The sequence below is a fragment of the Amycolatopsis sp. NPDC058986 genome (assembly GCF_042741125.1).
In the GTDB taxonomy this organism is placed as follows: Bacteria; Actinomycetota; Actinomycetes; order Mycobacteriales; family Pseudonocardiaceae; genus Amycolatopsis.
Genome location: NZ_JBHYJW010000047.1, coordinates 1 through 57,671, shown reverse-complemented (window position 1 = coordinate 57,671; position 57,671 = coordinate 1). Strand labels below are relative to the sequence as shown.

General features: G+C 70.6%; 47 protein-coding genes. 32 read left to right on the top strand and 15 right to left on the bottom strand.

Annotated elements, in window-relative coordinates:
* The first annotated feature begins 42 nt into the window (after positions 1–42).
* The gene (locus ACFW0G_RS32845) at positions 43–1,059 is read left to right on the top strand and encodes an ABC transporter permease (protein WP_378329333.1); all 1,017 of its coding nucleotides are present in this window, start codon (positions 43–45) and stop codon (positions 1,057–1,059) included.
* Positions 1,052–1,981 carry an ABC transporter permease gene (locus ACFW0G_RS32840; RefSeq protein ID WP_378329332.1) on the top strand — a complete coding sequence of 310 codons (930 nt, stop codon included), beginning with the start codon at positions 1,052–1,054 and terminating at the stop codon, positions 1,979–1,981. The genes ACFW0G_RS32845 and ACFW0G_RS32840 overlap by 8 nt, the downstream gene beginning before the upstream one ends.
* 635 nt (positions 1,982–2,616) lie before the next feature.
* Here ACFW0G_RS32840 and ACFW0G_RS32835 read toward each other — a convergent pair.
* Positions 2,617–4,377, bottom strand: coding sequence for an ABC transporter ATP-binding protein (locus tag ACFW0G_RS32835; protein WP_378329331.1), 1,761 nt, complete (start codon positions 4,375–4,377; stop codon positions 2,617–2,619).
* Between the two features lie 116 nt (positions 4,378–4,493).
* On the opposite strand from ACFW0G_RS32835, the gene mshB reads away from it, so the two are divergent.
* The 3 genes from mshB to ACFW0G_RS32820 are packed head-to-tail and all read left to right on the top strand — an operon-like array spanning position 4,494 to position 6,581.
* On the top strand, positions 4,494–5,333 hold the full coding sequence (gene mshB / locus ACFW0G_RS32830; RefSeq protein WP_378329330.1) for an N-acetyl-1-D-myo-inositol-2-amino-2-deoxy-alpha-D-glucopyranoside deacetylase: 840 nt from the start codon (positions 4,494–4,496) through the stop codon (positions 5,331–5,333).
* Between the two features lie 2 nt (positions 5,334–5,335).
* Positions 5,336–5,800: a hypothetical protein gene (locus ACFW0G_RS32825; protein WP_378329329.1), complete on the top strand. Its 465-nt coding sequence runs from the start codon at positions 5,336–5,338 to the stop codon at positions 5,798–5,800.
* The gene (locus tag ACFW0G_RS32820; protein WP_378329328.1) at positions 5,793–6,581 is read left to right on the top strand and encodes a hypothetical protein; all 789 of its coding nucleotides are present in this window, start codon (positions 5,793–5,795) and stop codon (positions 6,579–6,581) included. Before ACFW0G_RS32825 ends, ACFW0G_RS32820 begins: the two co-directional genes overlap by 8 nt.
* A 6-nt stretch (positions 6,582–6,587) precedes the next feature.
* Here the strand turns inward: ACFW0G_RS32820 and ACFW0G_RS32815 are convergent, their stop codons facing one another.
* The gene (locus ACFW0G_RS32815; protein ID WP_378329362.1) at positions 6,588–7,358 is read right to left on the bottom strand and encodes a site-2 protease family protein; all 771 of its coding nucleotides are present in this window, start codon (positions 7,356–7,358) and stop codon (positions 6,588–6,590) included.
* Between the two features lie 225 nt (positions 7,359–7,583).
* Here ACFW0G_RS32815 and ACFW0G_RS32810 point away from each other — a divergent pair, with 225 nt between their 5' ends.
* Positions 7,584–7,910: a WhiB family transcriptional regulator gene (locus tag ACFW0G_RS32810; protein ID WP_378329327.1), complete on the top strand. Its 327-nt coding sequence runs from the start codon at positions 7,584–7,586 to the stop codon at positions 7,908–7,910.
* Positions 7,911–8,089: 179 nt separating this feature from the next.
* Positions 8,090–11,359 (top strand): glycosyltransferase, encoded by a 3,270-nt coding sequence (locus tag ACFW0G_RS32805; protein ID WP_378329361.1) that lies wholly within the window; start codon positions 8,090–8,092, stop codon positions 11,357–11,359.
* A gap of 572 nt (positions 11,360–11,931) precedes the next feature.
* On the opposite strand, the gene ACFW0G_RS32800 is transcribed toward ACFW0G_RS32805, so the two are convergent.
* Positions 11,932–12,399, bottom strand: coding sequence for a metallopeptidase family protein (locus tag ACFW0G_RS32800; protein ID WP_378329360.1), 468 nt, complete (start codon positions 12,397–12,399; stop codon positions 11,932–11,934).
* 86 nt (positions 12,400–12,485) lie between these two features.
* Here ACFW0G_RS32800 and ACFW0G_RS32795 point away from each other — a divergent pair, with 86 nt between their 5' ends.
* From ACFW0G_RS32795 to ACFW0G_RS32770, 6 genes are all read left to right on the top strand, one after another.
* Positions 12,486–12,839 carry a DUF3499 domain-containing protein gene (locus ACFW0G_RS32795; RefSeq protein WP_378329326.1) on the top strand — a complete coding sequence of 118 codons (354 nt, stop codon included), beginning with the start codon at positions 12,486–12,488 and terminating at the stop codon, positions 12,837–12,839.
* 75 nt (positions 12,840–12,914) lie between these two features.
* Complete coding sequence (locus ACFW0G_RS32790; protein ID WP_378329325.1) at positions 12,915–14,270, top strand: phosphomannomutase/phosphoglucomutase; 1,356 nt, start codon at positions 12,915–12,917, stop codon at positions 14,268–14,270.
* 86 nt (positions 14,271–14,356) lie between these two features.
* Entirely contained in the window at positions 14,357–14,578 is a 222-nt protein-coding gene (locus tag ACFW0G_RS32785; RefSeq protein ID WP_378329324.1) for a Trm112 family protein, read from the top strand.
* Positions 14,562–15,656, top strand: a complete 1,095-nt coding sequence (locus ACFW0G_RS32780) for a hypothetical protein (RefSeq protein ID WP_378329323.1) — start codon at positions 14,562–14,564, stop codon at positions 15,654–15,656. The genes ACFW0G_RS32785 and ACFW0G_RS32780 overlap by 17 nt, the downstream gene beginning before the upstream one ends.
* Before the next feature lie 76 nt (positions 15,657–15,732).
* Positions 15,733–16,956, top strand: a complete 1,224-nt coding sequence (manA, locus tag ACFW0G_RS32775) for a mannose-6-phosphate isomerase, class I (protein WP_378329359.1) — start codon at positions 15,733–15,735, stop codon at positions 16,954–16,956.
* Between the two features lie 170 nt (positions 16,957–17,126).
* Entirely contained in the window at positions 17,127–17,693 is a 567-nt protein-coding gene (locus tag ACFW0G_RS32770) for a hypothetical protein (RefSeq protein WP_378329322.1), read from the top strand.
* A 262-nt stretch (positions 17,694–17,955) separates the two neighbouring features.
* Here ACFW0G_RS32770 and ACFW0G_RS32765 read toward each other — a convergent pair whose 3' ends face one another.
* Positions 17,956–21,081, bottom strand: a complete 3,126-nt coding sequence (locus tag ACFW0G_RS32765; RefSeq protein ID WP_378329321.1) for a BTAD domain-containing putative transcriptional regulator — start codon at positions 21,079–21,081, stop codon at positions 17,956–17,958.
* Positions 21,082–21,309: 228 nt separating this feature from the next.
* Here ACFW0G_RS32765 and ACFW0G_RS32760 point away from each other — a divergent pair, with 228 nt between their 5' ends.
* The 3 genes from ACFW0G_RS32760 (at position 21,310) to ACFW0G_RS32750 (ending at position 24,846) form a co-directional block, all read left to right on the top strand.
* On the top strand, positions 21,310–22,224 hold the full coding sequence (locus ACFW0G_RS32760) for a cation diffusion facilitator family transporter (RefSeq protein ID WP_378329320.1): 915 nt from the start codon (positions 21,310–21,312) through the stop codon (positions 22,222–22,224).
* Between the two features lie 139 nt (positions 22,225–22,363).
* Positions 22,364–23,884 (top strand): amino acid permease, encoded by a 1,521-nt coding sequence (locus ACFW0G_RS32755; RefSeq protein WP_378329319.1) that lies wholly within the window; start codon positions 22,364–22,366, stop codon positions 23,882–23,884.
* A gap of 287 nt (positions 23,885–24,171) precedes the next feature.
* The gene (locus ACFW0G_RS32750; RefSeq protein WP_378329318.1) at positions 24,172–24,846 is read left to right on the top strand and encodes an LPXTG cell wall anchor domain-containing protein; all 675 of its coding nucleotides are present in this window, start codon (positions 24,172–24,174) and stop codon (positions 24,844–24,846) included.
* A gap of 55 nt (positions 24,847–24,901) precedes the next feature.
* Here ACFW0G_RS32750 and ACFW0G_RS32745 read toward each other — a convergent pair whose 3' ends face one another.
* Positions 24,902–27,190, bottom strand: a complete 2,289-nt coding sequence (locus ACFW0G_RS32745) for a hypothetical protein (protein ID WP_378329358.1) — start codon at positions 27,188–27,190, stop codon at positions 24,902–24,904.
* 92 nt (positions 27,191–27,282) lie between these two features.
* Here ACFW0G_RS32745 and ahcY point away from each other — a divergent pair, with 92 nt between their 5' ends.
* Together ahcY and ACFW0G_RS32735 are read left to right on the top strand one after the other, a co-directional pair.
* Positions 27,283–28,755, top strand: coding sequence for an adenosylhomocysteinase (gene ahcY / locus ACFW0G_RS32740; RefSeq protein ID WP_378329317.1), 1,473 nt, complete (start codon positions 27,283–27,285; stop codon positions 28,753–28,755).
* 248 nt (positions 28,756–29,003) lie between these two features.
* A complete protein-coding gene (locus ACFW0G_RS32735) occupies positions 29,004–29,429 on the top strand; it encodes a YjdF family protein (protein ID WP_378329316.1) in 426 nt (141 codons plus the stop codon).
* A 135-nt stretch (positions 29,430–29,564) separates the two neighbouring features.
* Here ACFW0G_RS32735 and ACFW0G_RS32730 read toward each other — a convergent pair whose 3' ends face one another.
* Complete coding sequence (locus ACFW0G_RS32730; RefSeq protein ID WP_378329315.1) at positions 29,565–30,563, bottom strand: hypothetical protein; 999 nt, start codon at positions 30,561–30,563, stop codon at positions 29,565–29,567.
* A 247-nt stretch (positions 30,564–30,810) separates the two neighbouring features.
* Between ACFW0G_RS32730 and ACFW0G_RS32725 the strand changes: the two genes are divergently transcribed.
* Together ACFW0G_RS32725 and ACFW0G_RS32720 are read left to right on the top strand one after the other, a co-directional pair.
* Positions 30,811–31,095, top strand: coding sequence for a hypothetical protein (locus ACFW0G_RS32725; RefSeq protein WP_378329314.1), 285 nt, complete (start codon positions 30,811–30,813; stop codon positions 31,093–31,095).
* A gap of 81 nt (positions 31,096–31,176) precedes the next feature.
* Positions 31,177–31,809, top strand: coding sequence for a dTMP kinase (locus ACFW0G_RS32720; RefSeq protein WP_378329357.1), 633 nt, complete (start codon positions 31,177–31,179; stop codon positions 31,807–31,809).
* Here ACFW0G_RS32720 and solA read toward each other — a convergent pair.
* The 3 genes from solA to ACFW0G_RS32705 form a co-directional block, all read right to left on the bottom strand.
* Complete coding sequence (solA, locus tag ACFW0G_RS32715; RefSeq protein ID WP_378329313.1) at positions 31,795–32,946, bottom strand: N-methyl-L-tryptophan oxidase; 1,152 nt, start codon at positions 32,944–32,946, stop codon at positions 31,795–31,797. The genes ACFW0G_RS32720 and solA overlap by 15 nt on opposite strands.
* Positions 32,943–35,387 carry an FAD-dependent oxidoreductase gene (locus ACFW0G_RS32710; RefSeq protein ID WP_378329312.1) on the bottom strand — a complete coding sequence of 815 codons (2,445 nt, stop codon included), beginning with the start codon at positions 35,385–35,387 and terminating at the stop codon, positions 32,943–32,945. Before ACFW0G_RS32710 ends, solA begins: the two co-directional genes overlap by 4 nt.
* A 277-nt stretch (positions 35,388–35,664) precedes the next feature.
* The gene (locus ACFW0G_RS32705; protein WP_378329311.1) at positions 35,665–36,450 is read right to left on the bottom strand and encodes an IclR family transcriptional regulator; all 786 of its coding nucleotides are present in this window, start codon (positions 36,448–36,450) and stop codon (positions 35,665–35,667) included.
* Between the two features lie 299 nt (positions 36,451–36,749).
* Here ACFW0G_RS32705 and mtrA point away from each other — a divergent pair, with 299 nt between their 5' ends.
* The 7 genes from mtrA (at position 36,750) to ACFW0G_RS32670 (ending at position 48,019) form a co-directional block, all read left to right on the top strand.
* Complete coding sequence (gene mtrA, locus ACFW0G_RS32700; protein WP_007028977.1) at positions 36,750–37,427, top strand: MtrAB system response regulator MtrA; 678 nt, start codon at positions 36,750–36,752, stop codon at positions 37,425–37,427.
* A 7-nt stretch (positions 37,428–37,434) separates the two neighbouring features.
* Entirely contained in the window at positions 37,435–39,216 is a 1,782-nt protein-coding gene (gene mtrB, locus ACFW0G_RS32695; RefSeq protein ID WP_378329310.1) for an MtrAB system histidine kinase MtrB, read from the top strand.
* The gene (locus ACFW0G_RS32690) at positions 39,213–40,943 is read left to right on the top strand and encodes an LpqB family beta-propeller domain-containing protein (protein ID WP_378329309.1); all 1,731 of its coding nucleotides are present in this window, start codon (positions 39,213–39,215) and stop codon (positions 40,941–40,943) included. The genes mtrB and ACFW0G_RS32690 overlap by 4 nt, the downstream gene beginning before the upstream one ends.
* Positions 40,944–41,278: 335 nt before the next feature.
* Positions 41,279–42,346, top strand: coding sequence for a hypothetical protein (locus tag ACFW0G_RS32685; RefSeq protein WP_378329308.1), 1,068 nt, complete (start codon positions 41,279–41,281; stop codon positions 42,344–42,346).
* 538 nt (positions 42,347–42,884) lie between these two features.
* Positions 42,885–43,577, top strand: coding sequence for a ribosome hibernation-promoting factor, HPF/YfiA family (gene hpf / locus ACFW0G_RS32680; protein WP_378329307.1), 693 nt, complete (start codon positions 42,885–42,887; stop codon positions 43,575–43,577).
* A gap of 207 nt (positions 43,578–43,784) precedes the next feature.
* A complete protein-coding gene (secA, locus tag ACFW0G_RS32675) occupies positions 43,785–46,694 on the top strand; it encodes a preprotein translocase subunit SecA (RefSeq protein ID WP_378329306.1) in 2,910 nt (969 codons plus the stop codon).
* 104 nt (positions 46,695–46,798) lie between these two features.
* Complete coding sequence (locus ACFW0G_RS32670) at positions 46,799–48,019, top strand: cytochrome P450 (RefSeq protein ID WP_378329305.1); 1,221 nt, start codon at positions 46,799–46,801, stop codon at positions 48,017–48,019.
* Between the two features lie 533 nt (positions 48,020–48,552).
* On the opposite strand, the gene ACFW0G_RS32665 is transcribed toward ACFW0G_RS32670, so the two are convergent.
* A complete protein-coding gene (locus tag ACFW0G_RS32665) occupies positions 48,553–49,020 on the bottom strand; it encodes an Rv3235 family protein (RefSeq protein ID WP_378329304.1) in 468 nt (155 codons plus the stop codon).
* Between the two features lie 186 nt (positions 49,021–49,206).
* Here ACFW0G_RS32665 and ACFW0G_RS32660 point away from each other — a divergent pair, with 186 nt between their 5' ends.
* Complete coding sequence (locus tag ACFW0G_RS32660) at positions 49,207–49,596, top strand: HAD-IA family hydrolase (protein ID WP_378329356.1); 390 nt, start codon at positions 49,207–49,209, stop codon at positions 49,594–49,596.
* 3 nt (positions 49,597–49,599) lie between these two features.
* On the opposite strand, the gene ACFW0G_RS32655 is transcribed toward ACFW0G_RS32660, so the two are convergent.
* Positions 49,600–50,415, bottom strand: a complete 816-nt coding sequence (locus ACFW0G_RS32655) for a TrmH family RNA methyltransferase (protein ID WP_378329303.1) — start codon at positions 50,413–50,415, stop codon at positions 49,600–49,602.
* On the opposite strand from ACFW0G_RS32655, the gene ACFW0G_RS32650 reads away from it, so the two are divergent.
* Positions 50,414–51,820 carry a wax ester/triacylglycerol synthase family O-acyltransferase gene (locus tag ACFW0G_RS32650; protein ID WP_378329302.1) on the top strand — a complete coding sequence of 469 codons (1,407 nt, stop codon included), beginning with the start codon at positions 50,414–50,416 and terminating at the stop codon, positions 51,818–51,820. The genes ACFW0G_RS32655 and ACFW0G_RS32650 overlap by 2 nt on opposite strands.
* Positions 51,817–52,308 carry a DUF6912 family protein gene (locus ACFW0G_RS32645; RefSeq protein ID WP_378329301.1) on the top strand — a complete coding sequence of 164 codons (492 nt, stop codon included), beginning with the start codon at positions 51,817–51,819 and terminating at the stop codon, positions 52,306–52,308. Before ACFW0G_RS32650 ends, ACFW0G_RS32645 begins: the two co-directional genes overlap by 4 nt.
* Here the strand turns inward: ACFW0G_RS32645 and lepB are convergent.
* The 4 genes from lepB to rsgA form a co-directional block, all read right to left on the bottom strand.
* The gene (gene lepB / locus ACFW0G_RS32640; protein WP_378329300.1) at positions 52,305–53,204 is read right to left on the bottom strand and encodes a signal peptidase I; all 900 of its coding nucleotides are present in this window, start codon (positions 53,202–53,204) and stop codon (positions 52,305–52,307) included. The two genes, ACFW0G_RS32645 and lepB, sit on opposite strands and share 4 nt — an antisense overlap.
* A gap of 98 nt (positions 53,205–53,302) precedes the next feature.
* A complete protein-coding gene (locus tag ACFW0G_RS32635; RefSeq protein ID WP_378329299.1) occupies positions 53,303–54,091 on the bottom strand; it encodes a hypothetical protein in 789 nt (262 codons plus the stop codon).
* Positions 54,092–54,155: 64 nt separating this feature from the next.
* Positions 54,156–55,040 carry a hypothetical protein gene (locus ACFW0G_RS32630; RefSeq protein WP_378329298.1) on the bottom strand — a complete coding sequence of 295 codons (885 nt, stop codon included), beginning with the start codon at positions 55,038–55,040 and terminating at the stop codon, positions 54,156–54,158.
* A 78-nt stretch (positions 55,041–55,118) separates the two neighbouring features.
* Entirely contained in the window at positions 55,119–56,123 is a 1,005-nt protein-coding gene (rsgA, locus tag ACFW0G_RS32625) for a ribosome small subunit-dependent GTPase A (RefSeq protein WP_378329355.1), read from the bottom strand.
* Positions 56,124–56,231: 108 nt separating this feature from the next.
* Here rsgA and ACFW0G_RS32620 point away from each other — a divergent pair, with 108 nt between their 5' ends.
* Both ACFW0G_RS32620 and ACFW0G_RS32615 read left to right on the top strand, forming a co-directional pair.
* The gene (locus ACFW0G_RS32620) at positions 56,232–56,999 is read left to right on the top strand and encodes an SOS response-associated peptidase (RefSeq protein ID WP_378329297.1); all 768 of its coding nucleotides are present in this window, start codon (positions 56,232–56,234) and stop codon (positions 56,997–56,999) included.
* A complete protein-coding gene (locus ACFW0G_RS32615; protein WP_378329296.1) occupies positions 56,996–57,604 on the top strand; it encodes an alpha/beta family hydrolase in 609 nt (202 codons plus the stop codon). Before ACFW0G_RS32620 ends, ACFW0G_RS32615 begins: the two co-directional genes overlap by 4 nt.
* Positions 57,605–57,671 lie beyond the last annotated feature (67 nt).

Genomic DNA, 57,671 nt, shown 5'->3' with positions numbered 1-57,671 from the left:
GCGGTCATGCTTCGCGACCAGGCCCGGATGAGGAGCAGTTCGTTGAACCTGGTTATCTACATTCTTCGCCGCCTGGCGATATCGATTCCCGTCCTGCTGGTCGGGACTTTCCTGTGTTTCGTCATGGTCGCGGGCACCGGCGACCCGCTGGGGGAACTCCGCAGCAACCCGCAGATCAGCAAGGAAGCGCTGGCCGCGACCGCGCACACGCTCGGCCTCGACCAGGGCATCGTCCCCCGGTACTTCACGTGGCTGGGTCACTTCCTCACCGGTGACTGGGGAATCTCGATCGCCCAGGGCAACGCGCTCGCGCCGGTCGCGCCCAAGGTGATGGCCGCGTTCGGGGTGACCTTCAAGCTGGTGATCGGCGCCGAGATCCTCGCGCTGGTCATCGGCGTGGCGGTCGGCGTGCTGGCCGCGGTCAAGCAGTACTCGATCGTCGACTACATCGCGACCACGCTGGCGTTCCTGCTGTTCTCGATGCCGATCTTCTGCATCGCGATCGTGCTGAAGAACTACGCGATCGAGATCAACGGCTGGGTCCGCGATCTCGGCCTGAGCGACGTCCTCGGCAATCCGTGGCTCCGCACGGTCAGCCCGGAGAACCTGAAAGCCGACGGAGTCGGTGAGTTCCTGGCGAGCTATGTCGGCGCCTATCTGCTCCCGACGCTGTCCATCATGGCGATCAGCTTCGCCGCGTACAGCCGGTTCCAGCGGGCTTCGATGCTGGAGGTGCTCAGCGCCGACTACGTCCGCACCGCGCGGGCGAAGGGGCTTTCCGGCTCCCGCGTCATCTTCCGGCACGCGTTCCGCAACGCGCTGATCCCGGTGACCACGTTGTTCTCCGTCAACTTCGGTGCGGTGCTCGCGGGCGCCATCATCACCGAAACGGTGTTCTCCTGGCACGGTATGGGCACATTGCTGGTCGAATCCGTGACGAAGAACGACACGCAGGTGATGATGGGCTGGCTCGTGGTCGTCGCGAGCATGGTGATCATCGCCAACCTGATCGCCGACCTGGCGTATGGCATTCTGGACCCGAGGATTCGCGTTGGCTGACTTGAACTCTGTGCTCGCGAGCGAAACCGCCGCCGCGGAGGGCACACTCCCGCCCGAGGCCCTGCCCGAACCCCGGAGCCAGGGCAAGCTGGTACTGCGGAAGTTCCTGCACCACAAGCTCGCGATGATCTCGTGTGTGGTGCTCGCGGTGATCGTGCTGATCGCGATCTTCGGGCCGTTCTTCTGGAAGCACAACTACGAGGACAGCTCGTTCCCGTCGTTCGCCGCGCCGAGCGCGGACTTCCCGCTCGGTACCACGCAGGTCGGCAAGGACATGGTGTCGCAGATCCTGCGCGGCACGATGTACTCGCTGCTCATCGCGCTGACCGTGTCGATCCTCGCGACGGTGATCGGCGTGGTCTTCGGCGCCATGGCCGGTTATCTGCGCGGGTTCACCGACTCGGCGGTCTCCCGGGTGACGGACCTGTTCCTGATCATCCCGCAGATCGCGGCCGCGGCCATCCTGGCGAAGGTGTTCGGCGGTGGTACCTGGTACATCGTCGCGCTGGTGCTGGCGGCGTTCGCCTGGATGCAGATCGCCAGGATCACCCGCGCCGAGGCGATGTCGTTGTCGCAGCGGGAGTTCGTGGACGCGGCGCGGGCGTCGGGTGCCGGGACGTTCCGGATCGTCTTCAAGCACCTGGTGCCGAACATGGTCGGCAGCATCACGGTCAACGCGACCCTCGCGGTGGCGCAGGCCGTGCTCGCCGAGGCGGCGCTGTCGTTCATCGGGCTCGGCGTCCAGCTGCCGGACACTTCGCTCGGCCGGGTCATCCTGGAGAACTACGCGCAGGTGCAGATCCGGCCCGCGCTGTTCTTCGGCCCGTTCGTCGTGCTCGTGTTGATCTCGCTGTCGATCAACTTCATCGGTGACGGTCTCCGTGACGCCTTCGACCCGCGTCAGCGGCGGATGAAGGCCTGAGACATCTCAACGAACCGGCGGGTGGGCTAGACGGCCCACCCGCCTTTTTCGTGCCGTCTCGTTCCACTGCGGACTCGGTAAGCCGTCAAGGCCACCTTGCGGGCGTTGCGGGCCGTCAGGCGCGAGTGGACCCGTTCTGGCCGTGGCTCAAGCGCCCCGATGAGGTTTTCTCGGTAGGTGCGGGGGTGTGGTCTTGCTGGTGGGTGCTTTCCCGGGGGCTTGGTGGTGTGGTGAAGGGGTCCTTCGCGGTGTTGAGCGTCGGTAAGGAGGCCTTCACGGCATGCGGTGGGTTCGGCGCGTGTGTCGCGAACGCTCCGTTCGGGACGTTCATCGTCGGCAACGGAGCGTTCGCGACATCGGGGGAGGCTGTCGGCTCGCGCGCAGGCCAGTCCGAGGGACGCCCTGAGTGCATCCACCGCACCCAGGGACGCCCTTGTCACACCCCAGGCCAGCGCACCGAAGGCGTCCCACAACACAACCGGCAACCCACAGCCCCAGAACCCTTAGCGAGAAAACCCCATTGGGGCGCTCGCCACCCGGCTCCCGAGGGCTCCCCAGAATGCCGTTAAGGCCACCTTACGGGCGTCTGACGCCCATAAGGTGGCCTTAACGGCATTTCCCAGCGTGAGGAAGTCTCAGTCGGCGACCGGGGCGACCTTTCCGGCTTCCCAGGCGGCCCGGCGCTCGGCCTGCAGGACGGGGTCGGCGACCGGGGCGGCCGAGAGCAGCCGGCGGGTGTAGTCCTGCTGCGGCGCGTGCAGTACCTGGTCGCGCGTGCCGACCTCGACGAGCTTGCCGTGCTGCATCACCGCGACGCGGTCGGCGAGCAGGTCGATGACCGCGAGGTCGTGGCTGATGAACAGGCACGCGAACTGTAGCGACTGCTGCAGGTCGAGGAACAGGTCCAGGACGCGGGCCTGCACCGAGACGTCCAGCGCGGAGGTCGGCTCGTCGGCGATCAGCAGTGCCGGGTCGAGTGCCAGTGCCCGCGCGATGGCGACGCGCTGACGCTGGCCGCCGGACAGCTCGTGCGGGTAGCGGTTGAGGTAGTGCCCGCCCAGTTCGACCTTGTCCAGCAGCGAGGTGACCCGCTTGTTCTGCTCCTTGGACGTGCCGACCTTGTGCAGCACCAGCGGTTCGGCGATGGACTCGCCGATCGTCATCTTGGGGTCCAAAGTGGACGCCGGGTCCTGGAACACGATCGAGAAGTACCGGCGCAGCGGGCGCAGTTCCTTGGCCGACATCGTGGTGATGTCCTTGCCCGCGATCGACACGGTGCCCGCGGTCGGGTTGAGCAGCCGGATCGCGCAGCGCCCGACGGTCGACTTGCCCGAGCCGGATTCGCCGACGAGGCCGAGGATCTCGCCCTTGGCGATGCTCAGCGAGACGTCGTCGACGGCGCGGTTCTTGGCCTGGCCGCGGCGGCCGGGGTACTCCAGCACCAGGTTCTTGATCTCCAGCGCGGGAGCGGTCTCCTCGACGACGGCTTCGAGTTCGGCGTCGGCGAGCCGGATCTCCTCAGCGATCTTGGCCGCCTCCTCGCTGTCGACGTCGATCGCCTCGTCGTCGAGCAGCCGCCTGCCCTCGGGCCGCTGGCCGAGCACCGGAACCGCGGCGAGCAGCCGCCGGGTGTAGTCCTCCTGCGGGGAGGCGAACAGGTCGCGCACCGGCGCCTGCTCGACGATGACGCCCTGGTGCATGACCACGACCCGGTCGGCGAGGTCGGCCACGACGCCCATGTCGTGCGTGATCAGCACGATCGCGGTGTTCAGCGTGTCCCGCAGCTTGCGCAGCAGGCCGAGGATCTCCGCCTGCACGGTGACGTCGAGCGCGGTGGTCGGCTCGTCGGCGATGATCACCTTCGGGTCGCACGCGATGGCCATGGCGATCACGACGCGCTGGCGCAGACCGCCGGAGAGCTGGTGCGGGTACTGCCTGAACCGCTGCGGCGGGTTCGGGATGCCGACCATCTCGAGCAGCTCGATGGCGCGCTTGTCGGCGGCGTCCTTGGCGATGTCCTGGTGCGAACGCAGCGCCTCGCGCAGCTGCCAGCCGACGGTGTACACCGGGTTCAGCGCGGTCATCGGCTCCTGGAAGATCATCGCGACCTCGTTGCCGCGGATCTTGCGCAGGTCCTTCTCGGTGAGGTCGGCCAGATTGCGCTCGCCGAGGCGCAGCTCACCGGCGATCCTGCTGGTCTTGGGCAGCAGGCCGAGCACGGACATCGAGGTCACGGACTTCCCCGAACCGGATTCGCCGACGACCGCGACGATCTCACCCGGCTGGACGTCGAACCCGATGCCCTTGACCGCGTCGACGACGCCGTCCTCGGTCGGGAACGAGACCTGCAGGTCGGAAATGGACAGAACCGAACCCGACGTTGTTTCAGTGCTCACCTAAAGATGCCCTTCGTGGGGGTACAGACAGGTCACGGCACTATGGCCGTGACTCGCGCGAGGATATCCGAGGGACGGCCGACGAAGGTCGGTGAGCGGGAATTACTCTTCAAGACGTGATCTCCCGTGAGGCCCGGCGGCTGCTTCTCGTCCACGCGCATCCCGACGACGAGAGCATCACCACGGGCGGCACGATCGCCCGCTACGCCGCCGAGGGTGCCGATGTGACGCTGGTGACCTGCACGCTGGGGGAGGAGGGCGAGATCGTCCCGCCCCGGCTCGCGCAGCTCGGCTCGTGGGCCGCCGACCAGCTCGGCGGCTACCGCAGCGGGGAACTGGCCGGCGCCTGCGCCGCGCTCGGCGTCACGCGGCACCGCTATCTCGGCGGGATGGGCCGCTGGCGGGACTCGGGGATGGCCGGGACACCGGCCGCGGCGCATCCGCGCGCGTTCACCGGCGGCAGTCCGGACGAGCAGGCGGCGCAACTCGCCGAGATCCTTGCCGAGGTCGAACCCCAGGTCGTCGTCACCTACGACGCGTTCGGCGGTTATGGCCACCCCGATCACATCCGTGCGCACGAGATCACCATGGCCGCGGCGATGCGGGCTGCATCGGTCGCGCGGATCTTCCACGTCGTCGCCTCGCGTACCGCGCTGCGCGAGGGATTGGCCGCGTTGCGTGCCGACGGAACTTCACCCTTCCGGGTACCCGAGGACGGCGAACTGCCGGAGACGCCCGACGAGACGATCACGTCCCGGATCGACGTCGGCGCGTACCTCGGACAACGGCTGTCCGCGCTGCGCGCACACGAAACACAACTCACCGTGGCCGGCGATGCGACCGTCCACTTCGCACTGACGAACGACATCGCCCAGCCCATCCCGCCGCACGAGTACTTCGTGCTCGCCAAGGGACCCGCGGACGGCGCGGAAACCGACCTCTTCGGCAAGCTGTGACCATGTCCGCCACCCCGGCCCCGGCCCGCCTGACCGTCACCCAGTGGCTGCTGCTCGCGCTGCTCACGTTCGACGCCGTCCTGCTGGCGCTGCTCGAACTGTTCTTCCTGCCGTTGCGGATGGACGGGACGGCGTTGCCGAAACTGGGCGACATCCCGATGCCGCTGACGATCGTGCTCGGCGCGGTCACCACCCCGCTGCTGGTGTCGACGACGGCGAGGCTGGTACGTCCCGGCCTGTCGTGGGTACCGCTCGTGGTGTGGGTGCTCGTGCTGTTCGGCGTCGGCCTGTTCGGTCCCGGCGGTGATCTGGTGCTGATCCAGGACTGGCGGGCGCTGTTGCTGCTCGGCGCGAGCGCGCTGCCCGCCGCGATGGCGCTCGGCGGCGGGTTGGGCAAAGCTGCGGGCAGGGCCTCTTCGAGAGGGGTGTCGCCGGGCGGGCTGTCGTCGGGAGGGAAGCGTGGCTGAGGCGATTTCGGACGCGAACGTCGTCGCGGTGCTGCGGCCGTTCGTGCGGGCCTGCGGGCCGATGCTGGACGCGCTGCGCGAGGCCGACCCGTTCGGCCTGCAGGCGAGAGCCCGTCGCGGTGAGGACGAACTCGCCGAGGTCGAGGCCGGGCTCAAGGAAAAGCTGCTGAACGGGCTGACCTCGGTCAAGGTGCCGGGCACCACGGCGTGGGCGAACATGAACGGCTACCAGCGGTCCAGCTGGTGGATGAACCGCGTCGGCCGGTTCACCGCGCTGGTGACGTCGATCCCCGGACTCGGCGGCGCGCTGGCCGATCGCTTGCCGGTGCAGGACACGCTCGGCGCCGCGTCGCAGGGCCTGCTGCTCTGCGCGCTGGCGGGGGAGTACGGCGTAACCGATGTCGGCGCCAGGGTGCGGCTCATCGCCTGGGTGCTGTTCGAGCGCGACATCGATCCCGTGCTCGCCGCGGGCAAACACGCGCAGCACGACGAGGCGGCCGAGGAAAGCGAGACGGCCAAGCTCACCGAGGAACTCGCCGAATCCGAGCGCAAGCACGGGAAGGTGACGTTCAAGGCGTGCGGGCGCACGCTGTGGCGGCTCGGGCGGGCGCTCCTCGGGATCACGGAGGAACTCGAGAAGCGCCCGCGCGGCCGGTTGTTCCATCGTGCGCTGGGCATGCTGCCGGTGGTCGGCGCCGCCGGGGACTATCTCGGCGAGCGCTCCGGGCTGCGCGTCGTGTGGAAACGCGGGCACGAATGGCTCACCACGCATCCCGCCTGACGCCGCCTAGTGCCTCCAGAACATGAAGAGTTCCTGGCCCAGCGCGGCCAGCGTGGCCGAACCGCCGACGGCGTCGAAGAGCGTGAAGGCCCCACGCCACAACGCGCTGTTCACCGGAGAGAGCAGGAAGAGCGCGGCGAACAGCACCAGCGGCGCCCACGGCCGGGCCCGCGCGCCGAAGTCCCGTGCCTTCGGGGAAAGGTACGGCTCGATCGCGCCCCAGCCGTCGAGCCCAGGGATCGGCAGGATGTTGAGGATGAACGTCACGATCTGCAGCAGCGCCAGATAGGACAGGCCGATCGCCAGCCCGGGGGCGCCGTGCATCGGCACCAGATAGACCACGAGCGCGATCGCGGCGCCGACCGCGAGGTTGCTCAGCGGCCCGGCGAGCGAGACCCACGAGGACGCCGCCCGCGAGCGCAGCGCGCCCCGGTTGATCCACACCGCGCCGCCCGGGAGCGGGATGCCGCCGATGATGAGGAAGATCAGCGGCAGCACGATCGACAGCATCGGGTCGGTGTACTTGCGGACGTCGAGTGTGAGGTAGCCCTTATGGGCGATGCTGTGATCGCCGCCGCGGAAGGCCACGATCGCGTGCCCGAACTCGTGCAGGCTCAGTGAAGCCACCCAGCCCGCCGCGACCAGGAGCACCACGCCCGTGATGAGGAGCGGGTCCCGGTGACTGCTCAAAATCGTGTTGGCGTTGCCGAAAGCGGCCATGACGCCGCCGACGACGGCGAGCGCGATGATGCCGAGGAAGATGGGGCTGGGCCGCACTGCTGATCTCTGCACACCCCCAGTCTTCCGTATGCCCGATGTGAAGTTTTCGGCGTGTCCCCTTGCGCTGGCGCCGCGAGGTATCCCCCGAACTCGCTACTCGGCTTGACCAGACCGCACTACACGGGTGTAATCACAGTGATGTCATTCGCTGCCGGGAAGGGGGCAGCGGGTGTCGTTTCACCACCGCCAGCCTGGGGAGTGCGTACGAGCGAGGAGGCGGACGTGCGGTTGGAAGCCGATGGAAGGGAATGGGGGCACGTCGTGGGTTGGGGAGAGAACCCCGAGCAGCAACTGGGTGATCTCACCGACATGTTCGACGTTGCCGAGGAGGAGCAGGACTGGCAGGAACGCGCCCTGTGCGCGCAGACGGACCCGGAGGCGTTCTTCCCCGAGAAGGGCGGTTCCACCCGTGAGGCCAAGCGAATCTGCCTGGGCTGCGAGGTCAAGGACGAGTGCCTTGAGTACGCGCTGGCCCACGACGAGCGCTTCGGAATCTGGGGCGGTCTGTCCGAACGGGAGCGTCGCAAGCTCAAAAAGCGTGTTGTCTAAAGAGTGCGTGTTGTATAGGTGATCCCGCCCCGGTCCACACCATGGAACGGGGCGGGGGAGCCCAGGTGTGAGTGACCGACGTCGTAGGGTGGCGGCACCGTTGTCCGCCGCCTGACGGGAGTCCGTCGTTGCCCCGCATCGCCTCATCTGCTTTGCGTACGGTTCCCGTGCTGGCCATCATGGTCTGCCACAACGGAGAAGAATGGCTGCCGCTGGCGCTGTCCTCCTTGCGCCGCAGCAATATCCGGCCCCGGCACGTGCTCGCGGTCGACACCGGGTCGACCGACCGGACGCCACGTCTGCTGGCCGAAGCCGCCGACCCCGGCGGGGTCGACGCGGAACCTCTGCTGTCCGGGGTACTGACACTTCCGGGTGAAACCGGATTCGCCGAAGCCGTCGCCGCCGCGGTCGAGCACGCCGTCGAGCGATGGGGCGATCCCGGTGGCTGGCTCTGGCTGCTGCATGACGACTGCGCGCCCGAACCGGACTGTCTCGAAGAACTTTTGCAAGCTGCGGAAAGCAATTCCTCCGCGCGGGTGCTCGGCCCGCTCGCCCTCGACTGGGTGGATCCGAGATTGATCGTCGAAGCCGGGCTCTCGACCGACGCCGTCGGTCACCGGCAGCAGACCGCCGCGCCCGGCGAGGAACCGGCCGAGGTACTCGCGGTACCCAGCGCGGGCTCGCTCGTGCACCGCGAACTGTGGCACGAGCTCGGCGGCTTCGACCCCGAATTCTCCTTGCTGCGTGAGGATCTCGACTTCGGCTGGCGGGCCAACGCGGCAGGCGGCCGCGTGCTGTCGGTACCCGCCGCGCGGATGCGGCACGCCCGCGCGCTGACCACCGGGCGGCGGAAACCCGACGCGGCGCCCGCGCCGCTGTCCGTCACGAACCGCGCCCACGGGCTGCGGGTGTTCCTGGTGAACTGCTCGCCGTTCTCCTTCTGGTTCGGCATGATCCGCATCCCGGTGCTGTCCGTGCTGCGGGCGTTGGCGTTCGTGCTGCTGCGCCGGACCGGGGAGGCCCGCGCGGAGTTCGCCGCCGTCGGCTATCTGCTCGGCGGGCGGGGCAATCTCCGTGCGGCACGGGCGAAACGCCGTTCGCGGCCGAGGCCGGGCTCGGTGCGCGGACTGTTCACCGGACGGATCAGGCGACTGCGTAACGCCTTCCGTGCAGGCGTCGTCGGGCTGGTCCGCCGCGGCGTGGAGAGCGACGTCGCGCTCGGGACCGTGCCGGAAGGCGTCGCGCCCGAGACGGCGTGGATCCCGCCGGAGGCGTTGGACGCCAAGGCCGATCGCCCCATCGGGCCGTCCGCGCTGCCCGCGGGGGCGTTGCGGGGCATCGGTTCCCGGGGTTCGGGACTGCGCCGGCCGAGCGGGTTCGTCGCCGTCGCCGTGCCGGAAACCCCGGCGCCACCGCCGACTCCGGACGCCGCCGCGGAGTCCGGGGAACAGGAAGAGGCTTCGCCGGAGCCGCGAGCAGCCGAGCCCGCCGCGGAACCGGAGCTGGTCTTCGTCGAGGTGAACCGGCGGCGCGTGCTCGCCGCGACGGTGTTCGCCCCGCCGGTGGTGCTGCTCGTCGTGCTCACCGCCCTCGCGCTGGTGGTCAACCGCGGCCGTCTCGGGCTCGATCTGTTCGGCGGCAAGCTGTTGCCGGTCGGCGGGCTCGGCGAGATCTGGTCGTCGTACGTCGCGCCGTGGCACGCCGTCGCGGGCGGCACCGGCGCCCCGGCCGCCGCGACCCTGCCGGTGCTGGGATTGCTCGGCGCGGTCTTCGCACCGATCGGTGGTCCGGCGGCACTGGTCGCCGTGCTCCTCATCGGCGACATCCCTCTGGCCGCGTTGAGCGCGTACGCGGCGACGCGGCGTCTGCGTGTACGGCGTTGGGTCCGTGCGGTCGTCGCGGCGGTGTACGCGCTGCTGCCCGCCGCGACGGCTTCGGTGGCGCAGGGCCGTCTCGACGTCGTCGTGGTGCACATCGTGCTGCCGCTCGTCGTCGCCGGGATCGCCGGGCTGCTCGTCCGGGCCGACACCCGTTGGCTGCACATCTCCGCGCTGTCCGCGTTCGGGGTGGCGCTGCTCGGGGCCTTTTCCCCGCTCGCGCACGGGCTCGCGCTCGCGGGCCTGCTGATCGGGTTCGTCGTGCTGCCCGCGCCGACCGGGCTGGCGCGGCGGATCGCGTCGGTGGGCATCGTGGTGCTGCTGCCGCTGGCGTTGCTGCTGCCGTGGCCGACCGTGCTCCTGAAGCATCCCGAGCTGCTCGTGCAGGGTCTCGGCGGCGGCGCGGCGCTGCCGTCCGGGACGGATCTGGCCGGGCTCGACCCCGGTGGCCCCGGCGCGTGGCCGATCGGGGTGGCGGTGATCGCGGCGGCGCTCGTCGCGCTCGTCGTGCGCCCGACGAAGCTCGCGGCCGGTGGGCTCGCCCTCGCCGTCCTCGGTGCGGGCGGGATCGTGCTGGTGCGGCTGGTGAAGCTGACGCCGATGCAGGGCGGCGCGCCCGCGTACGGCTACGCGGGTGTCCCGCTGCTGCTGGTCGGGGCCGGGCTGCTGTGGGTCGTGCTCTCGGCGTGGCAACGCGGTGGCGTCGCGCCGGTGCCCGGCAGGCTGCTGCCGCGGATCGCCGCCGTAGCCGGAGTCGTGGTGCTCCTCGCGTTCGGCGCGGGTGCGGTGGTGACCGGTCACGAAGGCCCCCTGCGGGCGGGTGGACGTCCGCAGCTCGCCCCCGAGGTGACCGCGGACCTGGCCGCCTCCGGCCGCTCGGTGCTGGACCTCGGCGCCGACCAGGTGCGGCAAACCGGCGGACGGCTGGCGCACTACGGCGACGATCAGCTCGCGCCCTCGCCCGGCACGGCCGACCGGCTCAGTGGCTGGCGGCGTGACCTCGGGCAGGGCAACGCCGAGTCGGTCAAACGCGCGCTGACCGCCGCGGCGGCCTCCGGCGTCCTCTACGTGGTCCTGCCCGCGGGCGTGGATCCCGCCGCGTACCCGACGCTGGCCAAGGACCTGGTCGCCGTCGCGCCGCCGGCGTCGGACGGGCGGCCGGTGCTCAAACTGCTCCCGCCCGCCGGCCAGGTCGTGCTGATCTCGCCGGAGCTGGCGAAGGCCGCGGTGACCGGCGGCGACGCGCCCGGCGTCTCCCCGGGGGTCTCACCGGTGCAGGCAGGCCTGCCGGACGTGCGGGTCCGCGTCTCCGACGGCCCCAACGGGCGGCTGCTCGTGCTGGCTGCCGAGCAGGAGGCGGGCTGGCACGCCAGCGTCAACGGCGCCCGGGTGCCGATCGTGCCCGCGTGGGGGCATCAGGTGGCGGTCTCGGTGCCGCCGAAGTCGGCCGAGGTGACCGTCGAGTACCCGGGGACGGAACGCGGGCTGCTGCTGCTCGTGCAACTGGCGGCGGTGCTGTTCACGCTGCTCACCGCGGTCCCGTCGTCGTCGGTGGCTGCGCGGCGTCGCTGAGATTCCCACTGCGCGGCGGACGAGCGCCCGGACAGGAGCGGGGGACCTTTGCTCACGCTTCAGGGGAGCGGGGGACCTTTGCTCACGCTTGTGAGGCTGGTGTGACTGCTGGGGTTGGCGGGGCGGGGTCTTGCGGTGTCCTACGTCGCGAACGTTCCGTTCGCGACGTTGAGCGTCCCCAACGGAGCGTTCGCGACGTCGGGCGATGCTGTCGGCCTGTGCGGGAAGCTCCGAGGGACGCCCTTGGTGCGTTGAGTGCGACGAGGGCGTCCCTCGGTGCAGTGAGCGCACCGAAGGCGTCCCTCGGTGGGTCGGCGACCCTCCCGCGGCCCTCGAACGCCCCCACTTCGCGCGCTCGCGCTGCCCCGGAACAGGAGCGGGGGACCTTTGCTCACGCCGGAGGTGAGCGAGGGACCTTTGCTAGCGTTCGTGAGCTTGCTGAAAGTTAGCTTGCCAACGGACGTTAGCAAAGGTCCCCTGCTCCCTTTTTGCAGGTCAGGACGCCGTCAAGGCCACCTTATGGGCGTCGGAAGCCCGTAAGGTGGCCTTGACGGCATGTCCGGGGGAGAGCGCTACTCGCCTTCGATGACGTCCGGTTCGACGCCGAGGTAGCCCGCGACCTGCTCGACCAGCACGTCGTGGACGAGCTCCGCCAGCTCCGACGGGTCCTTCGCTCGGGCTTCGAGGGGACGCCGGTAGAGCACGATCCGCGCCCGAGTCGGTAGTCCGGCTCGGTCGACTCCGGCGGGCACGAGCCGCGACAGCGGCACGGCGCCGTCGTGCAGGACGCCGTCTGCGGGGGCACGGCCGTCCAGCCGTACCTCGGGGACGTCGTCCACGGCCACATCGAGTTTCGTCAGCTCGTGGCGCCAGCGGGCCTCGATGGGCTCCAGCGCGTCGAGGACCAGCGCGTCGAACCGCTCGGCCCGGCTCGCGGCAGCGGGCAGCGTCGACGGGTAGAGCGCGCCGCGCAGGCCCCGGCCGTGCCGGTCCCGGCGCAGGCGCCGCCGCTGTCGGTAGTCACGAGCCTCGCGAGCCATTGCCACGATCCGAAGTCTAGGCGGTCGGCGAGTGGTCGCGCGTGTCGCCGGTGCCGCGTGACGGCGACACGCTATCGTTCGTCTTCGTGCGGAGCGTTCGAAAGTGTTCGCGAACGGGTTGTCCCGAACCCGCTGTCGCGACGCTCACGTATGCCTACCGCGATTCGACCGCCGTCGTCGGGCCACTCGCTACGGCGTCCGAGCCGCATTCCTACGACCTCTGCGAAGCCCACGCGCTGCGGCTGACCGTGCCCAAGGGCTGGGAAGTCGTCCGGCACGAAGGCGAGTTCGCCGCGCCCGACCCGTCGGCCGACGAGCTCACCGCGCTGGCCGAAGCCGTCCGCGAGGCGGGCCGCTCCGACCGCCCGCCGCCCGCTCCGGAGCCCGAGGGACCCTCGGGCAGGCGAGGTCACCTGCGGGTACTGCCCGGTCGCGCCTGAGGTCGGCCGCCGCCGGTAGGCTTTCCGGCGCGGCGCGACCGGCGCCGGGACGAGGACTATCGGCGGGGAGATGGCGTGCCAGACCTTTCGGGCATCGTGAAGGCCTACGACATTCGCGGCGTGGTCGGCGAGCAGCTCGACGCAGCACTCGTACGCGACTTCGGCGCCGCGTTCGCCCTGCTCGTCAAGGCCGACGCCACCGCGGTCGTCATCGGCCACGACATGCGCGACTCCTCACCGGAGCTGTCCGCCGCGTTCGCCGACGGCGTGACCTCGCAGGGCGTCGACGTGGTGTCGATCGGGCTGGCCAGCACCGACCAGCTGTACTTCGCCTCCGGCTCGCTCGACCTGCCGGGCGCGATGTTCACCGCCAGCCACAACCCGGCCAAGTACAACGGCATCAAGCTGTGCCGCGCCGGAGCCGCCCCGGTCGGGCAGGACACCGGCCTCGCCGAGATCCGCGACACCGTCGAGCAGGGCGTACCCGCCTTCGACGGCGAGCGCGGCAGCGTCACCGAGCGGGACGTCCTCGGCGACTACGCCGCCTACCTGCGCAAGCTGGTCGACCTCTCGGGCGGCCGTCCGCTGAAGGTCGTCGTCGACGCCGGGAACGGCATGGGCGGGCACACCGTGCCGACCGTGTTCGAGGGCCTGCCCATCGACGTCGTCCCGATGTACTTCGAGCTCGACGGCACCTTCCCGAACCACGAGGCCAACCCGCTGGACCCGAAGAACATCGTCGACCTGCAGGCGAAGGTGCGCGAGGTCGGCGCCGACGCCGGGCTGGCTTTCGACGGCGACGCCGATCGCTGTTTCGTCGTCGACGAGCGCGGCGAGCCGGTTTCGCCGAGCGCGATCACCGCGCTGGTGGCCGTGCGCGAGCTGGCCAAGGAGCCGGGCGGCACGATCATCCACAACCTGATCACGTCCAAGGGGGTGCCGGAGATCGTCGCCGAGCACGGCGGCAAGCCGGTCCGCACCCGTGTCGGGCACTCGTTCATCAAGGCCGAGATGGCCCGTACCGGCGCGATCTTCGGCGGCGAGCACTCCGCGCACTACTACTTCCGCGACTTCTGGCGTGCCGACACCGGGATGCTCGCCGCGCTGCACGTCCTCGCCGCGCTCGGCGAGCAGAGCGGCCCGCTGTCCGAGCTGACCAGCGCGTACTCCCGCTACGCCGCGTCGGGTGAGATCAACTCGACCGTGTCGGACCAGGTCGCGCGCATGATCGCGGTCAAGGACGCCTTCGCGGCCAAGCCCGGCACCGAGATCGACGAGCTGGACGGGCTGACCGTGCAGCTGCCCGGCGGCGCGTGGTTCAACCTCCGCCCGTCCAACACGGAGCCGCTGCTCCGGTTGAACGTGGAGGCCGCGGATGTTAACGCCGTGCGCGCGCTCACCGACGAAGTCCTCGCCCTTGTCCGCGCCTGAAACCCGTCCGTCGCAGGGCGTCCCCGGGCCGATTCGTTTCCGGAAGGTGCCCCTCATGTCACCCCCTCGCGTGGTATGGAGGAACCATGGCCATCACGCTTGACGCACAGCTGCTCGAGATCCTCGCGTGCCCATCGCCGGATCACGCCCCGCTGCGTCCTGGCACGCCGGCCGACCCGGACGCCGACGCGCTGACGTGCACCGAGTGCGGCCGCGTCTACCCGGTCCGGGACGGGATCCCGGTGCTGCTGCTCGACGAGGCCACTTCGCCGACCGATCCGGATGACTCCCATGCCGACGGTGCTTGACGATTCGCTGCTCGACGATCCCGCGCGACTGGCCGAGGCCGACAGCGCGGGGCTGCTGCGTGCCGCCGCGATGGCGGGCGCGCAGGTGCGGGCGACCGCCGAGGCGGCGGCGGAACTGGAGCTGGCCGAGCGGCTCGATCTCGGCAGGCCGCGGGCACTCGTGCTCATCGACCGGCCGGGGGTCAGCCGGACGGTGACCCGGCTGCTCGCCGCGCTGCTGACGCCTTCGTGCCCGGTGCCGGTCGTCGTGGCCGAGGCCGTGCCGAACTGGATCGGCGCCCTCGACGTCGTGTTCGCGCACACCGACGACGCCGGTGACCGCGAGCTCGCCGCGTCGCTGGAGCGCGCGGCGCGCTACGGCGCGTCCGTGGTGCTCTCCGCGCCCGCGGAAGGCCCGGTCGCCGCCGCGGTGGCGGGCAAGGGCGTGCTGCTGACCCCGCGGATCCCGGTGCCGCCGGAGCTGGCGTTCCCGCGCGGGCTCGCCGCCGGACTGCTCACCGCGAACGCGCTGGGCCTGCTCGTCGCCGACGTCCAGCAGCTCGCCGATCAGCTCGACCTCGAAGCCGAGAAGAACTACCTGGCGCGGGAGACCTTCGCGAACCCCGCCAAGGCGCTCGCGTTACGCGTCGCCGAGCGGGTCCCGCTGCTGTGGGGTCTCGACCCGGTGGCGGTCGCCGTCGGCGAACACGCCGCGCACGCCTTCGCCGCCCACGCCGCCACGGTGTGCGACGTCGAGGACTATCGTCAGGCGCTGGCGCGGCCGGCGCTGCGCCGCGCGGCGCAGGCGGGTGACACCGAGCGGGACATCTTCGCCGATCCGGACGACGGTCCCGCCGGGGCCAGGATCAGGCTGCTGCTGCTTTCGGTACGGACGGGGCCCGCGGCCGACGCCGCGCGCTTCCAGGCGGACGAGCTGCTGCCGGGCGCGGACGTGATCGTCCCGGCCGAGGAGATCGAGGCGGACGAGATCGTCCGCGCCGCGGTGCTGGCACTGCGGTTCGAGCTGGCGGCCGTCTATCTCGGGCTGGCCGCGGGCAGCATCGGCGGTGCGGGGCGGTACGAGCCCGCCACCGTCTGAGTCCCCGTGCGAGCGGGGCGGGGCGCGCCCGCGTGATCGGTGCGCGCCGAAGTGAGGATTGGGAGTTGAGGTGACAGTGGAGCTGCTGCGCAATGCCGTGCGGCCCTACGCGTGGGGATCGAGAACGGCGATCCCCGAGCTGCTGGGACGTCCGGTGCCGGCGCCGCACCCGGAGGCCGAGCTGTGGATGGGCGCCCACCCGGGCGACCCGTCGCACGTGATCGGCCCGGACGGCACCGAACGGAGCCTGCTGGAACTCGTCGACGCCGACCCGATCGGGCAGCTGGGCGAACGTTGTGCGCGGCACTGGGGCGGCAGGCTGCCGTTCCTGCTGAAGATCCTCGCCGCCGAGGAGCCGCTGTCGATGCAGGCCCACCCGTCGGCCGAACAGGCCGCCGAGGGGCACGCACGTGAGGAACGCGCCGGGATCCCGCGCGACGCGGCGAACCGCAACTACCCCGACCCGACCGCGAAACCCGAACTCGTGTGCGCGCTGACGGAGTTCCACGCGCTCGCCGGATTCCGTGCTCCGGAGCGCACGATCGCGCTGCTCCAGGCGATCGAGACGCCGGGGCTGGCCAAGTACGCGGTGCTGCTGGAGGCGCAGCCGGACCCGGCAGGGCTGCGCGCGTTGTTCACGACGTGGATCACCCTGCCGCAGGCCTCGCTCGACGAACTGCTGCCGGAGGTGCTGGACTCGTGTGTCCAGCACGTCAAGGCGCACGGCGAATTCAGCGAGGAGTGCCGGACCATCCTCGAACTCGGCGAGGCGCACCCGCGCGACGCCGGGGTGCTCGCCGCGCTGCTGCTCAACCGCCTCACGCTGCGGGCGGGCGAGGCGATCTACCTGCCCGCCGGGAACCTGCACCTCTACCTGCACGGCACCGCGGTCGAAATCCTGGCGAACTCGGACAACATCCTGCGCTGCGGGCTGACCCCCAAGCACGTCGACGTGCCGGAGCTGCTGCGGGTCGTGGACTTCGCGTGTGGCGAGATGCCGGTGCAGTCCGGGCGGCAGGACGGGCGGATGGCGGTCTACCACACCGACGCGCCGGAGTTCGAGCTGTCGCGGGTCGAATGGGCCGCGGGCGAGACGGACGAGATCGTCGTCGACTGCGCGGGCCCGCAGATCCTGCTGTGCACCGCGGGGGACCTCCTGGTGACCGCGGCCGACGGCGAACAGGTCGAACTGCGCCGCGGCCGGTCGGTGTGGCTGCCCGCGGCCGATCCGCCGGTCCGCGTCCGCCCGCTCGACGGCACCGCCTCGCAGCTCTTCCGGGCCACTCCCGGCACCTGCTGACCCCCTCCTGACGAGCACCCCGGTGGCTTTGCCCCCGGGGTGCTGTTTGTCGTGCCTGGGGGGCGACGAGTGTGTTCGTTCCGTGTGGCGGGCTTCTCCACTATCACCCATTGGGGTGGTCCTGCCGGTCCGGTGGCCGCCCAGGAGAACCGACAAAGGAGAACAAGCTCGTGACTTCCTATCCCGACGCGGCGGCCGGGCAGCTGCGTCAAGGCCCGCCTGTGGCACCGGCGGCCCAGCGCCCGGCGCGGCCCGGCGTGCTGTTCGCGGCACTCGGTGTCGCGGTGCTCTCGGCGCTCACCGCGATCGTCGACGGCGTCATGATCATGTCGGGCGGCCGCGAACTCGCCGCCGACCTCGCGGCGAAGGTCGTCGCCTCGGTGACCGGCGAATCGGCCGACGCCGTCAAGGCGGGCGGCGGCATGCTGTTCGACGCGGCCGTCGAGCAGGCGCAGTCCTCGCTCCAGGTCCGTGGCGTGATGACGATCGTCTTCGGGGTGCTGCTGCTCATCTGCGCGGCGCTCATGCAGGGCGCGGCCGTCTGGGCCCGTGTCCTCGTCACGCTGACCGCGCTGCTCAACGCGCTCATCGCGTTGCGCGTCGCGACCGACGACGAGGGCGGCACCGGCGCCATGCAGGGCGTGGCCTGGCTCGCCGTCGCCACCGCGCTCGTGGCGATCGTGCTGGCGTGGCTGCCCGCCAATCACCGGTACGCCAAGGCCCGCAAGGGTTTCTAGAGGTTTCGGGGGTGGTGTCGGCTACCGAGGGGGGCCGGCACCAACCCCGATGCAACGCGACACCGGACAGGCCCCCGAGAATCAGCCCTTCCGGTGTGCCCGCAAGGCCATCCCTGATCCCGCCCGGCCCTCGCCTCCACCCTCACGGAGGCGCTGCGTTCCCCGGGCGGGAGCATCAGCCAGGGGTGGCCTTGTCGGCGTCGTATCCCCTGCGGACTCGGTGTCCCCCGGTGTACCCGGCGTCCCTTGTGGACTTTCCGGGTCAGCGGGGTTCGGTCAGTGTCAGTAGCGCCTTTTCGAGCACCGACGCGCTGGCGTCGCGAGGGTCCCGCAACCGTTCGGCCTCGCGGCGTGCCACCGCGGCGGCTTCGGAGTTCCCCGTCATCTCGTGCGCGCGGCCGAGGACCTGCCAGGTCAGGTTCGTCGCCGCCCGGCCGCCCATGGTGCGGAATTCGGCCAGGCACTCCAGCAGCACCGGAATCGCTTGCGCCGCACGGCCTTCGCCGATCCAGCTCGCCGCGAGCGCCCGGGTGCAGGACAGCTCCCTCGGGCGCTCGTCCAGTTGCCGTGCCAGGTCTAGCGCGCCCTTGAACGCCGCTACCGCCTCCCCGCGCGCGCCCAGCCCGGCGTGGATGGCGCCCTGGGTGCGCAACGACTTCGCCAGCGCGGATTTCGCCGTCGTGTGCCGCAGCAGCCGCACCGACTCGTCGATCGCCTCCGCCGCGTCCCCCGGGTTCCCGGTCAGCTGCAGGGACCACGAGAACCCTTGCAACGCCACGCCGATCCGCCGGGTGTCCCCGGCACGCTTCGCCAGTGCGAGCGTCGCCCGGTCGACGTCGAGTGCCTCGGCGACCCTGCCGAGCCGGTGCAGTGCCGCGGACTGGGCCCGCTGCACCCATTCGAGACCCGCTTCATCACCGTCCACAGTGAACAGTTCGTGGGCGCGTCCGGCAGCGTCCAGCGCCTCCTCCGCGTGCCCGAGCCCGGTCAGGCAGTGCGCGAGGTTGGCCTCGGTCCACGCCTGTGCTGGGCGGTCATCGAGTGATTCCAGCTCCTTGGCGCATGCGCGATATCCGGCGACCGCGTCTTCGTACTGGCCGTTGCTGTGCCGTAGCAGGCTCAGCATGGCGGTGGCGAGCGCCGCGCAGTGCTGGTCCCCGGCCTCGACGGCGGCTCGGTGCAGCACCTCACTCGCCGAGCACAGATCGGCGTAGTGCCCGTCCAGATAGACGTACGTACTGAGCTTTTCCAGTAGCAGCAACGCATCCTCGCGCCAGCCCACCGCGCAGAACGTGCCGATCGCGGTGACCAGATTGGCGCGTTCCGCCGCGAACCAGGCCTCCGGCCGGGCGAGCAGCCGCTCGACCAGCTCGGGTGGCAACGGCTGGGCGGGCAGTGGCCGGGCCGGTGCTGGCATCGGCACCGTGCGGGGGAGCCGCGCGGCGGCCGCGTCGGCGAGGCACAGCGCCGCGTCGGCCACCCCGCGAATCGAGGCGACGCGCTCCGCGTGGCTCTCCAGTTTCACGCCCTGCTCGGCGGCGAACACCCGGACGAGATCGTGCATGCGATACCGCGGCTCGCCGCCGGGATCGGCGCCCGTCGGCTGGAGCAGGCTCGCCTCGATGAGCTCCTCGATGGCCTCGTCCGCGTCGTCGCTGTTACCAATCCGGCCAAAAGCAGGCGGATACGGGCCGCGGCCGATCTGCTCGTCGGGACCTGTTTCCGCCGTGACTGTGGTCGGATTGGTAACCAACGGCGCAGTACCCGCGATCAGGGTGACGGCCGCCCAGTGCGGGAGATCGTGCCCCCGGCAGCCGCCGAGCCGCCGGAACGCGCGCTGGGCGGCCGGGCGCAGCGCCGCGTAGCTCAGCGCGATGCTGCCGCGGACCCGCAGATCGCTCACGGTCAGCTCGTCGAGCCTGCGTGCCTCGTCCTCCAGCCGGTCGGCGAGCAGGCCCAGCCGCAGTTGTGGCCGGACCGCGAGCCTGCTGCCCGCGATGCGCAGCGCGAGCGGGAGGAAACCGCAGGCGACGGCGATCCGTTCGGCATCGGCCTGCTGGCTGCCGACGCGTTCGGCACCCGCGAGCCGCCGCAGCAACGCGCTCGCGTCGCTCGCCGACAGCGGCCCCAGCGACAGCCGATGTGCCCCGGCGAGGCCGCTGAGCCTGCGTCTGCTGGTGACCACCACCGCGCAGCCGGGCGTGCCTGGCAGCAGGGTGCGGACGTGTTCCGGGTCGGCGGCGTCGTCCAGCACCACCAGCACCCGCCGATCGGCCAGCCTGCCGCGGTAGACCGCCGCGCGGGCCTGGAGGTCGTCGGGGATCGCCGGGCCGGTGACGCCCAGCGCGCGCAGCAGATCGGTCAGGACCTCGCCGAGGTCGCGCGGTGCGGCGGCACCGGCCAGCGGTACGTACAGCTGACCGTCCGGATAGGACGCGCGCAGCACATGTGCCGCACGCACCGCAAGGGTGCTCTTCCCGGCGCCGGGCTCCCCGGTGATCACCGTGACCGGGACGTCCGCCTCGTCGCCGGTGATCAGCGCCGCCAGTTCGGCGAGCTCGGCCTCGCGCCCGGCGAAGTCCGCGATGTCCGGCGGCAGCTGGCACAGCGGCCACACCGGCGGAGCCGCGACGGTGAGGCCCTGGGGGACGGGATCTTCGCCGCGCAGCACCGCCGCGTGCACCCGGCGGGCTTCGGCGCCTGGTTCGACGCCGAGCTCGTCGATCAGCGTGGCGCGCAGCCCCCGGTAGACGGTGAGCGCGTCGGCCTGGCGGCCCGCGCGGTGGAGCGCGATCATCAGCTGCGCGGCGAGCCTTTCCCGCAGCGGGTGCTCGGTGATCATCGCCTGTAGTTCGCCGGTCAGCTCGCCGTGGCGGCCGGTGGACAGCTCCGCGTCGACACAGTCCTCGAACACGGCGAGCCGCTCCGACTCCAGCCGCGCGATTTCCGCGTCCAGCAAGGGAATGTGCAGCCCGGAGAGCACCGGACCCCGCCATTGGGCGAGTGCCTGCCGGAAATGCTTCGCCGCCACGGCCGGGTCACCGGTGCGCGCGGCCTCCCTGCCGAGCGCCGCCTCGGCACGGAAGGCCAGCAGGTCCAGCTCGTCCGGCCCGGCCCGCAACCGGTAGCCGCGGGCCGAATGTTCCACCCGCAGGCCCTCGATCCTGGCGCGTAGCCGGGAGACGTAGGTGTGCAGGTTCGACGTGTAGGACTTGGGTGGGCCGTCCGGCCAGAGCGCGTCGACCAGCCTGCCGGCCGGGACATGCCGATCGGCGTCGAGCAGCAGCACCGCCAGCAGGGTGCGCTGGTGTTCCCCGCGCAGCGCGGGCCAGTGCCCTGGCGGGCTTTCGATGCTGAGCGGTCCGAGCACGCCGAAGCGCATGGTCATCACCTCCCCCTCCGGTGCTGGGCGATCGAGACTAACGGTGGTCGTCCTGGGTCTTGAACCGAGCAGGGACGAAGCTAGCGGCCACCACCGACAAAAACGCGTGACCCCAGGTCAGGGCCCGATTACCCAGTGGTAACGACCCGCCGGGCGGCGGCCTCGCGCGAGACGCGCGGACGTGCCCTCTAGGCTCCAACCCGGCAAACAGGGCAGACGATATGGGGAGCGACCGTGTCAGCTGGAGGCGGGACCAAGGCGATCATCGCCGCGCTCGGCGCGAACGCGGGGATCGCGGTCGCGAAGTTCGCCGGGTTCCTGGTGACGGGCTCGTCGTCGATGCTCGCGGAGTCGGTGCACTCGCTGGCCGACACGTCGAACCAGGGACTCCTGCTGCTCGGGCAGAAGACGTCCAAGCGGCGCGCCGACGCGGAGCACCCGTTCGGTTACGGCCGGGACCGGTACTTCTACTCCTTCATCGTCGCGCTGCTGCTGTTCACCCTCGGCGCGGCTTTCGCGCTGTACGAGGGCATCCACAAGATCATCGAGCCGGAACCGCTCAGCTCGCCGGTCGTCGCGGTGGTCATCCTGCTGGTCGCGATCTGCCTCGAGGGTTACAGCTTCAAGACCGCGATCGGCGAGTCCCGCAAGATCAAGGGCAAGGCGACCTGGTGGCGGTTCATCCGCCAGGCCCGCGAGCCCGAGCTGCCGGTGGTCCTGCTCGAAGACGCGGGCGCGTTGCTGGGCCTGGTGTTCGCGCTGCTGGGCGTCGGGCTCGCGGTGCTCACCGGCGACCCGGTGTGGGACGGCGTCGGCACGGTGCTCATCGGCGTGCTGCTCGGGATCATCGCGACCATCCTCATCATCGAGATGAAGAGCCTGCTGATCGGCGAGGGCGCCACCGAGACCGAACTCGCCACCATCGTGGACGAGCTCGCGGCCGGCAAGGTCGAGCGCGTGATCCACATCCGGACCCAGTATCTCGGCCCCGACGAGCTGCTCGTCGCCGCCAAGCTCGCGCTGGTCCCCGGCCTCGACACGGCGGAGGTCGCTACCGCCATCGACGACGCCGAAGCGCGGGTGCGGGCCAAGATCCCGGTCGCCTCCCTGATCTACCTCGAACCCGACCTCGACCGGCACCTCGGCTGATGGCCGACGAGGTCGTGCCCGAGCCGGAAATGCCCCAACACCCCCTGAAAGACGACGATTAATCCCTCCTGCCAGGTGTGGAGCGGAGTCACGCGCTAGGGTGACGCACCGCGATACATGCGGTCTGAGGAGGTCAACGTTGCCCGGGACGGGTTTGTGGCGCACCAAGTCCATCGAACAGTCCATTGCGGACACCGACGAGCCGGATACCAAGCTCCGAAGAAACCTCAGTGCCTGGGACCTGACGGTGTTCGGCGTCGCGGTCGTCGTCGGCGCCGGGATCTTCACGCTCACCGCGCGTACCGCGGGTGACTTCGCGGGTCCCTCGGTCTCGGTGGCGTTCGTCATCGCCGCGATCGCCTGCGCGCTCGCCGCGTTGTGCTACGCCGAGTTCGCTTCGACCGTGCCGGTCGCGGGCAGCGCGTACACCTTCTCCTATGCCACGTTCGGCGAGTTCACGGCCTGGATCATCGGCTGGGACCTGGTGCTGGAGCTGGCCGTCGGTGCCGCCGCGGTGGCGAAGGGCTGGTCCCTGTATCTGGAAACGGTGCTCGGCTACATCTTCGGCAAGGGCACCAAGACCTCCTTCGACATCGGCGGGCTCACCGTCGACTGGGGCGCGCTGATCGTCGTCGCCGCGCTGGCCATGTTGCTCGCACTGGGCACCAAGCTGTCCTCCCGGTTCTCGATGGTGATCACCGGGATCAAGGTCGCGGTCGTGCTGTTCGTGATCGTGCTCGGCTTCTTCTACATCAAGGGCGCCAACTACCAGCCGTTCGTCCCACCGGGCACCACGGGCGGCAGCGCCGAGACCGGTGTCGACCAGTCGCTGTTCTCCCATCTCGCCGGCGGCGCCAGCAGTTCCTTCGGCGTGTTCGGCCTGCTGGCCGCGGCCTCGCTGGTGTTCTTCGCGTTCATCGGTTTCGACATCGTCGCGACCACCGCCGAGGAGACCAAGAACCCGCAGAAGTCCGTGCCCCGCGGCATCTTCGGCTCGCTGGCCATCGTCACCGTGCTGTACGTGGCGGTGTCGCTCGTGGTCGTCGGCATGGTGCCCTACACGGACCTGGCGACGTCGGCGGGCGACGGCAGCCACAAGACGCTGGCCACCGCGTTCGCTGCCAACGGCGTCGACTGGGCGGCGAACATCATCTCGGTCGGGGCGCTGGCCGGGCTGACCACGGTCGTCATGGTGCTGATGCTCGGCCAGGTGCGGATCATCTTCGCGATGTCGCGGGACGGCCTGCTGCCGCGCGGGCTGGCCAAGAGCCACCCCAAGAGCGGGACGCCGCGCCGGGCCACGATCCTGGTGGGCACGCTGGTCGCGATCGCGGCGACGTTCTTCCCGGCCGACAAGCTGGAGGAGATGGTCAACGTCGGCACGCTCTTCGCGTTCGTGCTGGTGTCGGCGGGCGTGCTGGTGCTGCGCAAGACCCGCCCGGACCTGCCGAGGGCGTTCCGGGTGCCGTGGGTGCCGGTGATCCCGGTGCTGGCGATCCTGATCTGCCTGTGGCTGATGCTGAACCTGACGGTACTGACCTGGCTGCGGTTCCTGGCCTGGATGGTGCTCGGCGTGGTCGTCTACTTCGCCTACAGCAAGCGGAACTCCCTGCTCGGCAAGCGGCTTCGCGAGCCGGGCCCGGTCGAGGTCAAGGACTGAGTTTTCGCCACGCGGACGGCCCGTCGCCCCTTCGGGGACGGCGGGCCGTCCTCTTTTAGGTGACACGGGTCACGGGTTGATAACCGGCTGGTTCCGGTTCGGGGCGCTACTCGCACTGAGGGTGAACGTGGTGACCCGTTTGCGATATACCTGCCGGGCCTTGTGTCCCTCTGTCGGGTTAATTACCTCTGAGTGATTCGTACTGAGAGTGGCTTCGTTGTCCGGCGAGGGTGCAGTGCCTCCCCGCTTGTCTTCCCCGTTCGGTACAGGAGTTCTGAATGTCAGTCATGTCCAGACGGCCGGTCCGCGCCACCCTCGGCGTCCTCGCGCTGACCACCGTCACCCTGCTCGGGACCGCGACGTCCGCGTTCGCGTGCCACACCGACGACGGCCGCGCGAAGCCCATCCCGGGCAGCGTGACGAAGTGCGAGCAGGTCAAGAAGGAACAGCTGTCCCACGAGGACGTCAGCTTCACCGGTGGCGACGGTGAGAAGTACCTGAACATCACCGCCGTCGGCGAGGGCGTGAAGGTCACCGCGATCGTCGTCGAAGGCGGTAAGGACGGCTACAACGTCTACGAGCCCGGCAAACTCGCCGACCTGCCGTGGAAGGAACTGCGGGCGCCGAAGACCGTCGACAACCGCGACGCCAAGATCGACCACTGGTTCCTGTGCGGGTCGAAGACGGACAAGCCGACCTCGTCGCCGAGCAAGCCCGCGGAGCCGACCAAGGCTCCGACCAGCTCGGCGGCCCCGACCTCGGCCGCTCCGTCCACTTCGGACACCGCGGCGCCGAGCACCACCGCTGTCCCGGCCCCCGCGATCGACGCGGGAGGGGCCAACGGCGGCGGCCTGGCGAACACCGGTTTCGACAACGGCTGGCTCATCTGGGTCGGCGCGCTGTTGCTGCTCGGCGGTGGGAGCCTGCTGACGCTGCTGAAGCTGCGTCGCCGCGCTCAGTAGTCCTGACGTGAGCTGAAGGGGACTTTCCTCGCATCGGATGCGAGGAAAGTCCCCTTCAGCGCTGGGTGGGGAAGTCGCCGAAGAGGGCGCCCTGCTCACCCCAGCGCTTCGACGGCTTTCCCGGCCGGGCGAGGCCCGCGGCCATCGCGACGGCGTTGTCCCATTCCGGATCGACCAGGTAGTCCCGCTGCTTGAGGACCCCGGGCGCCCAGCGGTGACGTCCGGTCGGCGCGCGCAGCGGGTCCGGGAGCCAGTGGTCGCCGCCGAGGACGAGCACCCCGTGCGGATCGGGTTCGGCCGCGAGCGCGCCGATGCCGCCTTCGGGAAGATAGCCGTCGCCGAGCAGCTTCCCGGACGTCACCTGGTGCCGCCACGTCGTGACACCGCCGCCGAAGATGTCCGTTCCCCGGCACAGCGCCCGCCACCGGCCGTCGAGATCGCCGAACAGCGCCGCGAGCGATTCCGGCGGCAGCAGCGCGGGAAACGCGCGCTGGTAGCCCCACTGCAGCGGCGAACCCGCGGTGAGCAGGCCGATCCGCTCGAGATCCTCGTCCGGCAGTTCGCCTGCCAGCCGCGACGCGGCGAGCACGGCGAGCAGGCTGCCCAGGTTGTAGCCCGAGAGCACGACCCGGGTGTTCGGCTCGGCGAGATGGTCCTTGACCCGGCTCGTGAGTTCCGGCACCACCTTCAGCGCGTAGCACGGCGGGACGGTCGGATGCGCGGCGCGCGGCCAGAAGCACACCAGGTCCGCGAGCGCGCCGAGGTGCCTGCTGCGCTGCGGGCTCTTCGCCGCGGTGTAGACCACGCGCAGCAGCCCGGCCGCCAGCGCGGCGAGTGCGAACACGCCGATCGTCGACAGGGGCTCGAACCAGCCGGGGTTCAGGCGGAAACCGAAGCGCACCACCAGGAGCGCGATCCCGCCCGCGGCCATCGCCAGCGCGACGGTGAGTGCCAGATGGTGCAGATGACGACGTTCCCACGCCGATCGCGCCCACGCCGACGCGGCGTCCGCCTCCTGTTTTTCGTCCAGCTCCATCAGTTCCACGACCGCGGGGACGCCCCGGCGGCGACGGCGCAGCGGGACGGCGATCGCGAAGCCGACGACGCCGAGCACGACGGCCAGCACCAGCCCGCCGCCCCACAGCACGGTGATCAGCCGGTAGGTGTCGGGAAGCCGGAGCCCGTCGGCGCCCGCCAGCTTCCGCACCACCCCGGCGAGCCCGGCGCCGAAGCCGCCGCCGAGCAGCCCGGCGAGTGCGAGCACCGGTGCGGCCGTCCAGCCACCGACCCACGGACGCAGCCGCCGCGGCTGGTCCTTCCAGGTGCGCCGGGCCAGCAGCGCGGCGGGAATCAGCGTCACCGCGAACAACACGGTGACCACGACCTGCGCGGCGCCGAGGCCTTCCACCGTCGGGTCCGTGCCGGGCAGGCGGTGCCCGCCCGAAGGCAGGGGCAGCGCGCGGACCGCGGCCACCACGACGACCAGCACCGCGAAGGAGAAGAAGGTGCGGCGCGCGAGCGGACCGGCGTCGGTGCCGATCGTGACGGTCAGGATCGAGGCGAAGACCAGCGCGAGGGCACAGATCCACACGACGATGTCGAACGGCGCGTCCGGTACTCGCAGCGGCCCGCCGACCAGGGGCAGCGCGACGGAGGCCAGCGCGGCGACGGTGTGCATGACCCGCAGGCCCGGCGTGTCGGGGTCGGTGCGCAGCCGGAGCGGCCCGGACCGGCGTACGCCGTCCGGGGCGTGCACCTTCCAGTTCGCCGACGAAATCCGGTGCAGCACCAGGATGATCACGAACAGCGGCAGCACCCCGATGGTCACGCGCAGCAGGGACGACTCGCGCAGCCACGACGGCGCCGAGGGGATACAGCCCGAGCCGGGGGCGAGACATTGCGTGGCGACGAGGTCCAGCGCGGTCGCGGAGAGCTGGCTCACCAGCAGCATCGTCAGCAGCAACGCGGCGATGCGGAGCAGGCCGCGGCACAGCGCGCCGAGGAACGCGGCGAACCGGCTCCCCGGCGGCACCGGTGGCAGCATCCAGAACGCGACGTTGGCCAGCGAGAACGGGAACAGCAGCGCCCACGTCGCCTTCGCCGCGCCGCCCGAGGTCATCCCGCTCCAGAGGTACCCCTCGAGCGTGCGGGGGATCGACCGGCCCAGCGCGGGCAGCACCGGCCCCGGCGCGGGGCGGCGCAGCCGGTCGGCGGGCCGGATGACCCTGCCGAGGCCGTCGCCGGCGACGTCGACCGTCGCGACCGAGTCCAGCAGGCTTTCGCCACTGGTGCCGACCAGCCCTGCGACGCGCAGTTCGACGATGCGGGTGTCGGGGCCTGGCAAGGGCACGGCGGGGGTCTCCTCAGCGTTCCAACTAGCGTCAAGGCGACAACGGTAGTGTTCGGATGTCGTCGAGTCTTGGAGGAACCGCCACTATGACCCCCGAAAGCGTTGCCCAGCGGCACCAGACCCGTAATGGCATCGAATTCGCCGTCGCCGACCTCGAAGCCGCCGAGTTCGGCCGCAAGGAGATCCGCCTCGCCGAGCACGAGATGCCCGGTTTGATGGCGTTGCGCCGGGAATACGCCGAGGTCTACCCGCTGCGTGGCGCGCGTGTCTCGGGCTCGCTGCACATGACGGTCCAGACCGCGGTGCTCATCGAGACGCTGGTCGCGCTCGGGGCCGAGGTGCGGTGGGCCTCCTGCAACATCTTCTCCACCCAGGACCACGCCGCCGCCGCGGTCGTGGTCGGCCCGCACGGCACGCCCGAAGAGCCCAAGGGTGTCCCGGTGTTCGCGTGGAAGGGCGAGTCGCTCGAGGAGTACTGGTGGTGCACCGAGCGGATGCTCACCTGGGACGGCGACGGCCCGAACATGATCCTCGACGACGGCGGCGACGCCACCATGCTCGTGCACAAGGGCACCGAGTACGAGAAGGCTGGCGTCGTGCCGACGCCGGACGAGAACACCTCGGACGAGTTCCGCGTGTTCCTCGAACTGCTGCGTGCCTCCGTCGCGGCCGATACCGGGAAGTGGACGAAAATCGGCGAGGGCATTCGCGGCGTCACCGAGGAGACCACGACCGGTGTGCTCCGGCTCTACCAGCTCGCCGCCGCCGGTGAGCTGCTGTTCCCGGCGATCAACGTCAACGACTCGGTCACCAAGTCGAAGTTCGACAACCGCTACGGCATCCGGCACTCGCTGATCGACGGCATCAACCGCGGCACCGACGTCCTCATCGGTGGCAAGGTCGCGGTCGTCTGCGGGTACGGCGACGTCGGCAAGGGCGCGGCGGAATCGCTGCGTGGCCAGGGCGCACGGGTCATCGTCACCGAGATCGACCCGATCTGCGCGCTGCAGGCGTCGATGGACGGCTACCAGGTCAAGAAACTGGAGAACGTCCTCGACGAGGCGGACATCATCATCACGACCACGGGCAACAAGGACGTCGTGATGGCCGAGCACATGGCGCGGATGAAGCACCAGGCGATCCTGGGCAACATCGGGCACTTCGACAACGAGCTCGACATGGCGGGCCTGGCGCGCTACCCGGGTGTCCGCCGGGTGAACATCAAGCCGCAGGTCGACGAGTGGGTCTTCCCCGATGGCAAGAGCCTCCTCGTGCTGTCCGAAGGCCGTCTGCTGAACCTGGGCAACGCCACCGGGCACCCGTCCTTCGTGATGTCGAACAGCTTCGCCAACCAGGTGATCGCGCAGATCGAGCTGTTCACCAAGCACGAGGAGTACGACAAGGAGGTGTTCCGCCTGTCCAAGAAGCTCGACGAGAAGGTCGCGCGGATCCACCTCGAGGCGCTGGGCGGCGAGCTGACCAAGCTCACCAAGGAACAGGCCGAGTACATCGACGTCGACGTCGAGGGCCCGTTCAAGTCCGACCACTACCGCTACTGACGCATCGCGAGCGAGGGACCTTTGCTATCGCCGGGCGATAGCAAAGGTCCCTCGCTCCTTTTCGGGGCCGATATCGCGTTGCGGCCGCTCGCTAGGCTGGTGGTGTTGTTCTTGGCTGGACGAACCTCACAGCCCGGTAGGTAGTCCGGGCGGCAGGCGGCGGTGGGAGCCCGCCCCGGCTCGTTGTCCCGCGGCCCGAGCGGGAAACCAGTGCGGCCAGGCTGATTCGTCATGCCTGGAGGTTTCCGGTGAACGGGGTTTTCACGCTGTACCACGACGGCCGGTTCTGGGTCGGCGTTTACGAGATCCACGAGGACGGCGCCGTGCGCGCCGCCCGCCACGTCTTCGGTGCCGAGCCGACCCACGCCGAACTCGCCGCGTTCGCCGCCGGACGAGGATTCGTCCGGCTCGCCGACGCCGCCCGCGCGGCACCCGCCGTCCCCGTCGAGGAGCGGCCGACGGCGCGGCTCAACGCCAAGCGGCTGGCGAAGCTGGCCAAGCGTGCTCAAGAGGACGCCGGCATCGGGACGGCCGCGCAGCGCGCGTTGAAGGAGTCGGTGGCCGAGCGGATCGTCGAGAACAAGGCCGCGCGCAAGCGTCGGGCGGCTGCGGAGGCGCAGCGCAGGCGCACGCTGGCGCGGGACAAGGCCCGAGCGAAGCACCGTGGCCGGTGAGAGGTGCCGAGGGCAGTGGGCCTGGCGATGTGTCGCGAACGCTCCGTTCGGGACGTTCATCGTCGGCAACGGAGCGTTCGCGACATCGGGTCCGGCAGGGGGAAACTTCGTTGGGGCGCTCGACCCCGGCGCGGCTCAGGCGTCGTTCCACTCCACGGCGACGCCCGCCAGCCCCGGTCCCGCCTCCCGGAAGTACGCGCTCGTGACGCCCTGGGCGTCGCACGGCAGCTCCTCGGCCTCGACCGGCAGCGCGTCGTCGCGCGCCCGGATCTGCCGGGTGCACCGCGCGGGCAGGGCGTCCGTGGCGAACCGCAGCTGCAGCAGGTAGCTCGAGCACTGGTCGCGCAGCATCCGGTAGTAACCGGGGGAGGCCGAGCCCGAGTCGTCGCGGACCTCGAAGCAGAAGACGTGGATGTCGCCCTCGGCGAGCTTGCGGTCGAACAGCAGCTCGGTCGCCATGGTGTCGTGCTCGGGGTTGCGCCGCATCCGCCCGACCCGGCAGCCTTCGTCGGTGATCAGCTCGACGTCGGCGATCCGGCAGCCCGGGTCGCCGTTGTACACCGTGACGTAGCGGTCCGGGCCGTGTCGCCGGGCGCGGGTCACCAGCCGGGTCCGCACGCTCACCTGGCGGTGTTCGGCGTCGAAGGTGATCGTGTCGTGCACCGACAGCAGCTCGAGGTCGGCGTTGTGCCGGTTGGTGGCCGGGTACGCGCCCAGCTCGGCGAGCAGCTCGTCGACGATCGAGCCCATGTCGCCGGATCGCAGGTCGTGGAACGACGCGGCCATCTGGTGCCCGCGCGGCCGCCCCACCCGCGGTCCGATCAGCACCACGAGGGAGTTGGCCGGCAGCTGGAGCACCGCCTCCAGTGCGCGGACGGCGGGCAGCGCCTTCGGCACCTCCGGCTGGCGGAGGCCACGCTGCCAGTAGCTCAGCGTCGACTGTCCGATCTGGACACCCCGAAGGCTCAGATGGGCGCGCAGCCGGGCCAGTGACAGGCCCCGGTGCGCGATGGCCAGCCGTAGTGCCTGGTGGAATTCGCCGCCGCGGAGCGCCGCGGAGAGTTCCTTCGGCAGCTCGCCGGCCGGACGGCGGACGCCGTCGATGATCAAGGGGAGGTCTCCGTCTGTTGCCACCGCTCGTCCCTTCACCCGAACAGTGTGTGCGCTGGGCGTGAACACCGCGGAACGTTCACGTTAGCAGTGCCCCGGAATGCTGCCGACCCCCGTTCGGGGTGGCTGGCACGGGATCCCCGCCGTTCCGCGTTCCGGCACCGGGGCGGAACGGTCCGTTCGTCCGGATGGCGTTCTTGCCCAGCGTGACCGCGCTGTTCACCGTTGTGACCACCGAATGGTTCGCCCATATTCGAGCAGGAGGCCGTCCGTGCCAGTGATCTCGAATCGGGCTCGTACCGCCGCGGCGGTGAGCCTGGCCTTGTGGCTGGCCCTTCCCGCGACGGCGGAGGCGGTTTCGCTTCCGGCGTCCTATCAGGACACCACCGCGCGGGCGACGGCCGTGCGCCAGGTGATGCCCCGTGGCGGGGACATCCCCGCCCAGCAGAACGGTGACGACGGCGTCTGGGTTCCCCTGCTGCTCCTCGGCGGGCTGCTGGTCGCGAGCGCGGGTGGCTATCTGGTGTACGCGTTACGCCGTCCGGCCGAAACCTGACCGGCGGGCCCGGTGGTGAGCACCCCCGCCGGGCCCACCGGTCGACCACGGGCACCGTAGGGTCTTCCCGTGGGCCGACTCGTGGTGATCGAAGGACTGGACGGTGCCGGGAAGCGCACCCTGACGGACAGGCTGACCGGTGCGCTGAACGCCGCCGGGGCGAGCGTGGGCAAGCTCGCGTTCCCGCGCTACGGCGAGAGCGTGCACGCCGACCTTGTCCGCGAAGCGCTGCATCGCGGTCACGGCGACCTCGTCGATTCGGTGTACGGGATGGCGATGCTCTACGCGCTCGATCGCCGTGGCGCCGCCGAGGACATCCGGACGCGGCTGGCCGCGAACGACGTCGTGCTGCTGGATCGGTACGTCGCCTCCAACGCCGCGTACGCCGCCGCACGGCTGCGACAGGACGCGAGCGGCGAGGTCGTGCGCTGGGTCTGGGACCTGGAGGTCGAGCGGTTCGCCCTGCCGCGCCCGGACGCGCAGCTGCTGCTGCGGGTCGCGCCCGAGGTCGCCGCCGAGCGGGCCGAACGTCGCGCGGCGACCGAAACGGACCGGGAGCGCGACGCGTTCGAGACCGACGACGCACTCCAGACACGCTGCGCCGCCGTATACGACGAACTCGCGAAGTCGGCGTGGCTCGCTCCGTGGCATGTCCTCGACGGCGTCTCGCACACCGACGTCGAGGCGCTCGCGAAGGAATTACTCCAGAGCTGAGACGTCTCGGGCGAACCGAGCCGGGTCGAACAACGCGATCGGGTGCGTGGTCCCGCCGTCGACGACGAGGTCGGCCAGGATCTCCCCGACCACCGGGACGAACTTGAAGCCGTGCCCGGAGAATCCGCACGCGACCGTGACCCTGTCCTCCGCCGGATGCGGCGCGATCACGAAATGCGTGTCCGGGGTGGTGGTGTAGAGACAGGTCGCCGCGCGCAGGAAGCGTCCCGGCAGGGTCGGCAGGCGCGGCGCGACGGTCGCGGCCATGTTCGCGACCTCCTCGTCCGACACCGTGCGGTCGATCGTGTCCGCCGTGCAGGTCCGCCCGCCGCTGAAGATCGCGACCTTGACCCCGTCCCGCGGTCCGTGGCGTGCCGGGAAGCCGTAGAGATCGCGGCCGTCCCCGGTGTTCCAGATGTACACCGGATGCCGCCGGTACGGCTCGATACCGCCGTCGGGGGCGAACCAGTACTGGATCTGCCGCTCGATCCGGAACTCGACGCCGAGGTCGGACAGGAGTTCGGGGGCCCATGCCCCGGGGCAGACGACGAGGTGCCCGGCGGTGTAGTGGTCGTGCGAGGTGCCGACCCGGACGCCCGAGGTGCTCGCGCTCCAGGTGTAGACCTTTTCCTCGTGGTGCAGTTCGGCGCCCGCTCGCGCGGCGAGCTGCAGGTGCGCGGCGACACTCGCCTCGGGCACCACGAGCCCCGCGCCCGGTTCGTACAGCGCGATTTCGTCGTCCGCCGGGTTGAGGGTGGGGAAGCGGCGGCGGATCTCGGCCGCGTCGAGCAGCTCGTGCGCGAGGTCGAATTTCTGCGCGCTCAGCTGGCTCCCGGTCACTGGCCGCGAATCCGGCCGCCCGAGGACGAGCCCGCCGCAGCGGGTGAAGATCTCCCGCTGGGAGTCGCGTTCGATGCCCTCCCACAGTTCGTGCGCCCGCAGCAGCAGCGGGACGTAGGCCGGGTCCTCGAAGTAGGCCTGCCGCGTGATCCGCGAGCCGCCGTGGCTGGAGCCGCGGTTGTGCACCGGCGCGAACTGGTCGATACCGAGCACCCGCTGCCCGCGCCGCGCCAGCCGGCACGCGGCCGCGCTGCCCATCCCGCCGAGCCCGAGCACGATGACGTCGTAATGGGTCATCGCGCGCTCCGCAACCGTGTCATCGTCGGATCGAACAACGGCTCGGCCGCCACCAGTGCGGGGATCTTCTCGGCGAAGTACTCGATCTCGACCCGCTGACCCGGCGTCGTGTAATCGACGGGAAGCCACGCGTAGGCGATGTTCTTGCCGACCGTGTAGCCGTATGCCGCACTGGTGACGTAGCCGATCGGCCGGCTCTGCGCGTATACCGGCTCCTTGCCGAGCACGACGGCGTACGGATCGTCGATGGTCAGGCAGGTCAGTTTCCGCGTGACCGTCTCGGCCGAACGTCCTTCGAGCGCGTCCCGGCCGAGGAAGTAGCCCTTGTCCCTTCGCACCGCGAAGCCGAGACCGGCCTCGTACGGGTCGTGTTCGGTGGTCAGATCCGTGCCCCAGGACCGATAGCCCTTCTCCAGGCGCATGCTCGCGAACGCCTCCCGGCCCGCGGCGATGATCCCGTGCGGCCTGCCCGCCTCCCACAGCGTGTCCCACAGCCGCCTGCCGAGGTCGGCGCCGGTGTAGAGCTCCCAGCCGAGTTCGCCCACATAGGACAGTCGCATCGCGACCACCGGGATACCGCCTACGTATGCGGCTTTCGCCTTGAAGTAGCCCATCGCCCGGTGTGAGAAGTCCGTTGTGGACAGTGGCTGCAGGACCTTGCGCGCGAGTGGTCCCCACAGGCCGACACAGCAGGTGCCGGACGTGGTCTCGTGGATCTGCACGGTGCCGTCGCCGGGCAGATGCCTGCGCAGCCAGTCGAGGTCGAGGGGCCCGTTGACGCCGACCTGGAACCGGTCGGCGGCCAGCCGCGCGACCGTGAGATCGCCGCGCACCCCGCCGTCCTCGCCGAGCAGCAGCGTGTAGGTGATCGCCCCCGGCGGCTTGTCGAGCTGGTTGGTGGTCATCGCCTGGAGGAACGGCAGCGCGCCAGGACCGGTGACTTCGAGGCGCTTCAGCGGTGTCATGTCGAACATCGCCACCCGCTCGCGGGCCACCAGCGCCTCGGCTCCGCCGATCGGCGACCAGTACCGCCCGGCCCAGCCGTTGCGGGCGGGGATCCGGTCGACCTCCGGCAGGTTCTCGTTCTCGGCGTACCACTGTGGACGTTCCCAGCCGCCCGCCTCCAGGAAACACGCGCCGAGTTCGAGCTGGCGCTCGTAGAACGGGCTCGTCCGCAGTGGCCGCGGTTCTTCCATCGGCTGCAGGGGATGGATGACGTCGTACACCTCGACGAAGCTCTGGCAACTGCGGGCGCGCACGTAGTCCGGCGCGAGCTGGACCCGTTCGAAACGGGCGAGGTCGCAGCCGTGCACGTCGGTCTTCGGCTGCCCGTCGACGAGCCATTCGGCCAGTGCGCGGGCGGCACCGGCGGAGTGGGTGATCCAGACGGCCTCCGCGACCCAGAAGCCGTCGAGGTCCGGGTGTTCGCCGAGCAACGGCATCCCGTCCGGGGTGAACGAGAACAGCCCGTTGACGCCTTCTTCGACCTTCGCCTCGCGCAGGATCGGCAGCAACTCGGTGGCGGCGGCCCAGGACGCTTCGAAGTCGGCTGGGGTGAACGCGAGTTCGGACGGCATGCCTTCGGTGGCACGGGGATCGGCGATGTCCGAGGGATCGACCGGCATCGGTCGGTGCCCGTACGCGCCGACACCGAGCCGGTCGCCGTGCTCGCGGAAGTAGAGGTCGGCGTCCTGGTGCCGCAGGATCGGCCTGCTCGCCTCGGTGGGGTCGGCGAGCGCGGGCAACGGCGTCGTCTTCGCGTACTGGTGCGCCATCGGGACCAGCGGCACGGTGAGGTCGACCAGCTCCCCGAGCAGCGGTCCCCACATCCCGGCACAGGACACGACGACGTCGGCGCGGAACCGGTCGGTCTCGGTGACCACGGCGGTGACCCGGCCGCGCGCGCGTTCCACGGCGACGACCCGCTGGCGGGCGAGGAACCGGGCCCCGCGCTCGATCGCCCGCCGGGCCTGGGCTTCGGCCGCGCGCAGCGGTTCCGCCAGCCCGTCGCCGGGGGTGTGGAAGCCGCCGAGGATCTTCGTCGCGTCGAGCAGCGGGTGCAGGGCGGCGCACGCGCCCGCGTCGAGCAGCGTGCTCGGCACGCCCCACGACGTCGCCCAGCCGTGCCGTCGTTGCAGATCCGCCCAGCGGGCCGGGGAACCGGCGACCTCGAGCCCGCCGACCGGCCGGAAGCACGGACGCCCGTCGAGGGTGAGACCGCTGTACTTCTCGACGGTGTAGCCGGCGAACTCGGTCATCGTCTTGCAGCCGTTGGTCTGGAAGACCAGCCCCGGCGCGTGCGAGCTGGACCCGCCGGTGGCGAACAGGTCACCCTGCTCCAGCACGGTGACGTCGGTCCAGCCGCGCTCGGTGAGCTCGTCGGCCACCGCGCAGCCGACTATCCCCGCGCCGACGACGACAACGCGCGGCCGTGGAGCCATCGGGGTCCTCCTCGCCTGCCCGCGCGTCCACTGTGGACAGCCGGGCTCCTTGCCGTTGGCGTGCTCGGGGCCCGCGTCGGGGGAGGCGCGGGAGGTTGCGGATGGGGGAATACGTTCCGTCTTCTGCAACAAGGTGCGTGATGCCGCGAGCAGTGTCAAGAGCCCGAAAAGGTTCCCGTTCCAGGGTGGTCGCGCAGGTGGGCGCGGTGCTACCGGCGAACGGGCCAAGTAACGGCACGCTCGCCCTTGTCGATGCGACGTCGGGGGAGTGGACGCCTCAGTCCGCGAAGTAGCCGAGCTGGGCGGAAAGCTCCATCGCCGCTTCGGTGAGCGGCTGCACGATCTGGCGGACGCGCTGTTTCGAGAGGCGGTACGAAGGCCCCGAAACGCTCATCGCGGCCACGACTTCGCCGCCGGGGCCGCGGATCGGCACCGCGACCGCGTGCATACCGAGTTCGAGTTCCTCGTAGCAGGCCACGTAACCGTCTTCGGTGACGCGGTCGAGTTCGGCATTCAGTTCTTCCGGGTCGACGACCGTACGCGGGGTGTACTGCTCCAGCTTGCGGCGGAGAAGACGCTTTCGCTCCGCCTCGGGCAGCGAGGCCAGCAGGATCTTGCCGCTGGAGGTCGCGTGCAGCGGCGTGCGCTGGCCGGTCCAGTTCTGCGTGGTGATCGCGGCCGATCCGCGGGCCTGGCTGATGTTGATCGCGACGCCGTCGTCGGCGATCGCGATGTTGACCGTCTCGCCCAGCGACTCGGCCAGTGCCTGGCAGCTGGTCCGGCCCAGCTTCGCCAGGTCCATCCGGCCGGTGGCGGCCCCGGCCAGCCGGACGATGCCGAAGCCGATGGCGTACTTCCCCCGCTCGCCCAGCTGCTCCACCAGGCCACGCGACTCCAGGACACTCAGCAGGCGGGACGCGGTCGACTTGTGGACGCCCAGTTCGCCCGCGATCTCGGTGATCCCCGTTTCCCCGTTGCGGGCGAGCAGTTCCAGCACGCTGATCGCGCGGTCGACCGATTGCACCTGGCTGGGAGTTGCGTTCGCAGGGTCCTGGTTCCGCATGACGCAACACTAACGGCTGACGCTGAAAAAGTTCGGCTGAGTGGGCGAACACCGAGGGACGCCCCTGGTGCGTTGGCTGTGGCGAGGGACGCCCTCGGTGCATCGAGCGCACCGAGGGCGTCCCTCGCATCCGCTCGCGGTCCGCTCCACACGGGTACGGTGGGCGGTGAGGGGACGGCCCGGCCGCCACCCGGAAGGCCCGCACCCGGATGGAGCAAATCTGCTCGATTTCGGATCTTTCCGGCGTCCGAACCCCGGGTCGCGCGTCCTCGTGTGGCAAGTAGTGCGAATATGTGTTCATGAAGGCACGTGTCTTGGTGGTCGACGACGACCCCGCACTCGCGGAGATGCTCACCATCGTGCTCCGTGGGGAGGGGTTCGACACGGCGGTGGTCGCCGACGGTTCGCGCGCGCTTCCCGCGCTGCGCGAGCTGAAACCCGACCTCGTCCTGCTCGACCTCATGCTGCCCGGGATGAACGGCATCGACGTCTGCAAGGCGATCCGGGCCGAGTCCGGCGTGCCGATCGTCATGCTCACCGCCAAGAGCGACACGGTGGACATCGTGCTCGGCCTGGAGTCCGGCGCCGACGACTACGTGGTCAAGCCCTTCAAGCCGAAGGAGCTGGTCGCGCGGGTCCGCGCCCGGATGCGCCGCACCGAGGCCGAGCCCGCCGAGTCGCTCACCATCGGCGATCTGGCCATCGACGTCCCCGGCCACGAGGTCACCCGCGAGGGCAAGGCCATCCCGCTGACTCCGCTGGAGTTCGACCTGCTGGTCGCGCTGGCGCGCAAGCCGCGTCAGGTGTTCACCCGCGAGGTGCTGCTCGAGCAGGTCTGGGGTTACCGGCACGCGGCCGACACCCGGCTGGTCAACGTGCACGTCCAGCGGCTGCGGTCGAAGGTGGAGCGGGACCCGGAGCACCCCGAGGTGGTGTTGACCGTGCGCGGCGTCGGGTACAAGGCCGGCCCGCCGTGATCCGTCCATGACAGCGCCATCCCCGGAAGAGCCGGAAAGCACCGGGGCGGAGCCCGGCCGTGACCCGAAGAGGGGACGGCTGCCGCGCTCCGCCCGCTCGGCGGCGCGCCTCGTACGGCGCGTCGCGGCTTTCGCGCGCCGTCGTGTCGTCGGCTTCAACGAACTGTGGCGGCATTCGCTGCAGTTCCGGGTCACCGTGTCGACGCTGGCGCTGTCCTCGGCGGTGGTGTTCGTGCTGGGCATGGTGCTGCAGAACCAGATCACCGAACGCCTGCTGGACACCAAGCGTTCCGCCGCGATCGAGCAGACGCGGGCGCTCGCCGACACCGCGGCGGGGGAGCTGGTCGGCGTCGGCGGCGAGAGCTCCGAAGCCATGCGCACGCGGCTGGAGAACGCGCTCAAGAAGATCTCCAGCAGCCCGGCGAACCAGGGCGGGGCCGGTTCTGCGGCGGGCACCTTCGACCCGGTGCTGGTCAGCGGCGGCCGTGGCCAGGCGGTCAGCGTCCCGGTGTCGGCGGGACCGTTCGCCAGCGTGCCGGCGCGGCTGCGCCAGTTCGTCGAGTCCAACCAGGTCAGCTACCTGGAGCACACCGTCGAAGACGGCAACGGCGGCCGCACCACGTACCTCATCGTCGGCGCGCCGCTGAGCACCGTGGCCAGCCCGCTGCAGCTGTACCTGCTGTTCCCGCTGACCAGCGAGCAGAACACGGTGTCCACCGTGCAGAACACGCTGCTCGTCGGCGGGCTCGTGCTGCTGTTGCTGCTCGCCGGGATTACGAACCTCGTCACGCGGCAGGTGGTGCGGCCCGTCCGGCAGGCGGCGGCCGCGGCCGAGCAGTTCGCGGGCGGGGATCTCGACCAGCGGCTCGCCGTGCTCGGCGAGGACGATCTGGCGAAACTCGCGGTGTCCTACAACGAGATGGCCGCGAGCATCCAGCGGCAGATCCGGCAGCTGGAGGAGTTCGGCGGGCTGCAGCGGCGGTTCACCTCCGACGTCTCGCACGAGCTGCGCACCCCGCTGACCACCGTCCGGATGGCGGCCGACGTGCTGCACGCCTCGCGCGAGCAGTTCCCGGCCGGGCTCGCCCGCTCCACCGAGCTGCTGGTCGACGAGCTCGACCGTTTCGAGGCCCTGCTCGGCGATCTGCTGGAGATCAGCCGTCTCGACGCCGGTGTCGAGGAGCTGTCCGCCGAGTTCATCGACGTCCGGCCGATCGCGACCAGGGCGGTCGAGCAGGTCCGGGTCATCGCCGGGAACGCGGGCAGCTCGATCGATCTGGTGCTGCCCGACGAAGAGGCGCCCGCGGAGGTCGACGCCCGGCGCGTCGAACGGATCCTGCGGAACCTGCTCGCCAACGCCGTCGACCACAGTGAGGGCAAACCGGTGGTGCTCACCGTGGGAGTCAACGAGAACGCCGTGGCGGTCACGGTCCGGGACCGCGGTGTCGGGCTGCGGACCGGCGAGGCGGAACTGGTGTTCAACCGGTTCTGGCGGGCAGACCCGTCCCGCAACCGGCGCACCGGCGGCACCGGGCTGGGCCTGGCGATCAGTCAGGAGGACGCGCGCCTGCACGGCGGGCAGCTCGACGCGTGGGGCGAGCCGGGCTACGGCGCGTGCTTCCGGCTGGTACTGCCGCGCAGGCAGGGCACCGCGGTCGAGGAGAGCCCGCTGCCGCTGCCGCCCGCGGACCACGTCCCGCCCGCCGCCGAGCCGACCGTGATCGGCACGCTCGAGGTGCAGCCCGCGCCGGACGCGCTGCTCGCCGAGCGCGAGGAGGTCGGCCGGTGAAACGTGCCGCACTGGCCTTGCTGTGCTTCGTCCTCCTGGCGGGCTGCGCGAACATCCCGCAGGAATCCCAGCCGATGGTGGTGCCGGGGGAGAAGCCGCCGCCGGCGGCAGCCAGCGCGCCCAACCCGTCGGAGGGCATCGACTCGCTGACGCTGGCGCGCCAGTTCGTCCGCGCGAGCGCCGTGCCGGGGTCGAACAACGCCGCCGCCCGCGCGTACCTCGACGACCAGGCCCGCGCGAACTGGAAGCCCGCGCGGGGGCTGACGATCATCGACGACATCTTCAACACCACCTACGACACCGAGAACCGGTCGCCGGATCCGAACGTGCAGACGGTGAACGTGCACGGTTTCGCGCTGGGCGTGCTGAACGGCGACGGCTCGTTCGTCCCGAACCAGGCGCCTTTCAAGCTCCAGCTCGAAGTGCGCAAGCAGCAGGCGACGGGGCAGTGGCGGATCGCCAACCCGCCGCCGAACCTGGTCGTCACCAACGCCGACTTCTCGATCAACTACTTCCGCGTCCCGGTGAGCTTCTACTCGCCGGACGCGGGCACGTTCGTGCCCGATCTTCGTTACGTGGTCGCGAAACCGCAGTCGGGGCTCGCCGGGCGCGTGATGGACCTGCTGATGCTCGGGCCGTCCGAAGGGCTCGCGGGATCGGTGAAGAACCTCCTCGCGGATCCGATCACCATCGAGAACAACGTCAAGACCGCCGACGACGGTTCGGTGGTGGTGCCGCTGACCGGGCTGACCGGGGCGACGCCGGAGACGCGGAACCTGATCGCCGCGCAGATCGTGCTCTCGCTGCAGACCGTGACCTCGACCCGGATCCGGCTGCTCGCCGACGGCGCGCCGCTCGTGCCGGGGCACGAGTACTGGCGGGCGAGCGAACTGCCCGCGTACGGCGCCGCGTCGTCGCCGAGTTCCGATCTGCTGGGGCTGATGACCGCGGGCGGGCGGGTGCGTTCGCTCGGCACCGGCGCGCCGGTCGAGGGCCCGGCGGGTAGTGGTGGCTACGACGTCGCCGGCGCGGCGCAGTCGATCGACGGGAAACGGCTCGCGGTGGTCGAACGCGCCGGCGGCCGGATGCGGCTGCGGGTCGGCGACTACGGCAGGGACCTGCCGCAGACGGAGCTGTTCGGTGGTTCGCTCACCCGGCCGACCTGGCGCCCCGCCGCGCCCGGCGGCGACGCCTCCGGTGAGGTGTGGACGGTCGTCGATCACACGACGGTGGCGCGGCTCGTGCTGGCCCCCGGCGGGCATTGGGCGCAGCAGGGCGTGAACGCGAACGAGGTGACCGCGCTCGGCCAGATCACCGAACTCCGGCTCTCCCGCGACGGTGCGCGCGCCGCGGCAGTGGTCGGCGGGAAGCTGGTGGTCGCCTCGGTGGTCCGGACCGCCGATTCGGTGACCCTGCGCGCGCCGCGGCTGCTGCAGAACCGCGATCTCACGAACGTCGTGGACGTCGACTGGGCCACTCCGGACACGCTCGTGGCGGCCACGTCGTCGACCTCGCAGCCGGTGGTGAAACTGCCGATCGACGGGCTGCGGATGGACGCCTTCAACAGCTCGAACCTGACCCCGCCGGTGCTCTCCGTCACCGCCGCCCCGAACCGCCCGATCGTGGTCGCCGACAGCGGTGGCCTGTGGGTCGCCTCGGAACTGGGCGAGGTCTGGCGGCCCCATGCCCACACCACCCCCGGCGCCGATCCCTTCTATCCCGGCTGAAGCCTGCGCACCCGACTGTCCCTTGTGGACGCTGGGTTGCGCTCGTGCGGCGCGAGCGTGAGCAAAGGTCCCTTGCTCCCGGTTTCGGCGGGGCGGGGTGTTGATCCGAGGGCCTCCCTGGGTGCGCTCATCGCACCGAGGGACGCCCTCGTCGCACCCAACGCACCCAAGGCGTCCCTCGGCACAGCGCCCGTCCGCGCGCGTCGCGAACGTTCCGTTCGGGACGCTCAACGTCCTCAACGGCGCGTTCGGGACATGGACCCGGCGTCCGCGCCGCAGCCTTGCCGCGTCGCGGCGAGCCGAAACTGTCGGTGGTGGGCGGGACACTCAGCGGCATGAACTCCCGTGTGCTCGATCTCCTCATCCCCGCCCGCTGCGCCGCCTGCGGTGTGCGCGGTGCCCCGTGCTGCGCCGGATGCGCCCAGGTGTGGGGAGCACTGACCGAGGTGACCCGCCTGCCGACGACGGGTCTCGTGCCGGTGTACGCGCTCGCCCGCTACGAGGGCGTGGCCAAACGGCTCCTGATCGCCTACAAGGAACGCGGCCGCCGTGATCTCGGCCCGCCGCTCGGCCGGGCAGTGGCCGACGCGCTCCCGTCGCTGCTCGCCAGGGCGCTCGCACCCGGAGCCGGGATTCCCATCGCCGGGAATCTCCGGAGTGGGAATCCCCGCACTGGGATTCCCAGCCTTGGGATCCCCGGCGGTGGGAATCCCGAAAGTGGGATTCCCACATCCGGCCGTCCCACAAACGGCCTTCCCGCCTCCGCGCTTTCCGAACCGGCGAACCCACGAGGCGGGAATCCCCGTCGCGGGATTCCCCAGTCCGGGAATCTCCCACCGGGGTTTCCCGGACCTGCGGCTCTCGAGCCGGAGGACCCCGAAACCGGGAACGCCGGTACCGGGACTCTCCGAACCGGCCCTCTCGGTGGCGGGAATCCCACTACTGGGAATCCCAGACCGGAGCGCCCCGGAACCGGGCTTCCCGCAGTGGGGAACCCCCGGACCGGGAATCCCGAGGTCGGGAATCCCACTCACGGTGTCTGTCTCGTGCCCGCTCCGAGCAGGCGCTCGGCGTCCCGGCTGAGGGGCGGTCCGCACGTCCAGCGCCTGGCCGAGGCCGCCGCCGAGCTGCTCGCCGCTCGCGGTGTCCCGGCCGCGGTGGCGCCCGCGTTGCGGCTGGCGGGTGGCGCGAAGGACGCTGTCGGGCTGAGCCGGGCGGAACGACTGGCCAACCTCGAAGGACGGCTGCGGTTCGTCCCGGCGGGCCGTCCGCCGCCGGAGCTGCCGGTGGTGGTGCTCGACGACGTCGTGACCAGCGGCGCCACGGCCGCGGCGTGCACGCGGGTGCTGCGCGGACAGGGAGTGGAGGTGGTCGCGGTCCTCGCACTCCTCGCGGCCGAGTGATCCGAGGGTCACCTACATGAGTGACCTTTAGCGGGAACGTCAGTGCCCGCGCGGCCGTTGTCCGGGTATGAGGGCCCACCCCCGAAGCACTCCGATGACACGCCACTCCACCGGGGTGGCGGCTGTGCCCGGCGGGGTTGTCACCCTCGGTTTTCCTGGCACCGAAGCGTTGCGCCGTCCGCGTGAAAACGAGTCACGGGAACGGTGCCCGAACCGCGAGGATTTTGCGGTGATCACCCGTGCGTCACTGCGCGCCGTGACGGTTTCTTACCCCCTGACATCCCCCGGCTCGGGGGCTGTTGCAACGGCCGTGATGAAGCTAACGTGCTCCGCAATCAGCAATCCCCGCAGGCAGGGAGGTGACCAGCCCATGTCCCTGGCGCCGGAGGTGCGCTGAGTTCGCGCTCGGACATCCGCCGCGAGACGTCGTGACCGTCTGCCGAGTTCCCTCAGCCCGCGATCCGGGCTTCGTCCCCGCTTTACCGGCGCCCTGGTTAAACACAACAGCTCGCAGTCATTTCAGCGAGGGAGGTCGTGTATGGACATCGTCGTTAAGGGCCGCAACGTGGAGGTGCCCGATCATTACCGGGCGCTTGTCGGCGAAAAGCTGGCCCGGCTTGAGCGCTACGACAAGAAGGTCATCCGGTACGACGTGGAGCTCTTCCACGAGCCGAACCGCAGGCAGGCCAAGAGCTGCCAGCGCGTCGAGATCACCGGAAAGGGCAGGGGCCCGGCCGTGCGCGCCGAAGCGTGTGCCGCCGACTTCTACGCAGCGCTGGACTCCGCGGTCACCAAGCTCGAGAACCGTTTGCGGAGGACACACGACCGGAGGCGCGTGCACTATGGCCGCAGCCGTCCGGAATCGGTCGCCGAGGCGACCTCCATGGCGATGGCGCCAGGCACGTCCCCGGCGAATTCCGCCGCTCCCGCCGCGCGTACCGCGGTGTTGGAGGCACCCGAGGCCGAAACACTCACGAACGGATTCGCGGCTTCGAGTGTCGAGGGGATTCCCCAGCAACAGCGCTGGGAAGACGATGAGCTGGGCCACCAGCCCGGCCGCGTCGTCCGCGAGAAACAGCATTCCGCGGACCCGATGACGGTGGACCAGGCTCTCTACGAGATGGAGCTGGTCGGCCACGACTTCTACCTGTTCAACGACTCCGAAGCCGGCAGGCCGAGCGTCGTCTACCGCCGGAAAGGCTTCGACTACGGCGTGATCCGGCTCGGCTGAGCGGACCCGGACAAGGCCTCGAGCGGCCCGCACGCACCGCGTGCGGGCCGCTCGCGTGCGGTCCCTACGCAAGGTGCGTGCGCGCATGCTGTCCGGTTCCCTACGATGGGGTGCGGACGACTGCGGCTCACCAGGCCCCAGTCGCGGACGACACTGCCCGGGAGCGGCTCGGGTGCGTTCAACAAATCAGCTAGTGAGGTCGACCGGATGGTGCTGAACCGCCTGCTCCGCGCGGGTGAGGGCAAGATGGTGAAGCGGCTGCGCAACATCGCCGATCACATCAATACCCTCGAAGACGACGTCAAGGACCTGTCCGACGCCGAGCTGCGGGCGAAGACCGAGGAGTTCCGCAAGCGGTATCGCGAGGACAAGGAGACGCTCGACGAGCTGCTCCCGGAGGCCTTCGCGGTCGCCCGCGAGGCGAGCAAGCGGGTGCTCGGCCAGCGGCACTACGACGTCCAGCTGATGGGGGGCGCGGCGCTGCACCTCGGCCAGGTGGCCGAGATGAAGACCGGTGAGGGCAAGACCCTGACCTGTGTGCTCGCGGCCTACCTGAACGCGATCCCCGGCGACGGCGTGCACATCATCACGACCAACGACTACCTGGCCAAGCGCGACTCGGAGTGGATGGGCCGTATCCACCGCTTCCTCGGACTCGAGGTCGGCGTCATCCTGGCCGAGCAGCAGCCGGACGTGCGGCGCCAGCAGTACAACGCCGACATCACCTACGGCACGAACAACGAGTTCGGGTTCGACTACCTGCGCGACAACATGACCTGGAGCCTGGACGAGTGCGTTCAGCGCGGGCACAACTTCGCGGTCGTCGACGAGGTCGACTCGATCCTCATCGACGAGGCGCGGACCCCGCTGATCATCTCCGGTCCCGCCGACCAGTCCTCGCGCTGGTACGTCGAGTTCGCCCGGCTCGCGCCGCTCATGCAGGGCATCGACACCACCACGATGGGCACGCGCGAGCGCGTCGAGAAGACCAACCTGATCAACAGCAAGTACCACTACGAGGTCGACGTGCGGAAGCGCACGGTCGCGGTCACCGAGAAGGGCGTCCGGTTCGTCGAGGACCAGCTCGGTATCGACAACCTCTACGAGGCCGCCAACACCCCGCTGGTCGGCTACCTGAACAACGCGCTGAAGGTCCAGGAGCTCTACCACCGCGACAAGGACTACATCGTCCGCGACGGCGAGGTCATGATCGTCGACGAGTTCACCGGGCGCATCCTGGTGGGCCGCCGCTACAACGAGGGCATGCACCAGGCGATCGAGGCCAAGGAGAAGGTCGAGATCAAGGCCGAGAACCAGACGCTGGCCACGATCACGCTGCAGAACTACTTCCGGCTGTACAAGAAGCTCTCCGGGATGACCGGTACCGCCGAGACCGAGGCGGCCGAGTTCCACCAGACCTACAAGCTGGGCGTGGTGCCGATTCCGACGAACCGGCCGATGGTCCGCGCCGACCAGGCGGACCTGATCTACAAGTCCGAGCAGTCGAAGTTCGAGGCCGTGGCCGAGGACATCGCCGAACGGCACGAGAAGGGCCAGCCGGTCCTGGTCGGCACGACCAGCGTCGAGAAGTCCGAGCACCTGTCGAAGCTGCTGCTGAAACTGGGTGTGCCGCACGAGGTGCTCAACGCGAAGCACCACGACCGCGAGGCGCTGATCGTCGCGCGGGCCGGCCGCAAGGGCGCGGTCACGGTCGCCACCAACATGGCGGGCCGCGGTACCGACATCGTGCTCGGCGGCAACCCGGACATCATCGCCGACCAGACGCTGCGCGAGCGCGGCCTCGACCCGGTGGAGAACTCCGAGGAGTACGAGGCCGCGTGGCCGAACGTGCTCGAAGAGATCAAGGCGGACGCCAAGGCCGAGGCCGAAGAGGTCCGTGAGGCGGGCGGGCTGTACGTGCTCGGCACCGAGCGCCACGAATCGCGCCGCATCGACAACCAGCTCCGCGGTCGTTCCGGCCGTCAGGGCGACCCCGGCGAATCGCGGTTCTACCTGTCGCTCGGGGACGAGCTGATGCGCCGCTTCAACGCGACGATGGTCGAGCGCGTGATGACCACCATGCGGCTGCCCGACGACGTGCCGATCGAGCACAAGATGGTCTCCAAGGCCATCAAGAGCGCGCAAACACAGGTCGAGCAGCTCAACCACGAGACGCGCAAGAACGTCCTCAAGTACGACGAGGTCATGAACGAGCAGCGCAAGGTGATCTACGCCGAGCGCCGCCGCGTGCTCGAAGGCGAGGACCTGCGCGAGCAGATCGAGCACATGCTCATCGACGTCGTCAATGCCTACGTCGACGGTGCGACCGAGTCCGGGTACGCCGAGGACTGGGACCACGAAAAGCTGTGGACCGCGCTCAAGACGCTCTACCCGGTGAGCCTCGACTGGGACGACCTGATGGAGGACGGCGACCTCGACTCCGAGGGCCTGCGCGCCGCGCTGGTCGAGGACGCGCATCGGGCTTACGACCGCCGCGAGGCCGAGATCGACGAGCTGGTCGGCGAGGAAGGCGCGATGCGCCGCCTCGAGCGCCAGGTGATGCTCACCGTGCTCGACCGCAAATGGCGTGAGCACCTCTACGAGATGGACTATCTCAAGGAGGGCATCGGCATGCGGGCGCTCGCGCAGCGCGATCCGCTGATCGAGTACCAGCGCGAGGGCTTCGACATGTTCCGCGCGATGCTGGACTCGTTGAAGGAGGAGGCCGTCGGCTTCCTGTTCAACCTCCAGGTCGAGCGTGCCGAACCGGCGCCGGTCGCCGAGGAAGGCGCCACGGCGCTGCCCACCGGGGTGAGCGGCAACGGCAACGGCCAGGCCCCGGAGGGCGAGGGTGAGGGCAGGCATGCCCGCCCGGCACCGCCGCAGCCGACGACCGACACCGAGTCGGTGCCGTCCGCCTTGCGGGGCAAGGGACTCGGCGGTGGCGGTGCGCAGAGCGGGCTGACCATGTCGGGCCCGGGTGAGGACGGGAACGTCGAGTCCCATTCGGACGGTCCAGCCGAGGCGGCCGGTGGGGCGGGTGGTGGCACCCGCCGGGAGCGCCGTGCCGCGCAGCGTGCCGAGGCGAAGAAGGGCAAGAAGGGCCCGCGCCGCTAGGAGTTTCGGTCGCCGGAGGGCCGTCGCGTCAGGAACGCGGCGGTCCTCCGGCGCGTTGTACCGGGTATGGGGCGGAAGCCCGGCATGTGAGCGAGGGGAGCGCCGTGTCCACCACGCCGGTCGAAGCAGATTTGTCGACTTTTGCCGCGCTGTTCGGCGAGGACCGCCGACCCGATCCGTATCCGGACTATCGCCGCTGGCGAGAGCGGGCCCCGGTCGCGCTGTTGCCAGGCGTGGTCGCCGTGAGCGGTCAGGCCGAGGCGGTGCAGTTGTTGCGCGACAACGCTTTCGGTCACCCGGAACCGGAGATTCTCGCGCCGGAGGACCAGCGCCCGGACGAACCGGTGGACGAAGAGGGCCGGGTCGTCCGGTCGTTCCTCGGGCTCAACCCGCCCGATCACACGCGGCTGCGGCGGCTGGTGTCGAAGGCGTTCACCCCGCGGATGGTCGAGCGGCTCACCCCGCGGATCGAGGAGCTTGCCGCCACGATGGTCGGCCGGATCGCCGACGCGGACGAGGCCGATCTCATGGCGGATCTCGCGGCGCCGCTGCCGGTCGAGGTGATCAGCGAGATGCTGGGCGTCCCGCTCGACGACCGCGAGCGGTTCGCCACGTGGTCCCACGCGATGGCACGCGCGCTCGACCCGGAGTTCCTGCAGGCACCGGAAACCCGGGAGCCCGCCGTCCGCGCCCGGCAGGAGTTCGTCGCCTACTTCCGTGAGCTGGCAGCGCGACGGCGGCACGAGCCCGGCGACGACCTTCTGTCCACTTTGGTCGCCGTGTCCGACGCGGGTGACACGCTCAGCGAGGGCGAACTGCTCGTCACGGTGACCCTGCTGCTGATCGCGGGCCACGAGACGACCACGAACCTCATCGGCAACGGCACCCTCGCCCTCCTGCGGCATGCCGAGGGCGTCGGCGCGCTCGGCCCCGGCGGCGAACTCGCCGAGCGGGCCGTGGAGGAGGCGCTGCGCTACGACTCGCCGGTGCAACTCACCGCGCGGACAGCGCTGCGGGACACCGCGGTCGGCGACGTCGCGGTCGCCGAAGGCACCCAGGCGATCGTCCTCATCGGAGCCGCGAACCGCGACCCCGCCGCGTGCGCCGACCCCGACGTCTTCGATCCGTCCCGCGAGCCCGGCCGTCATCTCGCCTTCGGACAGGGCATCCACTTCTGCCTCGGCGCCCCGCTGGCCCGGTTGGAAGGCCGCGTCGTCTTCCGCGAGCTGGCCCGCCGCGTCCCGCGGCTGCGCCTCGCCGGTGAGCCGCGCTGGAACGCGACCACCACCCTGCGCGGCCTCGCCACCCTCCCCGTCGCCCACTGAGCCTCAGGCCGGAACGCTCCTGGGCGCTTCGCCGGGGTTGCCGCCCGACCAGGGTCCGGTGCCGTGAAGGCCTCCTTACCGGCGTTGAGCGCTGTGAAGGAGGCCTTCACGGCATTGGGTGGGTCGGGGATGTGTGGTCGGTGGGGTGTGTGGTGTTCGCGGGGTTGTCGTTGCGGCTGGGGTTTGTGCGGCGGTCTTGGATGTCGTGAACGCTCCGTTGGGGACGTTGATCGTCGGTAACGGAGCGTTCGCGACGTCGAGCGATGGTGTCGGCGTGGGCGGAGAGAGTCCGAGGGACGCTCTGGGGGCATCCACCGCACCGAGGGACGCCCCCGATGCACTCAACGCACCCAGGGACGCCCTTGTCGCACCCCGGCCAGCGCATCGCCGACAGGGGTGCGGAACGGCGGGAGCAAGGGACCTTTGCTCACCTTTGGTTAGTGTGCTAATGGTGAGCTTGCTCAAGGACGTTAGCAAAGGTCCCTTGCTCCTCCTTGCCGCCGGAAAGCGCCGCTGAGCAGGGGGAACGCTGGTCAGGCCGCCATGCGCTGCGCCGTGGCGAGCGGGTCCAGCAGGTCGAAGCGCACGCACCGCCACCGGCCGCCGGTCCGTTCGAAGCGGGCGGCGAGCGCGATGGTGCGGCGGCCGGTCTCGACGCGTGCGCAGGCCTCGACGACGTCGTCGGCGGGTGCGCACAGTCGCACGCTCCGTACGCGATGCCGGGCGGTCGCACGCGCCCGGCTGTGGGCGCGGAGGCGTTCGAACAGCGGCCGGTCCACCAGCGGCTCGATCTGCGAGGCCGTCCGGTGCCCGTCGTGCGTTTCGAGGATCGCGGTCAGCATGATCGCGACCTGCGGCCCGTCGAGCGCGGGCGAGACGTCGCGGACGGCCGCCAGGGGACGGCCCGCCGGGAGCGGCGCGGGTGACCCGGTGGCGATCGGGCGACCGGTGCGGTGGGGTTCGTAGCCGGTCAGGGTTTTCAGACGGTGCGCGGTGGTCATGGCTTCCCCTCTCGTGCCGTGGCGGGTGCCCGGCACGAGTTAGTGGCCGCGAAACGCCGGGAAGCGGACAAGGATCGCCATATTCGGGGAAAAGCGCAGAATCGGCTGCACGTTATTGCGGATTGCGCTATCCGGCCCGCGTGCCCCGCTGACCGGGCTAGGGTGTGCGGGGTGCTGAAGGGCCTAGTGATCGATTACGCCGGGGTGCTCACGGAGCCGGACGCCAATCTGCTTTACACCTATCTTGAGGCCGCCCGCGATCGCGGCCTTCGCACCGCGTTGCTGTCCAACGCTCCCGGTGCCTCCTCGCAGGTGAAGAACACGATGAGCCGCTATTTCGACGCGCTGGTGTTCTCGGGCGAGATCGGGGTGGCGAAGCCGGACCGCGAGGTCTACCTGATCACCGCGGCGATGCTGGGCCTGCCCGCCGGCCGCTGCGTGTTCGTCGACGACTCGGCCGCCAACGTCCGGGGCGCTGTCGACGCGGGGATGGTCGGCATCCACCACGACACGGTCGCCGGGACACTGGCCGAGCTGGCCGTGCTGTTCCCGCCGGAGCGCGCTCGCCGGGAGTGAGGGTCAGCGAGCCCGGCGCACGAGTTCGAAGGAAAGCACCGCCGCCGCGGCCGAGACGTTCAGCGACTCGACGTCACCCGGCATCGGGATGCTCAGCCACTCGGTGACGAGCTCGCCCACCTCGGCGCCCACGCCGGCCGTCTCGCCGCCCAGCACGAACGCGGTCCGCTGTGGCAGCTCGACGTCGAACACCGTCAACGACTCCGCGGAAGCCGAAGCGCCCAGCGCGTAGAGCGAGTAGCCGGCCTCGGTGAGCATCTCCGCGGCTTCCCGCGCGCTGCCGCAGCGCAGCACCGGCGCGCGGAACGCGACCCCCGCGGACGCCTTGACCACCATCGGGTCCAGCGCGGCGACGCCACGCCGCGGCACGATCACGCCGTCGAGCCCGGCGGCGGTCGCGGTGCGCAGGATCATCCCGACGTTGGCCGGGGTGGTGATGCCGTCCAGCAGCAGCACCCGCGCGGGCGGGCGCTTCCCCGACAGCGCGGTGGCCAGCGAACGCATCCGTGGCGCGACGACGTCGGCGAGCACGCCCTGGTCCTGTTTGCCGTTCCCGGCCAGTACTTTGACGCGGTGCGCGCTCGCGCGCTGCACCGGCACCCCGGCCGCCTTGGCGGCGCGCTGGATCTCGGCGGCGCCCGGCCCGCGCACGGTGTCGGCCAGGATCACCTTGTCCACTTCGAGGCCGGTGTCGGCGAGCGCCTCGAGCACCGGTTTGCGCCCGTAGACGGTCAGGAACCGGTCTTTCGGCGAAACCGGGGAGGCCGCAGAGTCATCACCCACACCGGGCAGTCTCGCATTGTGTAAGGATCGGCCCATGCCCGACCGCCTTTCCGCGCTGGACGCGTCGTTCCTGTACGTCGAGGACCACGCGACCCCGATGCACGTCGGCGGGGTGGCGATCTTCGAGCGCCCGCGTTCCGGGTTCGGCTACGAGCAGATGCTCGCCCTGATCGGCCAGCGCCTGGCGTTCCTGCCGCGGTACCGGCAGCGTGTGCTGGAGGTGCCGGGACACCTGGCGCGCCCGGTGTGGGTGGACGACGTCGACTTCGACCTCAACTACCACGTCCGCCGCTCCGCGCTGCCCCAGCCGGGCAGCGACGAGCAGCTGTTCGACCTCGTCGCCCGGCTGATGTCGCGGCGGCTGGCGCCGGAACGCCCGCTCTGGGAGGCGTACTTCATCGAGGGGCTCGGCGGGGACAGGGTCGCGCTGGTGACCAAGACCCATCAGTCCGTTGTGGACGGTGTGGGCACGATCGAGCTCGGCCAGATCGTCCTCGACCCCACACCCGCCGAAGTGGAGCCGTTCGACGACGTCTGGACACCGCGGCGCGAGCCGAGCCGTACCCAGCTGATCCTCGACGCGGTCAGCGAGACCGTGCAGCGCCCGACCGAGCTGGTGGAGAACGTCCGCTCCGCGGCCAACGACGCGGTCGCGACGGCGGGGAAGGTCGCGGAGGCACTCGGCGGCGTCGCCACGACGCTGCGCACCGTGGTCCATCCCGCGCCGTCCGGGCCGCTGAACGTCCGCGTCTCCGGCGGACGGATGTTCGCGGTGGTCCGCACCCGGCTGGAGGATTTCCGCAAGATCCGCGCCGAGCACGGCGGCACCGTCAACGACGTGGTGCTCGCCGCCATCACCGGCGCGCTGCGGGAATGGCTGCTTTCCCGTGGCGAGACGCTGAACCCGACGGACACGGTGCGCGCGCTGGCGCCGATGGCGGTCCGCGACGCGGAGACCGCCGAGTACTCGACACCGGCGCTGGTCGGCAACCAGGTCGCGGCCTACCTGGTGGACCTGCCGGTCGGCGAGCCGAACCCGGTACTGCGGCTGCAGCACATCGGGCACGCCATGGCCGACCATCTCGACTCGGGCCGTTCGGTCGCCGCGCGGGGGCTGCTCAAGGTCGGCGGGTTCGCCCCGGCGACGCTGCATTCGCTCGGGGCGCGGGCGGCGGGGTCACTCTCCGGGCGCATTTTCAACCTCATGGTGACGAATTCGCCCGGCCCGCAGATGCCGATGTACGCGGGGGAGGCCAGGATGGTCGAGATGTTCCCGGTGATGCCGCTGATGCGCAACCAGGCGCTCGCGATCGGGGTCAGCTCGTATCACGGCGGCGTCTACTTCGGACTCAACGGCGACCGCAAGGCCGTCAGCGATGTGGAGCTGGTGGCCGGGATGATCGAGGAATCGTTGGAAGAGCTGAAGGGTGCGCACTGGTGAGGGTCTATCTGCCTGCCACGATCGCGATGTTGCGTGAGCTGAACACCACCGGTGAGTTCCGCGCGCGGAGCGGGACGGCGTTCGCGCTCACGCCCGCGCTGCGCGAGGCCTACGCGAGTGGTTCCGACGAGGAGCTGGAGTACGCGGCACTGCTCGACGCCGCGCGGGCGTCGCTGCGGCTGATCGCGGCCGAGGAGAAGGGCGAACCGCGGCGGGCCGTGGTGTCCGCCGACGTCGAGGGCGCGACCCATCGGCCCGATCTCGACGACGCCGTCGTGCGGCTCGCCGGTCCGGTGCTGCTGAAGGACATCGCGGCGATCCACGTCGACGCGGCCGAGGCCGAGGACGCCGTCACCGCGGCGGCCGCGGTGATCGACGCCGCCGACCTCGGTGACCCCGACGCGGAGTTCACCCTCGGCGACGCCGAAGACCACGAGCTCGCCTGGTACGCACCGCAGGAACTCCCGTTCCTGCTCGAACTCCTCTAACGGCGCTTCCGGCCCGTCGCCTTCCGGACCCCGGAGACCAGCTTCCGCCCGGTGAACAGCACGGGCCAGGCGGCGGCCACCCCGACCCCGAGCGGGAGGCCGCTCTGCCACGCGGGGGCGCCGAGCGCGACCGGTTGCGCGGCCGCCTGCGGGTCGTGGTCGGTGATGCCGCCCCACCGGCTCGGCGGCAGCACGATGATCCGCGCCTTGCCGATGATGTTGGACACCGGGACCGTCCCGTTGAGACCGCCGCCGCCCTGGCAGCGCGAGTCGCACGAGTCGTTGCGGTTGTCGCCCATCACCCAGACACTGCCCTGCGGCACGGTGACCGGAGCGAACTGCTGCCGCTTGGGATTGATCTCGCCTTCCCAATGGACATACGGCTCGTCGAGCGCTTTCCCGTTCACCATGACCCGGTTGCTCGTGTCGCAGCACTGCACGGTCTGGCCGCCGGTGGCGATGACGCGTTTCACGAAGTCCTGCTCGTCCGGCGGCGCGAACCCGACCAGCGAGCCGAGCCCGCGCAGCGCCTTGACCACGATATTGCTCGACTCCTGCGAAGCGATTTCGTGCGTCGACCAGGTTTCCGGGCCCTTGAACACCACCACGTCGCCCGGCGAGGGGTCGGTGAAGTCGTAGGTGACCCGGTCGACGAGCACCCGGTCGTTGGTGCAGCCGGTGCAGCCGTGCAGCGTCGTCTCCATCGACCCCGACGGGATGAGGAAGACCTTCGCGAGGAACGTCTGGATCAGGATCGTGAGCACGAGCGCGATCACGAGCAGGATCGGCAGCTCCACCCAGAACGACCGTTTCTTCTTCGGCCTGCCACCTGCCTTGTCCCGGTCCTGGCCATCGGGGTCGTCTTCAGCCGCGTTCCGCGATACGGGTTCCACCACGGTGTCACGCTATCGGTGATCGAGTCGGCACGGCGTGAACCGGTGGCCAACTTCCCCCGTGCCGGGTGAACCGGAGCCCGCCGAATCGGACGTAACGCTCAGCTGGGCGTGGTCCCGACCTGTTCGGCGGGAGGTGCCTGCACGTCGACGGCGGTGCCCCAGTCCGTGTAGCGGGTGGTGATCCGCGCGCTCGCCCCGTCCGGCGCGCCGGCGGCGGTGAGGATCGGTGAGAGGTCGACGACGATCTGCCGGGGCCGGTTCGCGTCGTCGATCCAGAGTTCCATGCCGAACGAACCGGCCTTGCCCCGCAACTGCGACACGGCCTCCGCCGACAGCCCGGCGGGTAGCTGACCGCCGAGCTTTTCCAGGTCGAGCTTGAGCCAGTAGTGCTCGACGGACATCCCGTCGAGGTCGCCGCGTTCGGCCATCGTGATGGCGCCCGCGGAGCGGATCTGGCCGATCGTCCGAAGTGGATCGTTCTGCTCGGCCAGCTGGCCGAGGCTGCCGCCGAGCACTTGGGAGAACTGGTCGGTGCCGTCGGGGGAGACGGTGATCCACGGCTTGTCGTCCTCGTCGCCGCGTGACCCCTCGGGCACCTTCACGAAGAGCTTTTGTTGCACCAGGCGGAGTTCGAGCGGGTCACCGAGCACGTCGGTCGTCATCGACAACGTGGTGCCGCCTTCGGCGAACAGCGCCTGGCCCTGCCCCTTCGACTTGACGGTGCCCGCGTTGACGTCGGTGCCGAACTTCGCCGAGCGTCCCGCGATCGTGCCCGTTCGCGCCGCGTCGGCGAGCGCCTTCGCGTCGGTCATCGCGGGTGGCGTGTCGTCGCCGCCGCACGCGCCGAGCAGGAGCACGCACACGAGCGCGGCGGCCGGTTTCCACATGCGGTCCAGACAAGCATGGGTCCCCCGAACACGTTCGGGGGACCCATGCTACGGAAAGTCGATCTCAGCGGCCGCCGGTCTTCATCATCTCGCTGAGGTCCGCGACCTGGTCGGCGGGCGGGGCCGTGACGTCGACCGGCTTACCCCAGTCGGTGTACTTGACGGTGATCTTGCCCGCCTCGCTCGCGCCACCCGGCGCGCCGGCCGCCTTGGCCACCGCGGAGCTGTCCAGCACCATCTGCACCGGCAGCTGGTCCTTGTTCAGCCACAGCTCGACCGGCATCTTGACGCCCTTGAGCTTGTCGGCGAGCTGCGACTTCGCCTCCGCGGGCGCGCTCTCCAGCACCTTGTCGAGGTTCTTGGAGATGTCGATCTCGGCGACGTAGTGGTTGACCGGCTCGCCGTTCAGCTGCGTCTGGTCCGAGCTGATGATCTTGCCACCGTTCCCGATCTGCTCCAGGATCTTGGTCGGGTCGCTCTGCTCGGAGCTCTGCGCCAGGGAGCTGCCCATCGCCTTGGAGATCGGGTCGTCACCGTTCGGGGTGATCTTCACCCAGCTCTTGCCGGTGCCCATCTTCTGGAGCTGCTCGGGCGGCATCTTCATGTAGAGGACCTTGTCGACGAGGCGGACCTCCATCTGCTGGCCCGCCTGGTCCATGGTCATCGCCATGGCCGTGTTCTGGCCGTCGAACTTGACGGCGCCGTTCATGTTGATGGTCTTCGCGGGGTCCGACGACTCCATGGTCATCTTCGCCGACTTGGACTTCTGCGTGCCCTCCTTGGACGCGCTGGCCAGCTGGAGCGCGTCGCTGAACGGCGCGGCGAGGCCGAAGCCCTTGCCGTCGCCGGAAGCCTTGGTGTCGGTGCCGGTACCGCCGCTGTTCCCGCCGCACGCGGTGAGCGTGAGGACGAGCGCGGCTCCGGCCGCGACGAGAGTGGTCTTGCGCAAGGTCTGTGCCCCCTCAGTGGTGGATGTACTCCATCCGGGTTATCGCCCGAATGAGGAAAGAGTTACCACACGTCCGCTTTACGACTCCAGCCCGCCACGAGAGGCGAGGAGCCGCCGGAGGGAAAGCAGCCGATCCGCCCTGGCCTCGCCTTCCGCGACGACGTCGTCGAGCGCGCAGTCCGGATCCTCGGGCGGCCCGAGGTGGCCGCAGCCGGACGGGCATTCCTCGGCCGCCTCCGCGAATTCCTCGAAGGCTTGCACGATGTCGTCGGCGGTGACGTGCGCGAGACCGAACGACCGCACGCCCGGCGTGTCGACCACCCAGCCGCCGTCGGGCAGCGGCAGCGCCACTGCGGCGACGGAGGTGTGACGTCCCTTGCCGACCGCGCTCACCACCCCGGTGGCCAGCCCGGCGTCGGGCACCAGCCGATTGACCAAAGTGGACTTGCCGACGCCGGAATGCCCGACCAGCGCGGTCACCCGGCCCTTGAGGCGTTCGGCGAGCCCGGCGGGTTCCTCGTCGTAGCGGGTCACCAGCGCCGGGATGTCGAGGCCCGCGTAACCGGCGAGCAGTTCCTCGGGACCGGCGAGGTCCGCCTTGGTCAGGCACAGGATCGGCTCGACGCCGCCGGAGTAGCAGGCCACGAGGCAGCGGTCGATGAACCCCGCGCGCGGCGGCGGATCGGCCAGCGCGGTCACGATGAGCAGCTGTTCGGCGTTGGCCACCACGACACGCTCGTACGGGTCGGTGTCGTCGGCCGTGCGGCGCAGCACGCTGGCCCGCTCCTCGACCCGCACGATCCTGGCCAGCGTGTCCGGCCGCCCGCTGACGTCGCCGACGACCGCGACCCGGTCGCCGACCACGACCGACACCCGCCCCAGCTCGCGGGCCCGCATCGCGGTGATCACCCGGCCGGGATCGGCGTCGATCGCGCAGGTCCAGCGGCCGCGGTCCTTGCCGATGACCATCGCGGTGACGGCGTCGGCGTGTTCGGGACGGCGTTTGCTGCGTGGCCTGGTGCCCTTGCCGGGACGCACCCGCACATCGGATTCGTCCAGCCTGCGCCAGTCGCTCCGCGCCAATCCGCCCACGTCCTCCCGGTCGCCGTCCCTGCCGGAATGATCCCACGCGGCTCGCCACGGCCCTGGCCTGCGTGTAACGATGGCTACCCCGACACGAGGAGGTTGGCGATGTGCGGCCGCTATGCCGCCACGAAGGATCCGGCGGCGCTGATCGAGGAGTTCGCGGCGGTCGACCTGACCGAGGGCCGGGCCAGGACCGACCACAACGTGGCGCCGACCAAGAACGTGGTGACCGTCGTCCAGCGGCATCCGCGGGACGCCGAGGGGCAGGTGCTCGAGGACGAGCCCGCCGAGCGCTCGCTGCGGCTCATGCGCTGGGGCCTCGTGCCGTTCTGGGCCAAGGATCCTTCGGTGGGCTCGCGCATGATCAACACCAGGGCCGAGACGGCGAAGGAGAAGCCCGCCTTCCGCCGCGCGCTGTCCTCGCGCCGGTGCCTCGTCCCGGCCGACGGCTGGTTCGAATGGCGCCGCACCGGCAAGGAGAAGGAGCCGTTCTACATGACCGGCCCCGATGCCGCCTCGCTCGCCTTCGCCGGGATCTGGGAGAGCTGGCGCCCGAAGGACGACGACGCCGCCGAGCCGTTGATCACCTTCTCGATCATCACGACCGACGCGACCGGGCAGCTCACCGACGTCCACCACCGGATGCCGCTGATCGTGCCGAAGACGCACTGGGATCCGTGGCTCGACCCGGACCGGTCCGACGTCACCGACCTGCTGGTGCCCACCGCGTCGGAGATCGTCGAATCGCTGGAGCTGCGCCCGGTTTCCTCGAAGGTCAACAACGTCCGCAACAACGGCCCCGAACTGCTGGACCGCGTCGACCCCGGTCCACGTCTCGACGACGACGCGCTCTTCGAGACGCCCCGGTCATGACGACCCTGGAGATCGGCACCGGCTACGGCCCGGCGAGGGCCGAGCTGCACTGTGCCGAGGAGGGCACCGCGGTGCTGATGCTCGGGCACGGCGCGGGCGGCGGGATCGGCGCGAAGGACCTCGTCGCGGTGACCCGCGCCGCGCAGGCGATCGGCGTGCACGTGGCGCTGGTCGAGCAGCCCTACCGGGTGGCGGGACGGCGTGCCCCCGCGCCCGCGAATCAGCTGGACAGCGCCTGGCTGACCGTCGCGGACGAACTCGCCGAGCGCTTCGACGGCCTGCCGGTGGTGTTCGGCGGCCGCTCCTCCGGCGCGCGGGTCGCCTGCCGGACGGCGTCGGCGGGGCAGGCGGTGGCGGTGCTGTGCCTGGCGTTCCCCGAACATCCGCCGGGCAGGCCGGAGAAAAGCCGTCAGGGCGAACTCGACGCCGTCGAGGTGCCCACGCTGGTGGTGCAGGGGGAACGTGACCCGTTCGGGCGACCGACGGCGGGCCCGCACCACGAGATCGTCGTCCTCGACGGCGACCACAACCTGACCGCCGACCTGGACGGCGTCTCTCGCGCCGCCTCGGAGTGGCTGACCCGCGTCCTGCGCCTGTTCTCGTAACCCTCGCGGGGGGTGGCGCCCGAGCGTGCCGTTAAGGCCACCTTACGGGCGTCAGACGCCCGTAAGG

Bases quoted from the DNA above. Each gene is read 5' to 3' on its own strand.
- ACFW0G_RS32825 (WP_378329329.1), top strand. From the start codon at position 5,336: ATGTCCGCCACCCCGGCCCCGGCCCGCCTGACCGTCACCCAGTGGCTG.
- ACFW0G_RS32805 (WP_378329361.1), top strand. From the start codon at position 8,090: ATGGTCTGCCACAACGGAGAAGAATGGCTGCCGCTGGCGCTGTCCTCC.
- ACFW0G_RS32800 (WP_378329360.1), bottom strand. From the start codon at position 12,399: ATGGCTCGCGAGGCTCGTGACTACCGACAGCGGCGGCGCCTGCGCCGG.
- ACFW0G_RS32785 (WP_378329324.1), top strand. From the start codon at position 14,357: ATGGCCATCACGCTTGACGCACAGCTGCTCGAGATCCTCGCGTGCCCA.
- ACFW0G_RS32780 (WP_378329323.1), top strand. From the start codon at position 14,562: ATGCCGACGGTGCTTGACGATTCGCTGCTCGACGATCCCGCGCGACTG.
- ACFW0G_RS32765 (WP_378329321.1), bottom strand. From the start codon at position 21,081: ATGACCATGCGCTTCGGCGTGCTCGGACCGCTCAGCATCGAAAGCCCG.
- ACFW0G_RS32750 (WP_378329318.1), top strand. From the start codon at position 24,172: ATGTCCAGACGGCCGGTCCGCGCCACCCTCGGCGTCCTCGCGCTGACC.
- ahcY (WP_378329317.1), top strand. From the start codon at position 27,283: ATGACCCCCGAAAGCGTTGCCCAGCGGCACCAGACCCGTAATGGCATC.
- solA (WP_378329313.1), bottom strand. From the start codon at position 32,946: ATGACCCATTACGACGTCATCGTGCTCGGGCTCGGCGGGATGGGCAGC.
- ACFW0G_RS32710 (WP_378329312.1), bottom strand. From the start codon at position 35,387: ATGGCTCCACGGCCGCGCGTTGTCGTCGTCGGCGCGGGGATAGTCGGC.
- ACFW0G_RS32705 (WP_378329311.1), bottom strand. From the start codon at position 36,450: ATGCGGAACCAGGACCCTGCGAACGCAACTCCCAGCCAGGTGCAATCG.
- mtrA (WP_007028977.1), top strand. From the start codon at position 36,750: ATGAAGGCACGTGTCTTGGTGGTCGACGACGACCCCGCACTCGCGGAG.
- mtrB (WP_378329310.1), top strand. From the start codon at position 37,435: ATGACAGCGCCATCCCCGGAAGAGCCGGAAAGCACCGGGGCGGAGCCC.
- ACFW0G_RS32685 (WP_378329308.1), top strand. From the start codon at position 41,279: ATGAACTCCCGTGTGCTCGATCTCCTCATCCCCGCCCGCTGCGCCGCC.
- hpf (WP_378329307.1), top strand. From the start codon at position 42,885: ATGGACATCGTCGTTAAGGGCCGCAACGTGGAGGTGCCCGATCATTAC.
- secA (WP_378329306.1), top strand. From the start codon at position 43,785: ATGGTGCTGAACCGCCTGCTCCGCGCGGGTGAGGGCAAGATGGTGAAG.
- ACFW0G_RS32665 (WP_378329304.1), bottom strand. From the start codon at position 49,020: ATGACCACCGCGCACCGTCTGAAAACCCTGACCGGCTACGAACCCCAC.
- ACFW0G_RS32650 (WP_378329302.1), top strand. From the start codon at position 50,414: ATGCCCGACCGCCTTTCCGCGCTGGACGCGTCGTTCCTGTACGTCGAG.
- ACFW0G_RS32655 (WP_378329303.1), bottom strand. From the start codon at position 50,415: ATGGGCCGATCCTTACACAATGCGAGACTGCCCGGTGTGGGTGATGAC.
- ACFW0G_RS32635 (WP_378329299.1), bottom strand. From the start codon at position 54,091: ATGTGGAAACCGGCCGCCGCGCTCGTGTGCGTGCTCCTGCTCGGCGCG.
- ACFW0G_RS32620 (WP_378329297.1), top strand. From the start codon at position 56,232: ATGTGCGGCCGCTATGCCGCCACGAAGGATCCGGCGGCGCTGATCGAG.
- ACFW0G_RS32615 (WP_378329296.1), top strand. From the start codon at position 56,996: ATGACGACCCTGGAGATCGGCACCGGCTACGGCCCGGCGAGGGCCGAG.